52 protein-coding genes (1 of these 52 running past the window's edge) are annotated in these 57,671 nt (G+C 55.9%); 23 read left to right on the forward strand and 29 right to left on the reverse strand.

Features of this window, described 5'->3' with window-relative positions:
* The 4 genes from C0U40_RS12485 to C0U40_RS12500 all read right to left on the reverse strand — a co-directional run.
* Positions 1–1,314, reverse strand: a 1,314-nt coding sequence (locus C0U40_RS12485; protein ID WP_219619791.1) for an Ig-like domain-containing protein, incomplete at its 3' end; no start/stop codon positions are given.
* 290 nt (positions 1,315–1,604) lie between these two features.
* The gene (locus tag C0U40_RS12490) at positions 1,605–3,398 is read right to left on the reverse strand and encodes a sensor histidine kinase (protein WP_101656140.1); all 1,794 of its coding nucleotides are present in this window, start codon (positions 3,396–3,398) and stop codon (positions 1,605–1,607) included.
* Positions 3,395–4,057, reverse strand: coding sequence for a response regulator (locus C0U40_RS12495; RefSeq protein WP_101656141.1), 663 nt, complete (start codon positions 4,055–4,057; stop codon positions 3,395–3,397). Before C0U40_RS12495 ends, C0U40_RS12490 begins: the two co-directional genes overlap by 4 nt.
* Positions 4,058–4,183: 126 nt before the next feature.
* Positions 4,184–4,894 carry an IS6 family transposase gene (locus tag C0U40_RS12500; protein ID WP_101656403.1) on the reverse strand — a complete coding sequence of 237 codons (711 nt, stop codon included), beginning with the start codon at positions 4,892–4,894 and terminating at the stop codon, positions 4,184–4,186.
* A gap of 234 nt (positions 4,895–5,128) precedes the next feature.
* On the opposite strand from C0U40_RS12500, the gene C0U40_RS12505 reads away from it, so the two are divergent.
* The 7 genes from C0U40_RS12505 to C0U40_RS12535 all read left to right on the forward strand — a co-directional run bounded on the left by C0U40_RS12505 (position 5,129) and on the right by C0U40_RS12535 (position 11,785).
* Complete coding sequence (locus C0U40_RS12505; RefSeq protein ID WP_101656142.1) at positions 5,129–6,073, forward strand: helix-turn-helix transcriptional regulator; 945 nt, start codon at positions 5,129–5,131, stop codon at positions 6,071–6,073.
* A 95-nt stretch (positions 6,074–6,168) separates the two neighbouring features.
* On the forward strand, positions 6,169–7,455 hold the full coding sequence (locus tag C0U40_RS12510) for an ABC transporter substrate-binding protein (protein ID WP_286134956.1): 1,287 nt from the start codon (positions 6,169–6,171) through the stop codon (positions 7,453–7,455).
* A gap of 3 nt (positions 7,456–7,458) precedes the next feature.
* Positions 7,459–8,181 (forward strand): ABC transporter ATP-binding protein, encoded by a 723-nt coding sequence (locus C0U40_RS12515; RefSeq protein ID WP_180957689.1) that lies wholly within the window; start codon positions 7,459–7,461, stop codon positions 8,179–8,181.
* Entirely contained in the window at positions 8,174–8,875 is a 702-nt protein-coding gene (locus C0U40_RS12520; RefSeq protein ID WP_219619792.1) for an ABC transporter ATP-binding protein, read from the forward strand. The genes C0U40_RS12515 and C0U40_RS12520 overlap by 8 nt, the downstream gene beginning before the upstream one ends.
* Complete coding sequence (locus C0U40_RS12525; RefSeq protein ID WP_101656145.1) at positions 8,872–9,738, forward strand: branched-chain amino acid ABC transporter permease; 867 nt, start codon at positions 8,872–8,874, stop codon at positions 9,736–9,738. Before C0U40_RS12520 ends, C0U40_RS12525 begins: the two co-directional genes overlap by 4 nt.
* Positions 9,735–10,670 carry a branched-chain amino acid ABC transporter permease gene (locus tag C0U40_RS12530; protein ID WP_101656146.1) on the forward strand — a complete coding sequence of 312 codons (936 nt, stop codon included), beginning with the start codon at positions 9,735–9,737 and terminating at the stop codon, positions 10,668–10,670. The genes C0U40_RS12525 and C0U40_RS12530 overlap by 4 nt, the downstream gene beginning before the upstream one ends.
* Positions 10,667–11,785, forward strand: coding sequence for a class II histone deacetylase (locus C0U40_RS12535; RefSeq protein ID WP_101656147.1), 1,119 nt, complete (start codon positions 10,667–10,669; stop codon positions 11,783–11,785). The genes C0U40_RS12530 and C0U40_RS12535 overlap by 4 nt, the downstream gene beginning before the upstream one ends.
* A gap of 670 nt (positions 11,786–12,455) precedes the next feature.
* Here the strand turns inward: C0U40_RS12535 and C0U40_RS12540 are convergent.
* The 8 genes from C0U40_RS12540 to C0U40_RS12575 all read right to left on the reverse strand — a co-directional run bounded on the left by C0U40_RS12540 (position 12,456) and on the right by C0U40_RS12575 (position 22,161).
* A complete protein-coding gene (locus tag C0U40_RS12540; protein ID WP_101656148.1) occupies positions 12,456–13,811 on the reverse strand; it encodes a calcium-binding protein in 1,356 nt (451 codons plus the stop codon).
* A 213-nt stretch (positions 13,812–14,024) separates the two neighbouring features.
* Positions 14,025–14,912: a sugar kinase gene (locus C0U40_RS12545; RefSeq protein WP_286134957.1), complete on the reverse strand. Its 888-nt coding sequence runs from the start codon at positions 14,910–14,912 to the stop codon at positions 14,025–14,027.
* A 55-nt stretch (positions 14,913–14,967) separates the two neighbouring features.
* Positions 14,968–15,975: a Gfo/Idh/MocA family protein gene (locus C0U40_RS12550; protein ID WP_101656149.1), complete on the reverse strand. Its 1,008-nt coding sequence runs from the start codon at positions 15,973–15,975 to the stop codon at positions 14,968–14,970.
* Positions 15,975–17,012, reverse strand: a complete 1,038-nt coding sequence (locus tag C0U40_RS12555; RefSeq protein WP_101656150.1) for a Gfo/Idh/MocA family protein — start codon at positions 17,010–17,012, stop codon at positions 15,975–15,977. The genes C0U40_RS12550 and C0U40_RS12555 overlap by 1 nt, the downstream gene beginning before the upstream one ends.
* Positions 17,013–17,022: 10 nt before the next feature.
* Positions 17,023–18,864: a TRAP transporter large permease gene (locus C0U40_RS12560; protein WP_286134989.1), complete on the reverse strand. Its 1,842-nt coding sequence runs from the start codon at positions 18,862–18,864 to the stop codon at positions 17,023–17,025.
* A 69-nt stretch (positions 18,865–18,933) separates the two neighbouring features.
* Entirely contained in the window at positions 18,934–19,959 is a 1,026-nt protein-coding gene (locus tag C0U40_RS12565) for a TRAP transporter substrate-binding protein (protein WP_219619794.1), read from the reverse strand.
* A gap of 88 nt (positions 19,960–20,047) precedes the next feature.
* Entirely contained in the window at positions 20,048–21,448 is a 1,401-nt protein-coding gene (uxaC, locus tag C0U40_RS12570) for a glucuronate isomerase (protein WP_219619795.1), read from the reverse strand.
* Entirely contained in the window at positions 21,448–22,161 is a 714-nt protein-coding gene (locus C0U40_RS12575; protein ID WP_101656152.1) for a GntR family transcriptional regulator, read from the reverse strand. Before C0U40_RS12575 ends, uxaC begins: the two co-directional genes overlap by 1 nt.
* Positions 22,162–22,276: 115 nt before the next feature.
* Between C0U40_RS12575 and uxuA the strand changes: the two genes are divergently transcribed.
* Positions 22,277–23,494, forward strand: a complete 1,218-nt coding sequence (gene uxuA, locus C0U40_RS12580) for a mannonate dehydratase (RefSeq protein WP_101656153.1) — start codon at positions 22,277–22,279, stop codon at positions 23,492–23,494.
* The gene (locus C0U40_RS12585; RefSeq protein ID WP_101656154.1) at positions 23,491–24,960 is read left to right on the forward strand and encodes a mannitol dehydrogenase family protein; all 1,470 of its coding nucleotides are present in this window, start codon (positions 23,491–23,493) and stop codon (positions 24,958–24,960) included. The genes uxuA and C0U40_RS12585 overlap by 4 nt, the downstream gene beginning before the upstream one ends.
* 103 nt (positions 24,961–25,063) lie before the next feature.
* Here the strand turns inward: C0U40_RS12585 and C0U40_RS12590 are convergent, their stop codons facing one another.
* Positions 25,064–26,086 carry a Gfo/Idh/MocA family protein gene (locus C0U40_RS12590; protein ID WP_101656155.1) on the reverse strand — a complete coding sequence of 341 codons (1,023 nt, stop codon included), beginning with the start codon at positions 26,084–26,086 and terminating at the stop codon, positions 25,064–25,066.
* A gap of 137 nt (positions 26,087–26,223) precedes the next feature.
* Between C0U40_RS12590 and C0U40_RS12595 the strand changes: the two genes are divergently transcribed.
* The 5 genes from C0U40_RS12595 to C0U40_RS12615 all read left to right on the forward strand — a co-directional run bounded on the left by C0U40_RS12595 (position 26,224) and on the right by C0U40_RS12615 (position 31,186).
* The gene (locus C0U40_RS12595; RefSeq protein WP_219619796.1) at positions 26,224–27,228 is read left to right on the forward strand and encodes a TRAP transporter substrate-binding protein; all 1,005 of its coding nucleotides are present in this window, start codon (positions 26,224–26,226) and stop codon (positions 27,226–27,228) included.
* A gap of 80 nt (positions 27,229–27,308) precedes the next feature.
* Positions 27,309–27,836 (forward strand): TRAP transporter small permease, encoded by a 528-nt coding sequence (locus tag C0U40_RS12600; RefSeq protein WP_101656157.1) that lies wholly within the window; start codon positions 27,309–27,311, stop codon positions 27,834–27,836.
* Positions 27,833–29,119, forward strand: a complete 1,287-nt coding sequence (locus C0U40_RS12605; protein ID WP_101656158.1) for a TRAP transporter large permease — start codon at positions 27,833–27,835, stop codon at positions 29,117–29,119. The genes C0U40_RS12600 and C0U40_RS12605 overlap by 4 nt, the downstream gene beginning before the upstream one ends.
* 90 nt (positions 29,120–29,209) lie before the next feature.
* On the forward strand, positions 29,210–30,007 hold the full coding sequence (locus tag C0U40_RS12610; protein WP_101656159.1) for an N-acyl homoserine lactonase family protein: 798 nt from the start codon (positions 29,210–29,212) through the stop codon (positions 30,005–30,007).
* 60 nt (positions 30,008–30,067) lie between these two features.
* Positions 30,068–31,186, forward strand: a complete 1,119-nt coding sequence (locus C0U40_RS12615) for an isocitrate/isopropylmalate dehydrogenase family protein (protein WP_101656160.1) — start codon at positions 30,068–30,070, stop codon at positions 31,184–31,186.
* Positions 31,187–31,384: 198 nt separating this feature from the next.
* On the opposite strand, the gene C0U40_RS20465 is transcribed toward C0U40_RS12615, so the two are convergent.
* The gene (locus tag C0U40_RS20465; protein ID WP_435673796.1) at positions 31,385–31,774 is read right to left on the reverse strand and encodes a hypothetical protein; all 390 of its coding nucleotides are present in this window, start codon (positions 31,772–31,774) and stop codon (positions 31,385–31,387) included.
* Positions 31,775–31,831: 57 nt separating this feature from the next.
* Between C0U40_RS20465 and C0U40_RS12625 the strand changes: the two genes are divergently transcribed.
* From C0U40_RS12625 to C0U40_RS12650, 6 genes are all read left to right on the forward strand, one after another.
* A complete protein-coding gene (locus C0U40_RS12625) occupies positions 31,832–32,503 on the forward strand; it encodes a GntR family transcriptional regulator (RefSeq protein WP_101656162.1) in 672 nt (223 codons plus the stop codon).
* Between the two features lie 624 nt (positions 32,504–33,127).
* Positions 33,128–33,982, forward strand: coding sequence for a GlxA family transcriptional regulator (locus C0U40_RS12630; protein ID WP_286134959.1), 855 nt, complete (start codon positions 33,128–33,130; stop codon positions 33,980–33,982).
* A gap of 98 nt (positions 33,983–34,080) precedes the next feature.
* Complete coding sequence (locus tag C0U40_RS12635) at positions 34,081–35,220, forward strand: aromatic ring-hydroxylating oxygenase subunit alpha (protein WP_101656408.1); 1,140 nt, start codon at positions 34,081–34,083, stop codon at positions 35,218–35,220.
* An 83-nt stretch (positions 35,221–35,303) separates the two neighbouring features.
* Complete coding sequence (locus tag C0U40_RS12640) at positions 35,304–36,098, forward strand: SDR family NAD(P)-dependent oxidoreductase (RefSeq protein WP_101656164.1); 795 nt, start codon at positions 35,304–35,306, stop codon at positions 36,096–36,098.
* Between the two features lie 85 nt (positions 36,099–36,183).
* Complete coding sequence (locus C0U40_RS12645) at positions 36,184–36,918, forward strand: SDR family NAD(P)-dependent oxidoreductase (protein ID WP_101656165.1); 735 nt, start codon at positions 36,184–36,186, stop codon at positions 36,916–36,918.
* 166 nt (positions 36,919–37,084) lie between these two features.
* Positions 37,085–37,414 (forward strand): arsenate reductase family protein, encoded by a 330-nt coding sequence (locus tag C0U40_RS12650; protein ID WP_101656166.1) that lies wholly within the window; start codon positions 37,085–37,087, stop codon positions 37,412–37,414.
* A 117-nt stretch (positions 37,415–37,531) separates the two neighbouring features.
* Here the strand turns inward: C0U40_RS12650 and C0U40_RS20105 are convergent, their stop codons facing one another.
* The 6 genes from C0U40_RS20105 to C0U40_RS12675 are packed head-to-tail and all read right to left on the reverse strand — an operon-like array spanning position 37,532 to position 42,428.
* Complete coding sequence (locus C0U40_RS20105; protein WP_145991933.1) at positions 37,532–37,669, reverse strand: SulP family inorganic anion transporter; 138 nt, start codon at positions 37,667–37,669, stop codon at positions 37,532–37,534.
* Between the two features lie 38 nt (positions 37,670–37,707).
* A complete protein-coding gene (locus tag C0U40_RS12655; protein ID WP_101656167.1) occupies positions 37,708–39,069 on the reverse strand; it encodes an aminotransferase family protein in 1,362 nt (453 codons plus the stop codon).
* Positions 39,070–39,086: 17 nt separating this feature from the next.
* Positions 39,087–39,455, reverse strand: coding sequence for a nuclear transport factor 2 family protein (locus tag C0U40_RS12660; RefSeq protein ID WP_101656168.1), 369 nt, complete (start codon positions 39,453–39,455; stop codon positions 39,087–39,089).
* On the reverse strand, positions 39,442–40,944 hold the full coding sequence (locus C0U40_RS12665) for a tripartite tricarboxylate transporter permease (protein WP_286134961.1): 1,503 nt from the start codon (positions 40,942–40,944) through the stop codon (positions 39,442–39,444). The genes C0U40_RS12660 and C0U40_RS12665 overlap by 14 nt, the downstream gene beginning before the upstream one ends.
* Positions 40,945–41,490, reverse strand: a complete 546-nt coding sequence (locus C0U40_RS12670) for a tripartite tricarboxylate transporter TctB family protein (protein WP_101656169.1) — start codon at positions 41,488–41,490, stop codon at positions 40,945–40,947.
* Between the two features lie 5 nt (positions 41,491–41,495).
* Positions 41,496–42,428: a tripartite tricarboxylate transporter substrate binding protein gene (locus C0U40_RS12675; RefSeq protein ID WP_101656170.1), complete on the reverse strand. Its 933-nt coding sequence runs from the start codon at positions 42,426–42,428 to the stop codon at positions 41,496–41,498.
* 71 nt (positions 42,429–42,499) lie between these two features.
* Here C0U40_RS12675 and C0U40_RS20305 point away from each other — a divergent pair, with 71 nt between their 5' ends.
* From C0U40_RS20305 to C0U40_RS12685, 3 genes are all read left to right on the forward strand, one after another.
* Entirely contained in the window at positions 42,500–42,628 is a 129-nt protein-coding gene (locus C0U40_RS20305) for a hypothetical protein (RefSeq protein WP_286134962.1), read from the forward strand.
* A 417-nt stretch (positions 42,629–43,045) separates the two neighbouring features.
* Positions 43,046–44,563 (forward strand): aldehyde dehydrogenase family protein, encoded by a 1,518-nt coding sequence (locus C0U40_RS12680; protein WP_286134963.1) that lies wholly within the window; start codon positions 43,046–43,048, stop codon positions 44,561–44,563.
* Positions 44,564–44,789: 226 nt separating this feature from the next.
* Complete coding sequence (locus tag C0U40_RS12685) at positions 44,790–45,071, forward strand: hypothetical protein (protein WP_145991934.1); 282 nt, start codon at positions 44,790–44,792, stop codon at positions 45,069–45,071.
* Between the two features lie 44 nt (positions 45,072–45,115).
* Here C0U40_RS12685 and C0U40_RS12690 read toward each other — a convergent pair whose 3' ends face one another.
* From C0U40_RS12690 to C0U40_RS12730, 9 genes are all read right to left on the reverse strand, one after another.
* Positions 45,116–45,892, reverse strand: coding sequence for an IclR family transcriptional regulator (locus C0U40_RS12690; protein WP_101656172.1), 777 nt, complete (start codon positions 45,890–45,892; stop codon positions 45,116–45,118).
* Positions 45,893–46,593: 701 nt separating this feature from the next.
* Positions 46,594–47,982: a siroheme synthase CysG gene (gene cysG, locus C0U40_RS12695; protein WP_180957690.1), complete on the reverse strand. Its 1,389-nt coding sequence runs from the start codon at positions 47,980–47,982 to the stop codon at positions 46,594–46,596.
* A gap of 13 nt (positions 47,983–47,995) precedes the next feature.
* Positions 47,996–48,943, reverse strand: a complete 948-nt coding sequence (locus C0U40_RS12700; RefSeq protein ID WP_101656173.1) for a glycosyl transferase family protein — start codon at positions 48,941–48,943, stop codon at positions 47,996–47,998.
* Positions 48,940–51,570 (reverse strand): nitrate reductase, encoded by a 2,631-nt coding sequence (locus C0U40_RS12705; RefSeq protein WP_101656174.1) that lies wholly within the window; start codon positions 51,568–51,570, stop codon positions 48,940–48,942. The genes C0U40_RS12700 and C0U40_RS12705 overlap by 4 nt, the downstream gene beginning before the upstream one ends.
* Positions 51,570–51,899 carry a nitrite reductase small subunit NirD gene (nirD, locus tag C0U40_RS12710; RefSeq protein ID WP_101656175.1) on the reverse strand — a complete coding sequence of 110 codons (330 nt, stop codon included), beginning with the start codon at positions 51,897–51,899 and terminating at the stop codon, positions 51,570–51,572. The genes C0U40_RS12705 and nirD overlap by 1 nt, the downstream gene beginning before the upstream one ends.
* Complete coding sequence (gene nirB, locus C0U40_RS12715; RefSeq protein ID WP_101656176.1) at positions 51,896–54,334, reverse strand: nitrite reductase large subunit NirB; 2,439 nt, start codon at positions 54,332–54,334, stop codon at positions 51,896–51,898. Before nirB ends, nirD begins: the two co-directional genes overlap by 4 nt.
* 4 nt (positions 54,335–54,338) lie before the next feature.
* Complete coding sequence (locus C0U40_RS12720; RefSeq protein ID WP_180957691.1) at positions 54,339–56,018, reverse strand: ABC transporter ATP-binding protein; 1,680 nt, start codon at positions 56,016–56,018, stop codon at positions 54,339–54,341.
* A 5-nt stretch (positions 56,019–56,023) separates the two neighbouring features.
* On the reverse strand, positions 56,024–57,100 hold the full coding sequence (locus C0U40_RS12725) for an ABC transporter permease (RefSeq protein ID WP_101656178.1): 1,077 nt from the start codon (positions 57,098–57,100) through the stop codon (positions 56,024–56,026).
* Positions 57,101–57,162: 62 nt separating this feature from the next.
* Positions 57,163–57,671, reverse strand: the 3' portion of a protein-coding gene (locus C0U40_RS12730; protein WP_101656179.1) for a CmpA/NrtA family ABC transporter substrate-binding protein. 859 nt of this gene lie beyond the right edge of the window; the window shows 509 of its 1,368 coding nt (coding positions 860–1,368); its start codon lies off the right edge, out of view; the stop codon is at positions 57,163–57,165.

The following is a 57,671-nucleotide window of genomic DNA, read 5'->3' on the forward strand; positions in this document are numbered from 1 at the left end:
CACATCATCACTGTCGGATGCACCAGTGTCAGACGCCGCAGCCAGATCCAGCGTCGGCGCTGCCGGCGCGGTGGTGTCGATTGTGACGTCGAGCGGGGAGGAGAGAATGCTTTTGTTACCAGCCAAATCTTCGGCTTCGGCTCTGAGAGTGTGGACCCCGTCTGACAGTGATGATGTTGTAATTGCCCAATTGCCGGTGCTTGTGGTTTGATCGATTCCAACCAGGACCGCACCATCGTAAATGCGTACGACAGTGTTGGCTTCGGTGGTTCCGGACACTCTGACTGTGTCATCTTGTGTCACGCGGTCGGATGAAGAAATCCCGGTATCATGGGATATTGTTGTACTGATCGCAGGCGCGGCGGGATCTGTTGTGTCGATTGTAAAACCAGCGCCTGAAAGCTGAGTTACATTGCCTGCCTTATCCACTGAGCGCAGTGTTAAAGGGTATGACCCGTCGCTAAGAGCCGATAAGGTTGTGGACCACGTGCCGCCGCTGCCAACAACGGCAGTTGCGACTGTCGGGGATAATCCGTCACCCAGTTTGATTTCGATTGTTGCGCCAACCTCGCCCGTACCGGAAAGCGTCGGTGTCGTGTCGCTGGTGATATGGTCGGTTTGGGAGGATCCGGTGTCACTGGACGCGTCAATATTACCGTTAGGGCTTATGGTTTCGCGGTCGTAGGTGAAGGTCAGGCTTTCAACAGTGCTGGTTCCATCTTTTGTGGAGCGCACCAAGATGGTTTTCTCTTCGGTAATACCACCGGGATAGGCATTGGGGTTTGTGAAAGTCTGTGACCCACCCGTTCCTGTGCCGACGGACTGATAGCCAAGACCGTCCCCCCAGTCGATTTCCAGCGCATCACCGTTGCCAGCGGTGAATTCGATCGCGGGCGTGGAATCAGCGGTGTAATTGTCGGTGTTTGACGACCCTGTATCGGACGCGGATGTCAGGTCTATTCCACTTAACTCTGGGCCATCAACAGTAATGTCGAGAGCGGAGCTCAGAGACGAGGCGTCTGCTCCAATGCGTGAACCTGCTCGGAAAGAATAGGACCCGTTTTGCAGTTCCCCGTCTGATCCAACGGGATAACTGCCACCGTCGCCCACCGTGACCGTCCAGTTCCCGCTTGCAGGGATTGCGCTTAGAAATGCGACAGTTCCAGTATAAGCGCCGAACGCAACAATCTCTAGCGATGCCCCGGGAGTTCCCGTTCCGGTAAATGTAATCGAACGGTCGGAGGTAATATTATCTCCGACCGTTCCTGTGTCTGTAGAATAGCCGGTGATTACGGGTGTGGAAGGGGTTGGCATGATGAAAAATCCTGTATTCAAAGGCAGCCATTGAGGAAAATAACGGAAAGACCCAAGGCCTGCGGTCTACCCGCATTGGTTTAGTGCTTTAATAAAGAATTGTTGCGTACAGGCACATCTATGGATTCATACATATGGGCCATTTTTTGTGCAGTTTCCGGGCGTAAATTTTCAATTCATTGAAATTAAATGTAAAAATATTCGGGTGTTTTGACCCTTCGCGTGGCCGCCGAAGGCGGTCCTTGGGGGAGGTGAGCAAAGCTGGAATACGCGCAACCCGCGCCTTTTTACTAACCCCAGTTCAGGGTTACGGATGTGCCCTTGGGTCCACTGGTAATGTATAATTCAGCCCCCAATTCATCAGCACGTTTTCGCATGCTTAGAATTCCGATTCCGCTACGCCCCGCTGTCAGGGCCACATCAAAGCCTGTTCCATCGTCGGAAATGATGACTTTATCCTGCGTGGTGGTTACTTTGACTGTGGTTGCATTGGCATGTCTGACGGCGTTTGTGATCGCTTCTTGCACCAGTCGCAGCAGGGTCAGGTTTTTCATCATGCCGGGGGTCGGCAGTTGTGGTTCCTCGCCGATTTCCCAGTCAAATTTCATGCCCGCTGTTTCAAGCATCGGCTCGATCCGCCTGCGCAGGGCCCCCAACAGTTGCACCACACTGCCGGTCATCTGAAGACTGTCAACCATAAGCCCCAGATCCCGCAACGCCCCTGCAAGCGCGTCTTGCAGCACAGGATCCTGCTGCGGGTGACCGTTTACATAGGCCAGTGTGTTTACCAACTGCCCACCCACACCGTCATGCAAATCCATCATAATGCGCTGCCGCTCGTGCGAGACCGCTTCTTGCTCTACAACCAGTGACAGCTTCTCATGGGTCTCTTTCAGCTCGCGCATGCGGGCCTTGATACGACCCCGCAAATCCCGAATCAGACGGCGGTTTGCAGCTTGGGCGGACAACAGATGGTGGATCATCATCACAAGGTACAACAAAAAGATCGGCGCGGTGGCAAGGTGATACACCTCGCGGTCATAAGGGACCAACCAACCGATCTGGCGCAAGGCTTCGGCAATCACACCTGCTGCACTGATGGACATAAGCCCGAACAAGGCAATACGCAGATGCACAAGACGTCGCGATGGCAAAAGCCAGAAGGACAGCGTGTGAATATACAGGATCAGCGAGCAGACAGCCATGATGCCGATCAGCCACGGTTCCCAGTTGGGGTTATGACACCATATAAGAAAGATACACAGGGCCTGAACCGACAACACCAGATAGCCGAGTTTACGTGTTTTAAGGTTCAGGTATCCCGATACAAAGCGGTACATGGCAAAAACGTGGATATGCAGGGCAGATACCCAGATCAAAAGCCATGACTGTGTGTCAATGGGATCGAACCGCATCATGATGTGCCAGAGAAACACCAGCTGTGCCAGATTCGCGACCAATAGCCAGCGATAAAACCGTTCCCGTCGCTGAAGCAATGCCATGACGGCAAACACAAATATTGCAATTACCGTAAGCCCGAATGCGATCCGCGCCAATCCGACCCGATAGATTGCCACGGCCTGATAGTGAAACTCTAGGGATGCAACACTGCCCACCAAAATCGGGCTAAGACTGATGCGGCTGCCCCGTCCGGCCATTAGGGTGATTTCCAAGTCGCGGCGGGGGCCATCCAGCAGTACATTGGGAAAGGTCAGGAAAAAGGGTGCATTCCAGCGGCGTGCGTCAGGGGTCGGAACAGGACTGATGGCAATGCCGGCAACCCGGACTTGGGCCAGATCGGACAGCCGCGGAAGGAGGACACCCGTTACCTCTCCCGATACGTCCGGAATTTCAAAACGATAAGTCTCGGCAATGATACTATCGCTGAAATTCCGCGCGCCGACACCTGGCAGGGTGGAGCGTTCACAGATCCCTTCAACGCAATGCTCGGCCGTGGTCAGGCGCAGGACATCGTCAATATCCCAGCCGAACTTTGGCAAGGCGAAGGCAAAGACCAGAACCAGCAGGGTGACGCTGATGATGCTTGTTCCGATGGCGAAGGCTCTGGAAAATGGCAGGGTCACAATATACCGGACTTCCCTGCGATAAACACCGCTTCCGTATTCGAAGAGGCGTTCAGCTTTCGGTAGATGTTGTGGATGTGGTTTCCCACCGTCCCCACAGTAATTGCCATCTGACTGGCAATTTCACCCCGTTTATAGCCTTTTGCGATCAGTCCCAGAACCTCGCGCTCCCGTTCTGTCAACAGGTCCTTGCCTTCTTGGGTCGCTGTATCGCCCCTGACGATTGTCAGCAGATAATGGGCAATCTGCGGGCTGATCGGCGCGCCGCCTTCAAGCACAATTTCAATTTCTTTCACAATGTCCTTGGCGTGGCTGGTCTTTAGAATATAACCCTTCGCCCCTGCACGAATGGCAGAGAGAACGTTTCTTTCATCCCCGAAAACCGTGAATACCATGCTTTCACAGGGCCAGTCCGCCGCAGCTGCCGCCCGGATTACTTCTATCCCTGAACCGTCGGGCAACCCTATATCCGTTAGGACAAAATCAGGCCTGTAATTGGCCAGCATAGACAGAGCCTGAGACATTGTCTGGCAATTACCAATCACCTTTAACGAGCGGGCGCTGTCGATAGCTTCTCTAAGGCGATCAGATGTATGCTTCTGGTCCTCAACGATAAGAACCGTACGGACTTGGTTGTTTTTCTGGTATTCGTTATTCATTCTTTAGGTACTAACTACATATTTTGTGCTGTCGCAAGAAATCTGAAATGGATTGCTGACTTTGGAAAACTTGGGTTCTGTTGCGTTATTCGATTTGCCAAACTGGACTCTGCTTCTGGCTTCCGATTAGGCTGCGGATTTGAAAAGCGTTTCGATAAACTCGATCTCGCCGCTGACGCCCTCACTCTTGTCGTAAACATGTCTGCGTTTTTTTGTCCTGATGGTCTCCATGCCGCTGAGAGTTGCCTTTGCTGATCGTAAAGATCGAAAGCTCTTGCGATATCCTAACAGCCTCTTCAAAGCAGCGTGATCGCTTGCAATGCGGTTGTTGCGCCATTTCCGGTCAATGTGTTTGATACTATCAAAATGGGGATCGTTCCGGTGGTCGAGCTCGCAAATGACGCTCCGATTGGCATGCGCCTTGTCCGTGCAAATGGACACCGGTCGGTGCAGGCGAACCTTCTCGATTGCCTTTCGCAGAAACGCGCGTGCTGCTTTTGCGTCGCGCCGCGCGGTCAGCCGGAAGTCTACCATTTGCCCGTCAGCATCAATGGCGCGCCAGAGGTAGCGCCACCGGCCTCCGACGCGGATGTAGGTCTCGTCGACGTGCCATTTGAGGCTTGCTCGCCGAAGGTATCTTTCGGTTCGTTTGGTCAGTTCCGGAGCAAACTTTTGAACCCATCGGTAGACGGTCGACCGATCCACCGCGACGCCACGTTCTTCGAGAAGATCGACGACATCCTGGTAGGACAAAGGATATCGGAGATACCAGCGCACGGCACACAGGATGACTTCACGGGGAAAACGGTGGCGCTTGAACGGTGAACTACGCGGCATATCTCGCTCCAAAATCCCGAAACTGGCGAAATGGAACAATTAATGCATCAGTCGCTCCCCTGTGGGGTGATGCCAGAATACCGGCGTTCATTCCTGACCTGTTTTATGTTACAAACTTGACTGTCTGCAGCGCATAGGCCGATTCCTGAGGTCTTGAAGTACATTGTTTACCGACAGGGCTCGCAGGTAAACGGGATGTGCTGCACGTAAACCAATCTGGGGCTAACACCACGCATGGATACCCATTCATTCAGCCAGCTTGTGTTCCAACTTACCAATTCAGCAATTGAGTTGCCGCCCGACGCACACCAGAAGGCCCAGATCAATATCCTGCGCAACGCCATCCCTTTTGATGCCGCTTGGTGGGGCTGGTCTAATTTTGGCAACGGGCGCAACAAACTGGTCAATACAGGTCTGTTCGGATTGCCACGCAGCTTTGAAAGTGCAGTAAGGGCGGTCTTGCACCTTGACCCATTTGTGCAGACAGGCCGCAATCTGGCTGTTTTCGGCAAGTCTCTGGAGGTGCAATCTGCGCCGTTGCCAGATGAGTTTCGCAAATGTCTCGAAGCCTTCCAGATTACCTCGGTTCTGAACGGGCATTGCCGTTTGCAGGGGAACACCGAATTCAATTTCTTCCTGTCCCTTTACAAACGTGACAGCAACGAGCGCTTTTCAACGGCGGAAACCGCAGACTACCGGTTTATCCTGCGCCACATAGAGCAATGCCTCTCGCTGGCGCTGCGGGCGGAGTTACGCAGCCTCGCGCCCGAAGGCGGGGAGACTGCATTGATCAGTGCGGGCGGCGCCATTGTACGTGCCACAAGCCGCTTTCAGGATCGCTTGGCACAAGAGGTTTCGGGCACGGCCGAGCGGCAGGCGATCTTGTCCGATTTATCCTTCGGACGCGCCAAGTGGACAGGTGCGCAACTGGTTCTGACTGGCGCGCCTTACAAGCAGGGACTCGTCCTTGTCCGACTAGCGGCGACCGATGTTCTTGCCTGCCTGTCTATTGAGGAACGGCGGGTTGCCGATTACCTGACCCAAGGGCTAACCATGCGCGAAATTGCGGCAACGCGCGGCGTTGCGCATAATACCGTGCGCAACCAAGTTGCTACAATATATAGGAAAATCGGTGTCAAAAACCGAGCGACCTTTATGACGCGATCCGGTGCGGGCTAATTTTCAAAGCATAGTGCATTTGCACTATTACCAACGCGGTACGTCTTCGGCCAAGCTTGATGCATTGGAACTGCACTCAGCTGGGAGAACTGCCCGTGACCTTCAAAACCAAACTCAACCGCCGCGCCCTTCTGGCCGGTACAGGTACAACATTCGGGCTGCTGGCCGCACCGGGAATCCTACGGGCACAGGCGCGGGATATTCGCATCGGTTACATCACTGCCCTGACGGGTTCACGGGCCGAATTTGGCGAAAGTGACCCTTGGATGCTGGAGCAGGTGAAGAAAATCACCGACGAAGGCCTGACCATCGACGGTAACACCTATTCAGTGGAATTCATCGTCAAGGACAACCAGTCCAACCCCAACCGCTCTGCTGCTGTCGGGAACGAGTTGATCCAGCGGGAGGGGGTCGATCTGCTGCTGGTACAGGACCTCGATGCGTCAGTCGCGGTGGGTGAAATGTCCGATATCGCCGGAGTTCCGTCAATCTCGACGATGGGACCGTGGCAGGCCTGGATGTTCGGGCGCGGGTCAAATCCCGAACAGGGCTTCCCCTATTCCTTCACCTTCTTCTGGGGTGTTGAAATGGCGATGCAAACCTTTGTCAGGCTCTGGGAGCAGATCGACACGAACAAGGTTGTCGGGGACTTCTACTTTGACAATCCTGCCGGCCAAGCCTTCGCGCACCCCGAACTCGGCCTTCCGGCGGTGATGGGAAATGCGGGATATTCGCGGGTGGACGGCGGTATGTTCCAGTTCGACACGCAGGATTTTTCAGGGCAACTGTCCAAATTCAAGGCCGCCAATGCGCAGATTGTAACCGGCTTCGGATTCCCACCGAACTGGGCCACATTCTGGGCGCAGGCGGGGCAACAGGGCTTTACCCCCGAAGCAGCCTCCTTCGCCGCATCCTTCCTGTTTCCCTCTGCCATCGAAAGCCTCGGGGCGCGGGGCAACGGCATGTCCACCGAGGTTTGGTGGACGCCGAACATGCCTTGGTCATCATCCCTAACCGGCCAGACCGCATCGCAAATGGCCGCCGCATGGGAGGCACATTCGGGCAAGCAGTGGGTGCAAACTCTGGGCTATTCCCATGCCTTGTTTGAAACAGGGATTGCAGCACTCAAAAATTCCGGCGATCCCAAAAATCCCGATGCCGTGCGCGATGCCATTGCCTCTATGAACATGAACACGATGGTCGGTCCGGTGAACTGGGCGGGCTCCCCGATCAAAAACGTCGCTGTGACAGAGGTGGCCGGCGGTCAGTGGCGCAAGACGAACGGCGGCAATCACGCCTATGATCTGGTGATCAATGACAATAGCTTTGCGCCTTCGGTCGATGTGCAAGACCGGCTGATCCCGCTGTCGCAGCTTGGGTAAGGCATGATGCTAGAGGTTCGCGGGCTGGCAAAAGCGTTTGGCGCACTGACGGTGATCGACGATGTGTCGGTCACTGTCAGTGGTGGGCAGGCGCTCGGGGTTATGGGGCCGAACGGGGCGGGGAAAAGCACGTTCTTTGATCTGCTGACCGGCATCACGCCGGCGGATGCCGGTCAGGTCTGCCTGAACGGGACAGACCTTAGCCGTCTGTCCACCGAGGCGCGGGTGCGCCACGGATTGGTGCGCGCATTCCAGATTCCCAAACCCTTTGCCACGCTGACAGTGCGCGAGCATCTGATACTTGCCGCGACTGCGGGGGCGGGGCTTGACCGGAAAGCGGCGCTGAGAGAGGCAGATAATGTGCTTGAGAGAACCGGCCTGACAGGGCTTGCCGCGCAAACAGGGGGCAGTTTGCGCCTATTGGATCGCAAGCGGCTTGAACTGGCCAAGACACTGGCCACCCGCCCCCGTGTGATCCTGCTGGATGAGATCTCGGGCGGGCTTACAGAAGGTGAAGTGCATGCGCTTGTGGATTTGATCCACTCTCTCAAATCGCCAGATCTGGTGATCCTTTGGATCGAACACATCGCCCACGCCCTGAGCGCGACCTGTGACCGGATTATGATGCTGCATTTAGGGCGCAAAGTTATCGAAGATACACCGGACAAGGTTACTTCGGATGCGCGGGTTCGGGAATTGTATCTCGGGGCGGTGCCCCATGCTTGAGATTACCGGACTGAACGCCTTTTACGGAGATTTTCAGGCGCTGTTTGATATCGACATATCTCTTGGCGCAGGCGAAACCTTGGCGCTGATCGGGGCGAACGGGGCGGGGAAGACCTCTTTGCTGCAAGCGGTCTGCGGGTTGAACCACGCCACGGGTGGCATCGTTTTAAATGGTGCTTCCCTGACCGGACTTGCCCCGCAACTGCGGGCCGCCGCCGGTGTCGGCCTGTCACCGGAGGGGCGTCGGATGTTTGCCTCGTTAAGCGTGCGGGAAAATCTGGAGATTGGGGCGAACACGGGTCGCAAGGGGCCGTGGTCTCTGGCGCGGGTGACCAGCCTGTTCCCGATCCTGGGCGAGTTCGCAGACCGCCCCTCGCGTCTGCTGTCTGGCGGCCAGCAGCAGATGGTCGCGATCGGGCGCGCCCTGATGTCCAATCCAGCGCTGCTGCTGCTTGACGAGGTGTCCTTGGGCCTTGCGCCGGTGGTTGCGGATGAGGTGATGGGCGCCCTGTCGTCCATCCGCGGCGAGAGCGAGATGATGACCATTCTTGTCGAGCAGGATGTGGCCCGTGCAATCAAAGCCTCCAACAGATTTGCCTGCCTTTTGGAAGGCCGCAACGTGTTGAACGGCACAAGCAAAGGCGCGGATCTGGACGCGATCAGTCGGGCCTATTTCGGAGAGGATACGGCATGATTGCCATCGACATTCTTATCAACGGGCTTCTGCTGGGCGGGCTTTACGCGCTGTTCGGACTGGGACTGTCACTGATCTTTGGCGTGATGAAGATCACAAATATCGCCCACGGGGAATTTGCAATCGGCGGCGCCTATCTTGTGGTTACAGCAGTTCTGTTTTTGGGTGTTCCATTGTGGGTGGCTGTACCTGTGGCGTTGCTCGTGGCTTTCGGGATCGGCTTTGCCTTGCAACTGGTGCTGATCAATCGGGTGCTCGGGGATGATCCGATGCCCGCTCTTTTGACGACTTTCGGCCTGTCAATTGTCATCCAGAACCTGCTGGTTGAGGTCTTCGGCGCTGACAACCGTGCGCTGGATATCGGACTACTGGCTACCAGTGGAATATCCGTTGGCGGTTTCTCCATAGGCGTGTTTCCGGTCATTATGTTCACTATCGCAATTGGCCTGTTTGCCTGTCTACATTGGATGCTGAACCGTAGCAAAACAGGGCGTAATGTCCGGGCGACATCGGATGATCCCGAAATCGTCGTAATGATGGGCGTGGATCGTGCACGGGTTTTTGCGATGATTATGGGGTTGTCAGCGGCCCTTGCAGCCCTTGCCGGAATCCTGCTGGCCATGCGCGGCTCTATCACCCCGTTTTCCGGAGCAGAGCGCCTGTTGATCGCCTTTGAAGTCATTGTCATCGGAGGGCTCGGGTCGATCTGGGGCAGTCTGGCAGGCGGGCTGGTTCTGGGGCTGGTGCATGTGATCGCGCTACGGCTTGATCCGTCCTCCGGCCCGCTTTACGGCCATCTGTTGCTGCTGTTGATCCTGCTGGCCCGCCCCGAAGGTCTCGCCGGAAAGGTACACAGTCGATGACACGTATTTTACTGCTTTTAACCTGCGTGGTGCTGACCGTTCTGCCCTTTTTTGCCGGTCGCAGTACGCTGTTTCTGGGGATGGAGATCCTCGTGATTGTGGCCTTGTCGCAGGCTTGGAACCTTGCAGCGGGATATGGCGGATTGCTGTCCTTGGGGCATCACGCCTTTGTCGGGATCGGGGGCTATGCGCTTTATGCGTTATCCCGTGATTTGGGGATACACGTCCTGTTTGCGGTGCCGCTGGCTGGCGTTGTCACCGGACTGTTCGCCCTTGCTGTTACGCCGATCCTGTTCCGGCTGCGGGCTGTGTATTTTGCTGTTGGCATGTGGGTTGCCGCCGAGATTGTCCGTATTCTTGTAATGCGGGCGGACTGGCTGGGCGGTGCATCAGGCCTGCCGCTTGCGGGGGCCCGCGACCTGCCCCGCGCGTGGATGAGTCCGGCTGCCTACTGGATGGCGCTGGCGGTTGCCCTTGGCACGACCTGTCTGGTGTGGTGGTTGATGCGCTCTGAATTTGGTCTGCGGGTGCGTGCCTTGCGCGATGACGAGGTTGCAGCGCGTTCTATTGGGGTGAAACCCCATCGCGTGCGCCTGACCGTTTTTGTGTTGTCTGCCACTGCGACCGGCATGGCCGCGGCGGTCTCCTTCTTTTCGACCCTCTTTATCACACCGCTAGGCGCATTTGATATGGGCTGGGTCATTACCATCGTTTTTGTCACCGTTATCGGCGGCATGGGGCGTCTAAGCGGGCCGGTTCTGGGTGCGGCCCTGTACTTCATCCTGCGCGAGAGCCTCGCTGATTTTGGCAACTGGTATCTTATCGCGCTTGGTGTTGCCGCCATCCTGACCATGCTGGTGCTGCCGGGCGGTCTGGCGAGCCTGATGGATCCATTTTTCAACCGTTCCAAAACTGTAAAGGAGCAGCCATGACAACCGGTTTCTATTTTGACGAGCATTGCCTCTGGCATACAACGGGTGAACACGCGCTGATCATGCCCGTTGGCGGTTATGTCCAGCCTCCTTCGGCGGGCGGACATGCAGAAAGCCCCGAAAGCAAGCGGCGGTTCAAGAACCTGCTGGATGTGTCCGGTCTGACGGCGCGACTGAAGGTTCAGTCAGCAGAACCGGCAACACGGGCGGATCTGGAGCGGGTTCACACAACCCAGTATCTCGACACGTTTAAAGCCACCTCTGACGCCGGTGGTGGCAATGCCGGAATCTATTCCCCCTTTGGTGTGGGAAGTTACGAAATCGCAGCTTTGTCTGCGGGTCTGGCCAAAGCAGCGGTCGCGGATGTGTTCACCGGCAAGATTCAAAACGCATATGCTCTGTCACGCCCGCCCGGGCATCACTGTTTGCCGGAACAGAGTATGGGGTTCTGCCTGCTGTCCAACATTCCTGTCGCAATTGAGTCGGCGCGGGCCAGTCACGGGCTTGGTCGTGTGGTTGTTCTGGACTGGGACGTGCACCACGGCAACGGGACACAGGCGGTTTATTATGGCCGCGATGACACGCTGACCATTTCGATCCATCAGGAAAGTTGCTTTCCTCCGGGGCAGGGGGCGACGGGGGAAACGGGCGAAGGCCGGGGTCAGGGCGCGAACCTGAACATCCCGCTGTTGCCCGGTGTGGGCCATGACTCCTACCTTGATGCGATGTCCCTGCTGGTGTTGCCGTCAATTAAGGCCTTTGCGCCGGATATGATCGTTGTGGCATCCGGCCTTGATGCCAACGCGTTCGACCCTTTGGCACGAATGCAGGCCAGTTCTGAGACCTTCCGCGAGATGATGCGGCAGGTTATGGCCCTTGCGGAAGAAATCTGTGGAGGGAGGGTCGCAGTGGTTCACGAAGGCGGTTATGCCGAAGTGGTCGTCCCGTTTTGCGGACTCGCCATTGTAGAAGAACTGTCCGGCCACCGCACTGATGTGATTGATCCCTTTGCCGAGTTGGTTTCAAGCCAGCAACCTGCCGAGGATATGATTGCCTTTCAGAAAGAACGGCTCTTACGGCAAAGGGCGGATATGAAGCTGGCCGGACCCGACTAAGAGGGTGTGTGCGCAAAAGTTGGTGGTTATGCGAAGCAAAGGGACAAAGGAGCAAATACGGAATGCGGAATGGACCGATACAAAACATTGTAGGCTCTCAAGTGACTGATAGGGGACTGATGCGTTAATTGACTTATGTCGGTGGGGAGGTTTGTGGGCACGGTGGATCAAGCAGTTGCGAAGAGTTGTTTGACAGACTGGATCTCGCCAGGAACACTTTGTTGTTTTGGGTGGATGTGGCCGTGCTTGATGGTTCGGATTGTTTCGATCCCGCGAATGTCGCGCCGATCGCTTTGAGCCGTTGGGCTTGTCCTGCGTTTTTTTAGGGACAGCAACCCGCAGCTTGTTACAGTAGCCATCAAGTTGGATGTCCCCCTTCCAGACAGGATTCCTGACATGATTTACCTTCTGTAAGACGCAGGCATAATACGGTCTGTCCAACCCCGTCAGATCGGTTCTTTTGTGCAATCTGTGGTTCAAAGCTAATCTGCGCCAAATCTAGTGAGCGCAACAGAACCCAGAATATGATGCCGCAGATGGCACGTCAGACGGCCACATCGCGGCTTCATTTCTGGGGCTGGACCCGTTTAACCTGTATCCTGCGTAAGGCGCGGAGCAGGCAGCTGGAAAGGCGCGGGCCATCAATCGGCCCGCGCGATGTTTTACTGCATTAGAAGATAAAATCGTTTGCCGACAGATCTAAAATCGAGATGTCTTCCAATGTAATGGTATTGTCATCCTTGTCCGTGACGACTGCATCACCGTCACTGTTTTCGGAAAGGTGATTGTTCTTCAGGTCGCGGAAGTTCTTGATTTCACTGATTGATGACAGGTCTATTTTTTCCTGCTTTCCGGCAGTCATGAAATCGGTGATCGTATCGTCGCCGAAATTACCCTTAAAGACGAAGAGGTCGGCACCGCCACCCCCATTCAGGACATCATCGCCGTTTCCGCCGTCCAACCGGTCACGGCCCAGACCGCCAAAAAGGTCATCCTTGCCGTTTTGGCCCAGCAGAACATCATTTCCGCCTTCGCCTTCCAGTTCGTTGCCACCACCGTTACCAGTTATCTTGTCAGCGGATTCAGACCCGCGCACGTCTTCGAAATTTTTCAGCTTGTCACGGTCGCCAAAGCCGTCAATTGCGAAACCCTTGGCCAAATTGACCGTAACGCCATCTGTCCCGCCGTAGCGGTCGTCACGATCATACCGGACCTCGTCCCGTCCGCCTGCGCCGTTCAGCGTGTCGTTGCCCTCCAAACCCCGCATAATGTTGCGACCACCGTTGCCGGTGAAAGTATCGTCATATGCCGATCCACGCAGCATTTCGATGCTTTTCAGGGTGTCGGTGTTGCCCCAACCATCAACCGCCTTGCCTGACTTGAGGTTGGCAGTTGCCCCGCCGGGGTCTTGGTTGAATGTGACCTGATCAACCCCCTTACCCCCATTATAGACGTCTTTGCCGTCAGAGCTGATGAAGTAATCATCGCCTTTCCCACCGTTGAAGAGGTCACGACCGGGCGTGCCGACAAACTCGTCTTCTTCGCTTGTTGTTGTGCCATCTATGGACAAAAAGGAAATGGTGCTTCCTTCCCCAAAGGCACCTGTGGGATCGCCAATGCCGGTAATCGTTTTATCAAACGCTTTCCATTGCGCCGGTGTTGTCACATCTGGCAGGGCAGGGCCGTCCAGAACGAAGTAATATTCTGTGTCGGTTTCACTGCCGGTTTCAAAGCTGGCAATCAAAACAACGCTTGTTCCAGCGGACCATGTTACGTTGGCGATAAGCGTTTCAGAGGACTGCACCGAGGGTTCGTTTTCCAGATCACGACCGTCAAACAACACCTGCGAAATTTTATCGGTCAGGTCGATAATGGCGATGCCGTCGTCAGTGCGACCGGTAATCGTGTAGGTAAAGTTTGCAGCCGATACGTTGGGAACAATAATCGAACCCGCACCGGACATTACGGCCGAAGGTTCGCCATCTGAAAAATCTACTCGGGTTCCCGAAATCGTTAAGGTTGTCATGTGTGCCTCTTGGTAAAACTAAATTTGAACCCGCCCGAAACGATTGCAGGAGCTTATACCTACACTCTACGAATTCATTTGAGTTCTGCAAGTTTAAGGCAGGCCAATCACCTTAGGCGCAATAACTTTTATACAAATAGATAGTATGAGACATATTAGGCGGGGCATCTGGCAGGAAGCGGCGTCGCGGTTCAATAATCGCGCACAAAAAGATTAGGTGCGTTTTGTTATTGCGCCTCTTGTTCCAATGACCTCCAGCGCGCAGAGGTGGCCTGTTTCAAGCGCTGTTGCTATGTCGCCGTTTTGAAGAAACGCCCCGAGAAACGCGCCGTTAAAACTGTCTCCGGCCGCTGTGGTATCCACCACAACTGCGGCCTTCTGATAAGGTCCGCAGATCCCAAGCCCCGTGTCCAAAGGCAAAGGTCCCAGCGGGCCCCGTTTCAATGCACCGCAAGTGACTCCCCAGCTATTCAAGCGGTCCAGAACCTGTTGTTCTGTGCTGTCCGCAAAAAGCAGCATTTCGTCATCCACAGAAGGAAGCCCTATGTCCGTGATCTGCCACGCGGTTTTGATCGCGGATTGTGCTGTTGCCACATCGGGCCAAAGTTTCGGGCGATAATTTGAATCAAAAACTACCGTTTTTCCGGAACCGTCCAGCCAGTCCAGAAATGCAGCCCTGACGTTTGCAGGTAAAATCGCCAGTGTGATTGCCGAAAAGTAGATCACGTCAAAAGGCAAAAGGCTTTCAAAACCATCGGAGAACAAGGACCGCGCCGCGGAATTTTCACGCCAGTACAGAAACGAGCGTTCGCCGTCAGGGGCGGTGTCGATTGCATAGAGTCCCGGAAGCAAACTGGGATGCCGACTGATAGCCCCAACCCCGACCCCTTCGTCGGCGATGAATGCCATCAAACGGTCTGAAAAACTGTCTACGCCCAGTGTGGTGACATAAGAAACCGAGTGTTCCGCGCCAAGATTGCGACGCAGGTAAATGGCTGTGTTGAGCGTGTCCCCGGCGAAGTTGACACAAGGGGTGGCCCCGTCGAAGGACAGCTCGATCATGGCCTCGCCGATGCAGGAAATTTTCAATGGGTCAGGCAAAGCGGGGTTCCGTATTGTGTTGGTTGTAGGTGATGTAACAGGGCCGCTGCAGGCATCAGGTTCGTGTGGCCAGCGCCTGCGCCTGAATTGCCAGTTCACACACCCTGAAGGTGCGCGATTGCGGGCAGGCTGTTTCAGATCGGTCGCGCATATCTACCAGTAGTTCGCTAAAATACGGTAGCTCCGCATCGGCGCAATCTATATATTCGCAGCGATCTTTATTCACTAGAAACAGATGGTTGTCGCCTGAACGCCCGTCCACATCGACATATTTGCGCAGCTCGATTGTGCCTTGGGTTCCGGTAATGAACAAACGTCCATCGCCCCAGTTCGGCAAGGCATCTGCCGTATACCAATCAACCCGAATGAACCCTTGAGCCGTACCCGAGCGCAATGCAAGCGTGCCGAAATCCTCGAATTCGGGGTGGTCGGGGTTGGCGAAATTACCGACTGTGGACAGGGTGATCTCGGCGTCCTCATTGCCAGTCAGATGCAGGAACTGCTCGATCTGATGTGATGCGATATCGGTTAGAATGCCGCCGTAAGTGGCCGCGTTAAAAAACCAGTCAGGGCGGGAAGGCGCATTCAGGCGGTGCGGGCCAAGGCCTGTGGTGTGGATGACTGTGCCGATCGCGCCTTCGGCCACAAGTTTGGCGGCAACGGTGACGGCGGGAACCTCGAAGCGTTCCGAAAAGTTGACCGACCAGATCCGGCCCGTTTCACGCACGGCCTCGCGCAGACGCGCAACCTCGTCCAGAGTGATACAGCCGGGTTTATCAACCATCACGTCTTTGCCGGCACGCATGGCCTTGATGGCCAAATCCGCGCGTTTGTCCGGCCGGCAGGCGATCAGGACCAGAGCAATACTCGGGTCGTTAAGGATCGCATCCAGATCCTGTATACGCGGCGCATCGGGAAAGCGTTTGACAAAACCCTTTACGGGTTGGGGTTCGCCTTCGGTCCACCATCCGGCCAGTTCTGCCCCTGCGTCTATCATACCCTGGGACATGCCATAGATGTGGCGGTGATCCAGCCCTAAGGCGGCAAAACGTGGATTATTCATCAGACGACCCCTACTTCAGCCATTGATCCAGTCGCACCCGAGCGGATCAGCGCATCTATCAACGCGTGCACCCGCAAGGCTTCGCGCCCTGAAATACGCGGAGCGCCTGCGTCGCGAATGGCAATGGCAAAATCCTCGATCAGATCGCGGTGCCAGTCGCAGGGAAAGGCCATCGGGTCCGCCCCGCCCCCTGTGCCGGAAACATCCCCGACGGTTTCTGTACGCCCATCGCGCCAAGTCACCGTCAGATGCCCGCCTTTTAGAACCGCAGTGCCAAGAGTACCGTCCAGAACCAGACGTTCTTCCTCGCCGGGGTAGGTTGCGGTGGTTGCAACAGCAGACCCGACTGCACCGCTGGCAAACTGAATGCCGCCCACAGCGAAATCTTCGGTTTCCATTTGGTGCATTCGGGTGGTTGCTGTGAAGGCCTGCACCGATTTTGCAGGTCCGGTCAGGCTTAGCATCAGGTCAAGTACGTGAATCGCCTGAGAAATCAGAACGCCGCCCCCATCCCGCGCAAGCGTCCCACGCCCCGGAACATCATAGTAATCCTGATCCCGCCACCACGGGATTTCCGCCCGCACCAGCGCCAGTTCCCCGAGTGCACCCTGGTCGATCAACTCACGCAACCGCAGCGCTGCCTTGCGAAATCTGTGTTGAAAGACGATGCCAAGCAGAACGCCCTGTGCTTCGCATTCCGCAACGATATCCTGTGCCGCCTTTAATGTGCGTTCAATCGGCTTTTCCATCAGAACATGTTTGCCCGCAGCAGCCATTTTGCTGACGATCTCGGCCCGCTGGTTTGGCGGGGTTGCGATGATCACACCTTCGGTATTCGGGTCCGCTGCGATGGCTTCAAGGCTGTCAAAGACCGGAAATCCGAACGCCTGTTCCACCGCTTCTGCTTTTGCGCGCGTGCGGTTGTAGACGCCCGAAACGGTAACGCGGCCTTTCAGTTCGGCTAAAGCTTCCAAATGGGGTTTTGTCGCCATGCCAAGGCCGATCACGGCAAGGCGGGCAATTGGTTTATCTGTCATATCGCGTTCCTTAAGGACCGAACCACTGGATCGGCAGCAGAGTAATTTGCGGGATCATCGTCACCAAAATCAACACGATCAGTTGTGCGCCGATAAAGGGAAGGATCGCCCGAAAGACCGAGGTTGAAGGTGCCCCGCCCACACGGGCTGTGGTAAAGACAAGAACCCCCAAAGGCGGTGTCAGGGCGCCGATGACAAGGTTCATCACCATGATAATCCCGAATTGCAGCGGATCGACACCAGCGGCAATAACGACGGGTACAAGAATGGGCACTAGGATCACCATGGCGGCAATCATTTCAATGAACAGGCCCACAAAGATCAGGAACAGATTGATCAGCAACAGCAGGAAGAACTTGCTACCTGTCAGCGCCGCCAGCCATTCAGCAATCTTTTGCGGTGTTTGTTCGAACGTCAAAATCCATGCAAAGGGCGAGGCTGCGGCGATGATGACCGCAACAGCGACCGTGTCTTCGACCGCTTCGCGAAACGCTTCTGACAGGTTCGCAGCGGTCAGGCCCCGATAGATGACCGCACCGCAGAACAGGGCGAAGACAAAGGCCATTGCGCCTGCTTCGGTGGCTGTGAAAATACCAAAGCGCACACCGCCAACGATCATGACAGGCAGGCACAATGCAGGGGTTGCCAGCCAGAAAGACCGCCAGCGCGTTGATCTGTTCGACCGCTCTTTGGTGCCGCCAAACCCTTTGCGCACGGAAAGAATCCAGGCTACAAAAGACAGGGCAAGCGCAACCATCAGGCCGGGTAAAATAGTGCCGACAAACAAGGCGCCTACAGATACAGACGCAAGGGCCGCATAGATGATCAACCCAAGACCGGGCGGGATCATATTCGCCAAAGTAGAAGACGCCGCCGTCAAGGCGCAACTGAATGACCGGCTATAGCCGTGCTTTTCCATTTCGGGCACCAGCAGTTTTGCCGTGGCCGAAGCATCTGCCGTTGACGACCCAGACACCCCTGCCAGCATAACGTTCGTCACGATATTGGCCTGCGCCAGACCGCCGCGGAAATGACCGACAAGGTGATAGGCCAGATCCACAATCCGCACCGTAATCCCGCCCACATTCATCACCGCAGCAGCCAGAATAAAGAAAGGGATCGCCAGCAGCGTAAAGGAATTCAACGCACCGGACATGTTCTGGGTGATCGTTACCAGCATCAAGGGCGGCAACGGAGTCAGGCCTGCGAATGATCCTATGACAAGTGCGTAAACAATCGGAACCTCGATGAAAATCAGGAACATGGTGACAATCATCAGGATCGCCGTGCTGCTGGCCTCACCAAACAAGGCACCGCCTGCTTCGCGCAGGGCGTAATATCCGCCAAGCCCGGCGATCAAGGTCGCCAGGCCGCTCCACCACGGAAAGCCGCGCAGCGGGGCGCTTAGGAACACCAAAGCAACGAGCCCGCCCGCAGGCACAGCCATAAACAGATAGCGCAGTGGCACACGTAATGCGGGCATGACCTGCATGGTGCGGTTCATAAAATCAATGCCGTGAACCACCAGTATGATACAGGCAATCACGGTCATAACCTTCAGAAAAACCCCGTGGATGGCTTGTGTCTTTAGGGACAGCTTTGGCACAAACAGGGAAATTGCAATGTGTCGATCCCGAAAGCTGAGCACTGCCATGCCAAGGAAAACCGCCCACACAAAACAGAATTGCGCGGCCTCTTCCGGCCAGGGCAGGGACGCGTTCAAAACATAGCGGCAGAACACCTGCAAAACGACCACACAGGTTGCGCAAAGCATCAGTACAACAGCGATGGTTTCCAGCGTGCGATCAAGCATGCGATACAGGCGCGCTGGCGCGCTTCCTGTCGGGGTCACGTGGTCCAAAACTCTCTCCTCTTTGTTTTCTGCCCCGCAGATTGCGCTGCGGGGCAGAAACAAAACCAATTAACCAAGCGCGCGGATCTTTGCGATCATTGCGGCAGTTTCAGGGCTGGTCGCGCCGAATTCTTCAAAAAGACCGGCGGATTTTTCTTCCCATTTGGCTTTTTCAGCAGCGGGGAACGGGTTCACGATACAGCCTGCGGATTTCAGGTCCTCAAGCGCCTGATCCGCTCCTGCCCGATTGATGCTGCGTTGTTCTGCAAAGGCTTCTTTGGCAGACGTCCGGCACAACTCTTGCAGATCGGCAGGCAGGCTATCCAGCCATGCAGCATTCATCCGGATCGCTTTGGGCAGGAACCAGTGATAGGTCGGCAGAACGTATTTTGCCTGTTCGTGCCATTTGAACCCGAGAATAGAGAAGTAATCCGAATCCAGACCGTCGATAACGCCGGTAGACAGGGCGGAATACTGTTCGGAATAGGGCAGCGGTGTCGGGTTTGCGCCAAGGGCTTTCCAGAAATCCACCCAGATGCGCACTTCGGGCACCCGTAGCTTGACCCCTTGCAAGCTGGCCAGATCGGTCACCGGAACTTTGGTCAGCAGATGGCGGAAGCCGACTTCGCCGTAAGCGATGAATTCGACGCCGGTTTTTTCCCGTGCGATCTGGCTGATTTCCTGCCCGATGTCGCCTTGCAGAACCGCGTCAACGTGAGCTTCGTTTTTGTAGATAAAGCCGGGTGCGCCTGCGGTCGCGGCGATTTCAGGTGCGATGGCTTCTTCACTGTCGGGGCCTGCGGCGGTGACCTGAATTGTCCCGATGCGGCTCATTTCAAGAAGCTGTGCAAGGCCACCCAACTGACTGGCCGGGAAATGCTGCGCGTCAATGCGCCCTTCGCTGCGTTCGTTCAGCATGGTGGTCCATTTGTCGAACGCATTGGTAAACGGTGACCCGATGGCTTCGGAGTGGGCAATTTTACAGACGAATTTATCCTGTGCCCAAGCTGTGCGCATCAAAGCTGGCGTCGCGAGTGCTGCGGCCCCAAGCTGGAGCACGCTGCGGCGTGCGAAAGTGGTTCTCTTGGTTGTCATGTCTCTCTCCCTTGGTTTTCTGCAAACCGGCATAAATTCCGGATCAGCAAGTGTTTGATCGTGCCAAAGCGCGACCACGATTAATCTTTCAAAGCTGGTAAGCCTGTTTCGCCAGCCCGTGGGCCAGCAATTCGGCAATCTCGAACGCCTCGGATTCCTCAAGCCGATGGGTTACGATCATTTCGGCAAGCCAGCCGCTATCCACACGCCGTGCCACGTCATGACGGGCCGGAATTGAACACAATGCGCGGGTGTCGTCGTTGAAGCCGACCGTGTTATAGATCCCCGCCGTTTCCATCGCCATTTCGCGAAAACGGCGCATGCCTTCATAGCTGTCGTGAAACCACCACGGCGGGCCAAGCCGCAAGCAGGGCCAGACCCCTGCCAAGGGGGCCAGTTCGCGGGAATACGTGGTCTCGTCCAGCGTGAACAGGATCAGGGTCAAACGCGGGTCCAGTCCCACAGCATTGAGCAAGGGGCGCAGGGCCTCAGGGAAGCTGACAGGCACGGGAATATCAAACCCGCGATCCGGCCCATAATCCCGACGCACCGCGCTGGAATGGCCCCGCAAAGACCCTGAATGAAGCTGCATCACAAGCCCGTCTTCAACCGACATCCGCGCCATTTCGGTCAGCATCTGCGCGCGGAACAATTCACTGTCCCCTTGTACCGCTTTGCCTGAACGCACCCGTTCATAAAGCGCGCGCGCTTCCGTCAGCGGCAAATCTGCCGTGCGGGGGGTCGGGTGGCCGTGATCGGTGGCCGTTGCCCCAAGTGCGCGAAACGCCGCGCGACGGGACCGGTGGGCGTCCAAATAGCCCTCCCATGTGCGGGTATCACAACCTGAAACTTCGGCCAGACGTTCCAGATTGGCGCTGAAATCAGGGGTATCCGGATCAATCACTGCATCAGGGCGATAGGTCGGAACAACGCGCCCCTGCCAGCCACTTTCGCGCGCCATGTGGTGGTAAGCCAGATCGTCCAAAGCACTGTCGGTGGTCGCAATGGCTTCAATGCCAAAACGGTCATAAAGCGCGCGCGGGCGTGTATCGGGCTCGGGCAAACGTTCGGCAATGGCATCGTAAATGTCATTGGCGGTTTTCGGGCCCAGACGGCGGGTAACGCCAAACAGACGGGAGAGCGCATCATCCACCCACATCCGCGACGGTGTTCCTGCAAAAAGATAGTAATGATCCGCAAAAGTTTGCCAGATTTTGCGGGGATCTTTTTCGCAATTCGCACCGATGCCAAGCGCTTCGAAGGGGATGCCCTGACTGGTCAACATCCGCGTAACATAATGGTCCGGCGTCACAAATAGGGCTGCGGGATCGGAAAACGCAGGGTTTTCACCCCACCAGCAGGGATCAGTGTGGCCATGGGGGGAAATAATCGCCAGCCCCTCAACCGCCGTATACAGATCGCGCGCCAGTTTGCGGGTTGCCGGATCGGCGGGCAACAAACGATCGGGATGCAACATGGGGCTGGCCATCAGGAAGGCTCCGCAATGAAAAACGCAGGTTTGGCCGCAGCGACAACAGGAACATCATCCAGAATGCGACGCAGGTGCAGGCGCATTTTTTCTTCGGCGTCGCCGGGGTTTCCGGCTTTGATTGCATCGACGATCTGTGTGTGCTGTTCTACGAGAATACTTCGGGGGAACTGGCTGGCGCTAAGGTGGCGCACACGGTCCATCTGGCTTTTCAGCGGCTGAAGAAAATCCCAACCTGCTCCTTGCCCTGCAATATCTGCAAGTTTGCGATGAAAGGCTTCGTCCAGATCAATAAACGGTTGGGGATTGTCGGTTTCAGCGGCATCCCTTTGCAACGAGAGGATTTCATCCAGCTCTGCCAGCATCTGCGCATCCGCACGGGTGGCCACAGCGCGTACAATGTCTGCCTCGACCGCTTCACGAATGAATTGCGCCGCCAGAACCGACGCCATGTCGATGCGGCTGACAAAACTGCCTCTTTGGGGGCGGATGTCGATCAATCCGGCCTCGGAAAGCTTGATAAATGCCTCGCGGACGGGCTGGCGGCTGGTGTCGTAATAGGACGCCACATCAACCTCGGATAAACGCGTTCCGGGCTCCAACTCCCCTTGGATGATGCGCAACCGCAAACGGGAATAAAGCTGCGCCCCCACGGGTCCGCTAGCTTCAAGCTGGGCCTTTGCTTTGGAATTGACGTTAGAAGTCTCAGTCATTTTTTCTCCTCGTCCCGACCTTGCAGGACAACTACCATACTAGTCAACACAAAATAATTGTGCTATTCATTGGCTAAGCTTTGAATGGCACCCGCTGCAATCGGAAGGAATGCATATGAAACAGACTTGGCGTTGGTTTGGGCCGGAAGACCGGGTTTCGGTCGACACTATGTTGCAGGCGGGCGTTGAAGGAGTCGTCTCGGCCTTGCACCACATCCCCACTGGCGCTGTCTGGACAGCCGAAGAAATTGCCAAACGCCAAAAGGAAATTGCAACCAGACCGGCGGGCGGTCCTTCGGGTTTGAAATGGGATGTAGTCGAAAGCCTGCCTGTGTCCGAAGACATCAAGCGGCAAACCGGTGACTGGCGTAACCATCTGGACGCATGGAAAAAATCACTCCACAATCTGCACGCTGCGGAGCTTAGGGTGATCTGTTACAATTTCATGCCTGTGCTGGACTGGACCCGCACCGACCTTGCGTTTGAACTGCCCAATGGGGCCACCTGTATGCGGTTTGAACTTCCGGTCTTTGCGGCTTTTGACATTCATATTCTGAAACGAAAAGGGGCCGTCGAAAGCTATCCCGACCATATCGCAACTGCGGCCGATCAGGTTTTTGCAACCTTGCAGCCAGAGGACATCCAAAGCCTTGTGCGCAATGTTGTGTTCGGTTTGCCTGGGGCTGCCGAGAACTTTTCGCTCGAAGATCTGCGCTATCACCTGTCCGCCTATGCTGGTCTGGGCGCAGAAGGGCTGCGCGCAAATCTGATTGATTTTCTGACCGAGGTTGCGCCCGTGGCACAAGAACTGGGGATGCGCTTGTGTTGTCATCCCGACGATCCGCCAACCCCTTTGTTGGGCCTGCCGCGAATTATGTCCACGGAAGCGGATTACAGGCAGGTTCTGGATGCGGTTGATCTGATGGCCAACGGCGTAACCCTGTGTTCAGGCTCTCTGGGTGCGCGACCGGATAACGACCTGCCTGGCATGATGGAACGTTTGGGGGATCGGGTGCATTTTCTGCATCTTCGCAATGTTAAGCGGGAAACCTCTGAAATCTGCGGCAGCTTCCACGAAGCGGCCCATCTTGAAGGTGACACTGATATGGTAGCGCTGATTGCAGCGGTTCTGAAACAGGAAGAACGCCGTCGGGCATCCGGCAGGGACGATGCGTCAATCCCGTTCCGACCCGATCACGGGCAGGATATTCTGGACGATCTGGGGCGGAATGCGCAACCGGGGTATCCCTCGATCGGGCGGTTGAAAGGTCTGGCAGAACTGCGCGGCATCGTCACTGCGCTGTCCCACTCTGGGGTTCGGGACAGGATATGACTGTGAAGCGACTTTCCCGCATTGCGGATATTTCCGGCGCAGCCGTGCCGCCCCGCTATGACCCTGATGCCCATGGTGCTGGCATTGTACATCTTGGACTTGGGGCATTTCACAGGGCACATCAGGCCGCCATGACCGATGCAGCACTGGCCGAGTCCGGCGGCGACTGGCGCATTGTCGGTGTCAGCCTGCGCAATCGCGATGTTGTCGACGCGCTGGAACCGCAAAACGGCCTGTATACCTTGATCGAACGGGGTGAAACAGGTGTGTCGGGCCGTGTGATCGGCGCAATTTCACAGGTTATCGCCGCTGATCCGGCGGCAACCCTGAAAGCATTGTGTAATCCTGCGATCCGTATTGTAACGCTGACGGTCACGGAAAAAGGGTACGGAATTGACCGCACCACGGGCCTTCCTGATCCACAAAACCCTGTTATTGCGGCGGATCTGGCCACGCCCGATACGCCCAGATCTGTGCTTGGTTTATTACATGCGGCGCTGTCTTACAGAAAATCCAACGGGGTGGCGCCGTTTACTGTTTTGTGTTGCGACAACCTGCCAAACAACGGGCAGTTTCTACAAAAAGGTCTTATCGGCTTTGCCCGCCTGCTGGAGTCCGGTCTGGCCGATTGGATCAGCAGGAACGTGGCTTTCCCTTCTTGTATGGTGGACCGTATCACCCCCGCCGCAGGGGCTGAAACCCGAAACGAGGCGCAACGCCTGACCGGATGTATCGACCTTGGTGCCATTGAAACCGAAACATTCACCCAATGGGTCATAGAAGACCATTTCCCCGAAGGCCGCCCGGCGTGGGAACACGGCGGGGCGCTTTTTGTGCAGGATGTTGACAGCTATGAGCGGATGAAACTGCGCATGTTGAACGGGGCCCATTCCATGCTGGCCTATTCCGGTTTTCTGGCCGGGCACCGTTACGTGCGCGATGTCATGTCTGATCCCGACCTTGCGCAATTGGTGCGTCGTCATCTAACGGCGGCTGCCCGAACGCTGGACCCACTGCCAGCGCTGAGTTTTGAAACCTATGCCAATGATCTGGTGGCGCGGTTCAACAACCCGTCCATTGCACATGAGACCTATCAGATCGCGATGGATGGCACGGAAAAACTGCCACAACGCATCTTTGCCCCCGCGCTTGATGCCATTGAAAACGGGTTTGATTTACGCCCGTTCGCTTTCGCAACAGCGGTTTGGATGCGCTATTGCCTTGGGGTGACAGATGCAGGGGATTCCTATGCCCTGCGCGACCCGCGTGAAGCGGAAATTGCCCGCGCCCTAAAAGACATCCCTCGTGACGCAGGGCGGATTTCAACAGCCCTGCATGACGAATTTGCGTTTATTCCAAAGGCGCTTGTCGAAAATTCTGCATGGCGCGACTGTGTTGCAGACATCTTGAACACGGTTCTGGAACAAGGCGTTGCAAAGGCGATAGAACTGGAAGCCCTGCGCTAATCCAAATTGATTTTAGTGGGGTTCAATACACCTGCCCGAACGAAGGGTTCTGTTGCGTTATCTAGATTTGGTGCAGATTAGCCTTAAATCACAGATCACGCACCTAAAGCGCTCGTTTCTGCCCCGTTTCCGCCGACAGGTAAATTGCATCGCGGGCGCGTATCACGGTCAGGTAATCCTGTGCAGTATTCACGAGTGTACCGCGCCCGGAAAGGCCTTCGATAACATGCTTCTGAAATGCAAAAACACAGTCGCCCCCGAAATTTTTATGCGTATTGGCTGGTCCGACACAGACGGCCGATTGGGCACCGAACGGGCGTTGCCAGACACTGCCGTCACCATAAAGCGATAGCGATGCTTTGGTGCCTTCGATCAAGGCCTCGCCCATCGTGCGCCGATGATTGTCGGCGGCGTGATCCAGGAGCCGGTTGCCATCCAGTAAAACGCGGACGTCGTCGGGATGATCAAGCAGCACAAATCCCGCGTCTTCGCCTGCAATCGCCGGATTGACCCTGCGCAAATCCGCATAAACATGGGTGGGATCCCCAAACAAAAAGCGGAACACATCAACCCAGTGAATCCCTGTTTCATGGATAAGCAGTTGCGGCATTGTCTGGAAGTAGGGTTGTCTGTCCATATAGGCGTCCGGTCCCTGACCATCGCCCGGTCTTAACCGGAACGTGGCCTGTAACACAGTGCCAAGCCCGCCATCGTCCAGAATGTTTCGCATCGTGCGATACCATGGCATGAAGCGAAAGTTTTCGTGTATGATCAATGTAACGTCTGCCGCATTGGCGGCCCGAGTAAGTGCCGTCGCTTCGGCTAGATCACGGCAAAACGGTTTTTGACAGATGATCGTTTTAACGCCGGCCCGCATGGCAGTGCGAATAGTTTCGGCGTGCGCCTGCGGGGGCAGGATGACGTCCAAAACATCGGGCGTTTCGGTTTCGATCATTGTGACAAGGTCATTGTAAGCATTGATTCCCGTCGACTGCGCGGCGGCAAAGTTGTGATCGCACACACCGACAACGTCAGCCCCGTCAAGCCGCGCCCAACCATCCCGATGAAACTGGCTGAAATACCCCGCACCGACGCAAGCAATGCGTAATGATTTGCCGATATCCATCTTATCCCCCTCTTTTTTGCCCTGTTCAGCTGACGTTCTTACAGCACCCATCAGGTTGAAAAATAGTGCTGTTGACAAGAATACATTAATGTATACGTTAAAAAACGCAATAATGATCGCGTATCAGGGAGGATATGATGAATTTCACGTTTTTGAAGGTCGCTGCTGCGGCAGGTTTAATGGCAGTCTTAGGCACAAGCGCCGCTGCACAACAGGTTCTGCGGTTCAGCCACACGGACAATCCGGGGGGATCACGTCAGGCCGCTGCTGAAGTCTTCGCCGAAAAAGTCGGCGAGTATACCGAGGGCCGCTACGAAGTGCGCATTTTTCCGGCAGGGCAGCTTGCCAACGATCCGAAAGCGATCGAACAATTGATCCTTGGCGGCGTCGATTTCACCGTTTCCGCAACCGGTTCTTACGCCACTCACCTTGCTTCGCTGAACCTGACCGCCATGCCATTCTTGGTCGACAGCTACGAACAGGGGTGGGAATTGTACGACAATTCCGACTGGTTGCAGGGTGAATTTGACAAACTCCCGGAAGTCGGGTTTCGGGTTCTTGCCACATGGGAAGCTGGCTTCAGATCTTTCACAACGAACAAACCGTTGAATTCCCCTGCCGATGCGCAAAGCATGAAAATGCGCGTCTATCCCAACGACATGATCCGCTGGAGCATGGAGGCCATCGGTTTCCAGACCGTCGTTATGCCGATAACAGATGTCTATCTTGCAATCCAGCAAGGCACCGTCAACGGTCAGGAAAACCCGATCGACACAATCAAATCCCTGCGGTTTTATGAAGTCGCGCCCAACATTACACTGACCCGCCACGTTTATAGCCCGTTGCCGTTAACCGTGTCCGAGGCAACGTGGAAGAAGTTCTCACCCGAAGATCAGGCGGCTGTAACACGCGCCGCGACAGAAGCCGCTGCTTTCAGCCGTGATCTGGTGAAAAACTCGGTGGATTCACAGATCAGTGAAATGAAAGCAGCAGGCGCAACGGTCACTGTTCCCGAAATCGGTCCTTTCCGCGAAGCAGTTGCTTCTGTCTATGATGAAGCCCGCGCGGTTTACGGTGCAGAAGCCGTCGATGGTTTGCTGGCTGATGCTGATGCAATCCGCAAGGCGATGCCAAGCAACTGATCACCAAAATGGGGTAACCCACACGTCGGAGCCCCAAGAACAGGGGCTTCCGACACACTTTGACTTTCGGAACTTGTCGCATGGATTACAGACCACTTTACCCAAGACCTTTGAAATTGCTAAGCGCGGCCATTGACGTGTGCCTGGTGTGTGGCGGGCTCTTCATCGTTGGATTGGTTTTTACCAACGCATTCTTACGTGGCGCCGTAGGGTTTGATCTTGCCTGGTCGCTTGAAGTGACCGCATTCTTGCTGTTGTGGAGCACGTTTTTAGGGGCAGCCGCCGCAATGGCACGCGGGGCCCATATGCGCGTCACTGAAATTTCGGCCTATCTGGTTCCCCAAGCCGGGCAGCGCATATTGGCTCTTGTCATTGATTTGATTGTTTTGCTCATTCTGGCATCTCTGATCTGGTACGGCACATCAATTGCCAACCACAGTTGGGCGCAACAAACCACTGTCTTGTATTGGCCTGTCGGGCTGCTTTACGCGTCTATGCCGGTCGGCATGATCTGCGCGCTCATTTTTCATCTTTTCAACATGATCCACGACTGGACCCATCCGGGTGACATGCTCAAGGATGACCCCGAAGCAGGCGCAATCCTATGATTTTGATTTTTATCGTTGCGGTATTTCTCATTACGATCTTCATGGGTATCCCGCTTGTCTGGGCCATTCTGGTCACAGCTATTCTGCCAATCTTTGTGTTTGATTTGTCCGGATATCCGCTTCAGGCGGTCTATCTGAACTTCATCGGCGGGGTCGAACCCAACCACTTTCTTGCGATCCCGTTATTCATCGTCGCGGGTGAGCTTATGTCGCGGGGCGGTGTCGGCTTGCGCATCATCGGTTTTGCGCGCGCAGCCTTTGGGTTCATGCCTGGCGGTCTTGGTATGGTTGTTGTCGGTGCATCAATGATCTTTGGTGGTATTTCTGGATCTGCAATTGCTGATTCCGCAGCTATCGGGTCTGTCATGATCAAAAACATGGCGAAAGAGGGCTATCATCGTCCCTTTGCTGCGGGCCTTGTTGCCGCAGCAGGCACGATCGGCATCATCATTCCGCCTTCAATCCCGATGCTGATCTATGGCTTTGTTGGCAATGTGTCTGTCGCGGATTTGTTCCTGGCAGGTATGGTGCCGGGGCTGATCTTTGGATTGTTCTTCATGGTCGTTTGCTACCGCGTTGGTAAATCCACCGGCTGCGATCCGGGGGGACGTACCACCAGCAAAGGTGAACTTTGGCGATCATTTCTTGGCACATTCCCTGCGCTGATGATGCCTGTGCTGATCCTTGGCGGAATCTTTACAGGCTGGGTTACCCCAACCGAAGCCGCTGCCCTTGCTGTCGTTTACGGGCTGGTTGTCACCATATTTGTCTATCGTGATTTCAAGATCCGCGAATTGCCTTCATTGATGATCGACGCCTTCGTCACCTCTGCGGTGGTGATGGTCGTGATCGGCGCAACCAGCGTTTTGGGTTGGATGATTACGCTTGAACAACTTCCACAGCTTTTGGTGGCCTTCGTTCAAGACCTATCAGGCAGCCCATGGGTGTTCTTGTTGCTAGTCAACATCGTCATGCTGATACTTGGCCTTGTGCTAGACCCCGTGCCGGCGATTTTGCTGACGGCACCGTTGTTCCTGCCGATGGCGCAATCCTTTGGCGTTGATCCGGTGCATCTGGGTGTCATTATGACCTGTAATGTCGCGGTGGGCCTGTTTACGCCCCCGGTTGGTGCCACGCTATATGTTGCCGCGCGCATATCTGGTGACGGCGTTCTGTCTATCGCGCGGGCGATGGCACCCCTTTATATTGCAGCAATCACGGCCCTAATGCTGGTGACCTACATCCCTGCAATTTCGATGACGATGGTTCTCCTGTTTCGATAAGATCCACAACAGCGCCAACGCATTGTTCTTCGGAACGGGTTGGCGCAAAATCCAATCTGCGTAACGCAACTGATCTGGAAAGACGCAACAATGACCGACTGGGAAGTACACGCCGTCAAATACGCCGACCGGAATACGCGCACACGGCGCGACAGTTTTATCTTTGACGACGCCCATGACACACCTCATCCGATGGATTATTTCATGTGGGTGCTGCGGCGCGGTTCCGAAACGATCCTTGTGGACACCGGCTACGACAGCGCAGAAGCAGCCATACGCGCGCGCCCCATTCGCCAGGACCCGGCTGTCTCGCTCAGGCCTTTGGGTTTGCGACCCGAAGACATCACCACCGTAATTGTGACCCATCTTCACTATGATCACGCAGGCGGGCTTCATCTGTTCCCAAACGCAAAATTGCATATGCAGGCCGCGGAAATGGCCTTTGCGACCGGCCCTTGCATGTGCCACGACACACTGCGCATGCCATTTTCGGCAAGCCACATTTGCGAAGCCGTCAAACGGCTTTATTCGGGACAAGTCATATTTCATGACGGTGAAGGCGAAATTGCGGATGGTGTGACAGTGCATTGCGTCGGCGGGCACAGTCGCGGCTTACAGGTCGTGCGGGTGCGCACTGCGCAGGGCTGGATGGTTCTGGCCTCTGATGCAGCGCATTATTACGAAAACATGTTGGCGCGCAAACCGTTCCCCATCGTCGTGGATCTGCCTGAAATGCTGGCGGGTTACGACACGCTTTTGCGTCTTGCATCGCGTCAGGAGCTGATCATTCCGGGGCACGATCCTCATGTGACCCGCATCTTTCCCCAAGGCGTCGCAGATCACATTTGGCGGCTTGATCCTGGTCCGGCTGGACCGATCAAACAGTAAGTTCGACGCAAGGTATCACGGCCCCGCCACAAGGTGCTGGGCCATAAAATGGAGCAGAATATGGAAAATCGACAAACAGTTGCATTGATCAAAGGTGACGGCATTGGCGTTGATGTGTCCAATGCAACCGTCAGGATTGTGAATGCTGCATTGGAAAAAGCAAGCGCGCCGCAATTGACGTTCGAAGAAATCAAAGCGGGCGCCACCTGTTTTGCTGAAACCGGCCGTGACATTGCCCCCGATGGCGAAGAGCGTGCGGGCGCGGCAGACGCGATATTCCTTGGCGCCATCGGCCTGCCGTCGATCCGCCATGAAGACGGCACTGAAATCAGCCCTCACTTACGGCTGCGCGACCGGTTCGGGTTGTATGCGGGGGTTCGCCCGGTAAAAGCCTATCCAAATGCACCCCAGCGCCTTGCCGATCCACGGGCCGCCAACATCGACATGGTTATTCTGCGTGAATCCACCGAAGGCCTGTTCTACTCTGCTGCGGCCCACGGGCGTAGCCAAATCATCGGTGACAGTGAAGTGCGCGATACCCTGCGGATCACGCGGACGACCACGGAAAAGCTGCACCGTTTTGCATTCCGGCTGGCGCAAAAACGCAAAGCCAAGGGCGCGCCCGGTTGTGTCACTTGCGTGGATAAGGCCAATGTCTTCGCCTCTATGGCGTTCTTTCGAAAAATTTTCGATGAAATCGCGCCCGAATTTCCGGATATCGACCGTGCTTATGCCTATGTCGATGCGCAGGCTTTGAACCTGATCCGTGCCCCGTGGGAAGCCGATGTTTTGGTTATGGAAAATATGTTTGGCGATATTCTGTCGGATCTGGCAGGTGGTCTGGTCGGCGGTATGGGCATGGCAGCTTGTGCGGAAATCGGCGACAACCATGGCCTGTTTCAACCTGCCCACGGTTCCGCCCCTGATATTATGGGCCAGGATAAAGCGAACCCGCTTGCCGCGATCTTGTCGGGGGCGTTGATGCTCGATTACCTGGCGGAAAAATCGAATGTTGAAAGCTTTGCCAAGGCGGGACAATGGATAGAACATGCGGTTGATGCAGGCTTCGAAGCCAATTCACTGCGTCCGATGGAATTTGGCGGAGACATGGGAACCGATGCTGTAACAGCCCAAATTCTGTCTCTTATTGCGGCAGATGCTGCGCCAAAATCTGCCTGATTTGAAAGAAAATCACCACACACCTATTATTGCGGGTGCCATCGCAGATGATTTCACCGGAGCTAGCGTTCTTCCAATACGTGGGTCAAACGGCATCATGCCGGTACACCGCGATGACGCAATGGTAACGACACGTACAGGTAGGCACAGGAGCAATCCAGACCCTGCCAAAGCTTCAAAACTTGAACTGGACCCCAGTCACCGAAACAAGCGGGCGAAATCCACCACCGTTGTCCATCCGAAACATAAAGGATCTAACCCATGATCGCCGTGTGCGTCACATTCACTATCGCTGCCGATAAAATGGCTGACTTCATACCCCTGATGCACCGCCAAGCTGCCCAGTCGCTGGCCAAAGAAGACGGCTGCAAACAGTTTGACGTCTGCGTACAGGGCGAGCCTTCGAACACCGTCTTTTTGTACGAGCTTTATACAAGCCGCGCGGCCTTTGATCAGCACCTCCAAAGTGATCATTTCAAGGCGTTCGATGTGGAGGCAGCCCCCCTTGTTACAGCCAAGAAAGTAGACATTTTCGGGCAGGTCTTTACGGATGGCCAAGCAGGTAAATGACCTGTCAGGCGTCATCACATTTGACCTCCTCCCAGCACCATCTTTATAGTCCAGATCAAATTAAGGAGTGTCACCATGCCTCGAACCGACAAATCATCGCGGGTCAGTGACGCTTATATGCGTTTGAAAGATGAAATCAGGACAAACCGGATGCCACCGGGGTTTCAGGCGCCGGAACCCGAAATCGCCCTGCGTTTGGGAATGAGCAGAACACCCGTCCGCGAAGCACTGATCCGCCTGGAAGCCGAAGGGCTGGTCGAACTCATCCCACGACGCGGCGCACGGGTTAAACCGATCAATGCAGATGACATGCGTGAAATTTATGAAATTCTGACATCTTTAGAACCAGATGCTGCGGCAGCAATGGCGCTGCGCAATCCAAGCGCTGCCGAGCTCGCCCCACTGGAACAGGCAACTACAGATATGGAAATGGCGCTGGTTGAAAAGAACCTTGATGCTTGGGCCGAAGCTGATGACCGCTTTCATCTGACCTTGCTGGAAATGCAGGGTAACCGTCGGCTAAAGGGATTTGTTGAATCGCTTTACGATCAGGTGCATCGCGCCCGTGTCGTGACCTTGCGGATGCGCAACCTTCCGACGAAATCCACCGCAGAACATCGCGATATCCTAGAACATCTGCGTCGCGGTGACGCCGTCGCCACGCGCGAAGCATTTCGCCACCACCGTCAGCGCGCCGCGAAAGAGCTTTTGGACATTCTCGAAAAATACAAACTGGGGCAACTGTAAGGGACGGTTTGATTAACTTATACCTACTGATGAAGTCTGTATCCGGATGACCACTGCGGGAAACCGATGACGTTTGAATGTCTGTCTTATGCCGGTTAATGCAAAAGTTCCCTATTGAGCATCCCCACCAGCATTACCCGTTCTAAATCACCGGCTCGCCGTGGACTTGCGCAATCGGGTATTGCGCAAGTCTTGCACGGGGAGCGTAGTTCTCAGAAGAACTGACGCTATAACCGCCCCCCCCCGACTGCATCTTTTGCCAAGGCGGGGTTGGGATTGGACACGGCCTTTCCACTCGCTTCGGCCTACTGGCACCGCGCGGAGTGACGGGATGCTGATTGTGGGTGGGTGTTAGGCGGAACTGGACCCAAACGAATTCTTGCAGGTTACAGGGAGGTGATTTAACTCTAATGGCCATTCATGAAAGGTTTTTCGCCAATGCCGCTAGGTCGCTCCGATCTTATAGAGTTGGCCGTTATCGTAACTCCCAGCTTTAACGCTTTCGCTACCTTGGGATTCATCGACCCTTTCCGCGCGGCAAACTACCTTGAGGGACGGCAGTTGTTCCGGTGGCGGTTCTATTCGCAATCAGGTGGGATATGTGTGCCAAGCAACGGAATTGGCATGGACTGTGAACCCCTGCCGGCAAGTGCTGGCCAAACGCCGGACATTGCGTTGATTTCGTCAAGCTGGACCCCTGAACGCCATGGCAGCAAAAAGCTTCAGTTTGCATTGCAAAACTGGGCGCGAGCGGGTGCGACAATTGCCGGATTAGACACGGGCGCATTTATCATGGCGCAATCGGGATTGCTGAAAAACCGGCGGGCGACCGTACATTACGAGCATATCGACGCTTTCAAGGAGAGCTATCCGGACACAGAGGTTGTTGAGGATCTGTTCGCTTTTGACGGGCGGTTTGCATCCTGCTGTGGTGGTACGGCGTCTGTCGATTTTGCATTGCACATCCTGCAGGGTATCTGCGGTCCCGCGCTGGCGAACGCTGCATCACGGTATATCTTCCACCCTGAATTGCGAGAACATGGCACATGGCAGCAGCCTGCCGGGGCTGAACCGCTGGGGGCGACGGTTCCGTCTGTCGTCAAGCAGGTCATACGGATCATGGAAGAAAACCTTGAAGATCCGGTTAAAATTCCGGAAATCTGCAGCCGGCTTGGCTGTTCGCACAGGCATGTGGACCGGTTGTTTGCGCAGTATATAAAGAAATCACCGTCGCTTTATTATCGGGACATCCGGTTGGATCGCGCACGCGGGCTTGTCACCCAAACCGAACTGTCCATGTCCGAAATCTCGGTCGCATCCGGATTTTCCAGTCAGGTGCACTTCAGCCGTTCCTATAAAGACCGCTTCGGATTGCCACCGGCAAAAGATCGCGTGGAAGGACGTGTTCCCTTCGAATTCCGCGCCTGGCCCATGTACGGCGAGACAAGTAGAAACAGGAATGATGGCCAAAAAAGTTAATTCGCTGGCGATCTGTGGCCATTCAGGTTCAAAACTTCGTGCAATATAATTTTGTTCCATCGTTAGCGATCGAAACGCATCCAGCCGAGGGTAAACACATGAGCGGATTTCCGTCGAAAGAACAGTTTAGGGCGATCCATCAGGGCTATGATGTGTCCCCGTCACGTTCGCTGTCTTTACATGCCGACGCCTACACCGAAGAACATTGGTACAATGTCGATCTGAAGGCCGTTATTTCAAAGACGTGGCAATGGGTCTGCCATGTTGAAAAACTGCGGGGCGAAGGGGCCTATACTACTGTTGAAATTGCAGGACATCCTGTTGCAGTGGTGCGTGGAAAAGATGGCAAGCTGCGGGCGTTTTATAACGTTTGCAAACATCGCGCGCATATTCTTCTATCCGGCGCGGGGACAACAACCCGCATCATGTGTCCCTATCATGCTTGGGTATACCGGCTGAGCGGCGAACTGGTGCGGGCGCCAGAAACAGAGAATCTGGAAAATTTCGAACCGGAAGAAATTTGCCTCGATCAGGTCCAAGTCGAAGAGTTCTGCGGTTTTGTTTATGTAAACCTTGATCCGCAAGCAGAGCCCTTGTCCAGCCTGACAGGTGATCTAAAAACCGAAATCTGCCATTGGGCACCGGATATAGAAGACCTGACCTTCGCCAAGCGTCTGACCTATGATATCAAGTCCAACTGGAAGAATGTCGTCGATAACTTTCTGGAATGCTACCATTGCCCGACCGCACACAAAGACTTTTGTGATCTGGTGGATATGGACACTTATAAAGTCACCACGCATGGCATCTATTCCAGCCATATGGCGGATGCGGGGCTTTCTGAAAACAGCGCTTATGATGTGTCGAACGCCACCGTACGCACCCATGCGGTTTGGTGGTTATGGCCCAATACCTGCCTGATGCGCTATCCGGGACGCTCTTCCATGATTGTGATGAACATCATCCCCGCCGGACCGAACCGGACCTTTGAAACCTATGACTTTTATCTGGAATCCCCGGAACCGAACGAAGCCGAACTGGACACGGTTCGCTATATTGATGAGGTGTTGCAGGTCGAGGACATCGCCTTGGTTGAAAGTGTTCAGCGGGGCATGGAGACACCTGCGTTTGTGCAAGGCCGGATCGTGAATGATCCCGAAGGCTCCGGCAAATCGGAACACGCGGTTCATCACTTTCACGGGTTGATACTGGACGCATATAGCAAGGCAGCCTTGTGACGGACGATTGTCCTTTACGGGTGGCAGTATGTACGAACATGTAATCTCGGCCACAGCCCCGCAAGGCGAACAGGGAGACAGCGATGACACTTGAAGGAAAGACAGCATTTGTCACGGGTGGACGGGGTGGTATCGGCCGCGCGATTGTTGCACGGTTCCTGCGCGAAGGGGCCACCGTCTATGCTGGCGATCTGACCGAGCAGGGGTCACTGGCAGCGCATGATGCAGATGGCAGCAACTTTGTTAAACTGGATGTGACGTCGGAAACCGACGTGATGGCCGCGATGGAACGGGTGACCGGCGAGCAGGGCAAACTTGATATTCTGGTGAATGCGGCCGGAATAGAAATTGAAAAAACGATCGAAGACACCACGCTGGACGAGTGGAACAAAAGCTTTGCGGTGAATTGCACGGGGACATTTCTGACATCGAAATACGCTTTGCCCTTGCTGCGGGTTGCAGCGAAATCGGGTAGGACGGCCAGCGTTATCAACTTTGGTTCATATGACGGATTTATCGCCGATCCGGGCCTTGCTGCTTATTGCGCTACCAAAGGCGCGGTGCATGCGCTGACCCGTGCGATGGCGTGTGATCATGGCCCCGAAGGAATCCGAGTAAATGCTGTTTGTCCGGGCTATGTCGATACCCCGATGCTGCAAAGTTTCTTCAAAGGGGAAGGGTCCGGCGGCAACGGGGGCGATATCGAGACACTGCAAAAAGCAGTACGCGATGTGCATCCGATGCGCAGCTATGGTTCGCCAGATGACATTGCCAATCTGGTGAACTGGCTGGCCGGAGACGAGGCGCGCTATGCCTCCGGACAGCTTTGGGTTCTGGATGGCGGCCTGTCTGCCCAAGTCCAGCAAATGAAACTCTGAAGAAGGAACAGACCGTTGACACAGCCCGTCGTCATTACCTGTATGCCCAAGAAAGAAGTCCTTACCATAGCCGGGATATACGCGCATGGATAAAACAGCCATTGTTACCGGAGGTGGACGCGGGATCGGTCGGGCCATTGTTGTACGATTGCTGCGCGATGGTTGGCGCGTCGTGACCTGTGGACGGGGCGCCGAACCGGAAGATCTGCCCGCAGGCGCGATCTGGGTGCAGGGCGATGTCGCCACCAGCGAGGGATGGGCGGCGTTGTTGTCGGCTGCCGGACCGGTACAGGCATTGGTGAACAACGCAGGCGTTCAGGTTGAAAAAACCGTCATCGACAGTACTGATGCGGATTACGATCAGGTGATGGACGTAAACTGTCGCGGCACATTTAATATGTGTCGCGCGGTGCTGCCCCGAATGACGGATCAGGGCGGTGCAATTGTGAATATCGGCTCTGTTTCCGGCGTGGTGTCAGACCCGACCATGGCGCTTTACAATGCCTCCAAAGCTTTCGTCCACGCATTGACCCGTTCCATCGCCGTAGATCACGGCCCGAATGTCCGATGCAATGCGATCCGTCCCGGCTGGATTATGACAGCCATGGCAGAAGACGCTTTTGCCCTCGCCCGCGATCCGGATGCCGCAAGGTCCGATGCGCTTGCCCGTCATCCGGTCGGGCGCTTTGGCAAGCCTGAAGACATTGCAAATATGGTCGCGTGGCTGCTTACGGACGAGGCTTCTTATATCTCCGGCGAATGTTTCACGATCGATGGCGGTATGACGGCAGCTTCCCCGCTAAATCCGGGGTTATTCTGACGGCTGAATTTTCGCCTTTCCCTTGCCTGCGCCGCGCAGGATTTCTGGCAAGGTGCTGCACAGGCGGAACCGAACCTGCGTGACCCCTTCAAGGGCGCAATGAAAAGGCTTGCATCAACAGGGCCGCGCGTGGGATTGCCGTTGAATCAGCCAAGGAGAACGCCCCATGATGATATATGGTCTGGAAACCTGCCCCGAATGCCAGAAAGCCCGCAAGGCGCTGGAGGCTGCGGGGCACGATATCGCGTTTCGCGATGTGCGTGCGGAGCCGTTAAGCGAGGCGGAACTGGAAGAGTTGATTGTCGAGTTTGGCGACAATCTGGTAGACCGCAACACCAATGACTACCGCGCGCTCAGCGACTGGTTGAAAAACTCCGAAGCAGAGGCACAGATTACCGCGAAGCCCAAAGTGATGGCACGTCCGGTGATCCGCAACGGCGATGCGCTGTATCTGGGCTGGGGTGCGGAGGTGCAGAACGCCTTGCTGGCCGGCTGAAGCCGGCGTTGAAGGCGGAACTGTTCTCCGGTTATTCATTTGGGATCTGGGGCCACTGCCTTAGACTACAATCGCAACCGGGGTCAGGTTGGAATTTTCAAGAATTTCAACCACCCTCTATACCGCAAGGACCATCGCGGTATAGAGCCCGTACTCTACGGGGAGCCCAGCGTTAGTGGCCAACGCGCCACCCCGAGGCAAAACAATTGCCGTATTGGGCACGCCAGCAATCAGGTCCTGCTTGCCGCACACCATTTAATCTGGGCCCTATGCGATCCAAGACGCTGGTTAGATTATGCGGCAGGCGGATCAGGCAGGCGAAGCGTTTTCAGGTCTATCTTGTTAATCGTCTCGATCAGCGCCTGGCTAATCTGGGAAACCTCTTCACTGTCAATCACGAGAGGCGGCGTCAGCGTGATGACATTCGCACGCAACCCCAACAGAATTCCATATTCGTGACGCACGTAGCGCGGCAAGTCTTTGAAAAGCCAAGGCGCATCTTGCGTAAGTGGTGCACGGCTGTCCTTATCCTTCACCAGCTCGATCCCCAGCATCAGCCCGCGTCCACGGATGTTGCCAACGAGTGGATGATCCTGAAGTGGTGAAAGCTCGACTAGGAATTGCGCGCCGCGGGCTTTACTGTTCTCCAGCAGGTTCTCACGCTCGATGATGTCGATATGGGCCGATGCAACCGCTGCCCCGACCGGATGTCCTGCATAGGAATTTCCTGGACCAAAACCGTTGACGGTCTCGGCCACATCCTCACTCATCATAACGGCGGCCATGGGTACGTAACCGCTGCATATTCCCTTTGCGAGAACGATCATGTCCGGTGCGATACCATAGGCTGCGGACATGAACCATTCGCCGGCGCGCCCAAACCCGGTCACGACTTCATCTGCGACGAACAAAATGCCGTGCTCTTTCAACACTGCTGTCATGGCGGGCCAATAGTCGTCCGGCAACGGGATCATTCCTCCTGGTCCGATCATCAATTCGCCGAACATGGCAGCGATGGAGTCCGCCCCGTGCTTTGTAATTACGTTGCGCAATTCATCCACACAGAATGCTGTCATGTCGCGATTGCCATAAAGCTCGGTATGATAAGGTCTTGGCGGGGTGAGTAATATGACATCATCTGAAGGTGGTGCGATGCCGGGACGACCGCCGGTTAATTCCACACCTCCCATTGTTCCCCCATGATAAGCCTCGCGGTGCACCAATATCTTGCGGCGCCCGGAATGGCCTTTTTGCGCCTGATAAATCCGCGCGAGTTGCAACGCATGGTCGTCCGCTTCACCGCCGCCAGTCTCGTACCGCACTTTGGTAATGTTATCCGGAGCACGTGCCACAAGCTTTTCGGCAAACTCGATCGACGGCTGGTTCGCGTAGTCAAAACCGATTGAAAAACATGCGAGATCCTGCATCTGCCGCGCGGCGATATCTGCAAGTTCCTTACGGCCGTATCCGACCTTGTTAAGCCATGCTCCACCTTGTGCGTCAAGATACTTGCGCCCGTCTACATCCCAAACACATGCGCCTTTGCCATACGACAGGACGACCGTGTGCTCGCCGCCGCCACCACCCGGGTGTTGCACCACCACTTCGTCGCGGGCAATCCAAGCCTTAGAGTTGTTTTGCGTTGTGCTTTTCATTGCACGTTCCCTCTCTGTTAAAACGTCGAAAACGTCTTGCTGATAATTTTCCAAGAACCGTCCCGTTTAAGCAGATGCATGTAGTCGGTAAAATTTCGGCCTCCGAATCCGTATTCCTGAATAGTGACCGCAGCAGCTTTGCCCCTGATCTCTACTTCGCCGACTTCGTAGCGCGGCGAAATTCCTTTCGACGCAAGTGATGGAGCTGTCCCGACATTCCGGATAAAGACTTCCGGCGTGCCTTCGATCAAGCGATCTTCCAGATAGCCGTTCATCACCGCATCGCTGGCGAAAGCACCTTTCAGTGCTTCCGCATCGGCGTGAATGTAACCTTCCACATATTGGGTGATCACTCGCTGGACCTCGGCAATGTCATCCACTGACATCGGCGCTCCCCTTTTTGCTGCCCTTGAAGGCGTTCCGAATTGCTGTAACGATCAGAACGACGATCAAGATAACGAATACGAGACTTGTTGGCCGGCTTACGAAAACAGTAAGATCCCCTCCCGCCGCACCGATGCCTTGCCGAAAATATCTCTCCATGATCGGGCCGAGAACGAGGCCAAGAATAATCGGAACCATCGGAATTTTGGCGCGGCGTAATGCGAATCCCAGTACACCAAATCCAATCGCGATCAGCGTGTCCGTTAGCCGGTAGTTTGTTGAATAGGACCCGATGAGCGCCAAACACAGGATGATGACACCCAATAACCGATCTGGGATCGACGAGAGTTTAGCAATCCAACGTGTTCCGGCGAGCAGAAGCGCTACGATGACTACGTTCATCACCAGAAGTGTCATGTAGAGGCCAGCCACAAACTCCTTGTTTTCCTGAAACAACGTGGGTCCCGGGTCGACACCGTGAATGATAAAGACAGTTAACATCATTGCGGTGAAAGACTCTCCCGGGATCCCAAGCGCCAATAGGGGCACAAGAGCAGCAGGAGGCACGGCGTTGTTAGCCGTTTCCGAGGCAATGATACCTTCCGGTGCGCCTTTTCCAAATAGCTCCGGCGTTTTGGAAGATGCTCTCGCTGTCGTGTAGGCAAAGAACTGGGCGAGGAATTCACCGACGCCCGGCAGAACGCCCATTCCAACACCAAAGCCCGCAGAGCGGAACAAAGTTTTCGGGTATCTGAAAACCTCGGTGAACCCGCCCAATAAACCGCGGTTCATTTCCGGTTCGTTCCCGTCTATTTGCCGATCCGAAAAAATCAGTGTGAACGCCTGCCCGAGTGCGAACAGACCAAGGATCACCGAAATTAGAGGCACACCCGCAAGCATCCAAGTCGTGCCAAAAGTATACCGGGCGGAGCCATAAGCCGTCTCCAGTCCAATCGTGGAGATAAAGAGACCGGCACCGAGCAAAGCAAATGACGCGAGCTCACTGCCGCGGTGGGCCACAACAACAAGAACCATGGCCAGAAGTGCTGCCATTCCGAGATCTATCGAAGTCAGATGTCTGGAGAGCGAGGCGATTGGCCAAGCTGCGACCATCAGCACGAAGACAGCAAAGACGCCACCTACGAAACTTGATGCATATGCGAGTGAAAGCGCTCGCTGCGGCTCGCCCTTACTGGCCATTGGATAGCCGTCATAGGTTGTCAGCACGTTGACACCTGTGCCAGGCGTGTTGATTGTAATGGCCGGGATTGCGCCACCGTACCAGCCCGCCGCATACAATCCCATTAACAATGTGATGCCGGCGAGCGGATCCATTGTATAGGTCACCGGTAAAAGTAGTGCGATGCCAACCCCGGGGCCAATGCCTGGGATAGCTCCGAGAATAATACCAAGAATGCTTCCGCCGACCAATGCGACCCAAACCATCGGGTCACCTAGTTGCTGAAGTCCGAGAAAAACAGATTCAATCACTTAAAGCACTCCCTGTAGCCAGAACGGCAGGTCGATCAGCTTGAATAGCGCTGGTCGTGGAAACCAGACAGAAAAGCCGACGCGAAAGACCAGCACCATTGCGATTGAACTTAGCAACGCGATGACAACAAGACGTCCACCGCGATATCCAGCGATAAAGCCAACGCCGCCTGCAAAGACAAAGATGGACAGCGCAAAGCCCAATATTCCGATCAGGAAGACCGTAATAACCATGCAACCTGACAAGATCGCAACGCGCCCATAATCTTTGGCGACTTGCGTCCAATCAATCACTTCTCGCTTGGCAACAAAGTACGCAGCGACGCTGGTGATGACGGTGATTACAAGAAATACAGCCGGGCTCAGCCCGGGTTCGGCCCACCATCCGACTTCAAGGCGCCCGCTTACTTCGCTGCCACGGACAGTTTGGCTGCCAACCAAGGAAAGCAGGATGATGGCAGTGCACACCATCCCGCCGAGAAGATGCCGACCACCGTGGCGCTCTTCCTTGAACGGAGACTTTTCCTGATTTGCGTCACCGGACATTGCCTTCAGTTCCCAAGTAGATTGACGACGCGGTCATAATAGGCATCTGCATAGGCAGCGGCCTCGTTTGCAGGAACCCACTGCACAACGGCGCCGATTCTAGAGGCCAGTTCCTGGGCTTCATCGCTTTCAACAACTTCCCGGGCAATCCGCGAGATCACGTCACGTGCCTCTTGGGGCGTATCTTTGCGAACAAATATTCCGGCCCATCCAGGCGTTGCGATTCCCGGCACCTGTTCTTCCAGCGTAGCGACATCCTCATAGATCGGGATGCGCGTGGTCGCCAAAGAGGCAAGCCCCTTCGCTTCCCCGCTGACCAAGCAGGGTCGCATTGTGGTGCCGCCGAGCAAGACATCGACTTCCTTGTTAAAGAGCAGGAGGCATGATGCTTCATCATAGCCCGAAACTGAAGTGAATTCGAAACCGAGGGTTTCCGCCATTTTCAGCGTCTGCAAGGCGGGCGGAGCGTTCAGACCGACAACGCCCAGTGTTACATCATTTGACTGCGCGTACTCTGCCAACTCTGCGAGGTTGTTGAAAGGCGCGTCCGCACTTGCAGCCAACACCTGGCCATAGCCGATGATACCGGCGAGCGGCTCGAAGGCTTCACGATCATAACTCGCGTTACCACGAATGATGTGTGTCGAGATGATATTCGCGGTAAATACACCAACGGTGTATCCATCAGGGTTCTGGCTGAACACATGCGTCGCGCCCACAAGGCCACCGCCACCCGCGATGTTAACTGTACTGGTGGGAACGCCGGTTTCATTACGCACGGCAGTCGCAATCATGCGAGTCAGAGTGTCTTCGATATCACCTGGAGGCCATGGAACAACGAATTCGACAGGCCGTTCGGGGTATTCGGCTAATACAGGCGAAGCGAGTGTGGATAGCGAAACCGCCAAAGTGCAGCCGATTTTCTTAAGGTTCTTCATGATACTTCCTATTCCCTGTTGTGGTTACATTTTTTGCGCGGCGTTTCGGTTAAACAATAAGGTGCTGCCGCATGGACCTTTCCGATTACGATTTCTTTAAATATTCAACTGGCCGCTTCCTCACGTGTAGCGACAAGCTGCCAATCAGCGTCCTGTATGCCCCGGAGGCGCAGCGAATGTTTGCGATCAATGAAGAATAGGCGAGTGGTCGGGGTCATGTGGTACCCGCCAATCCGCCAAAGGTATCGTCTGTTACAGCAAGAGAAGTGGGTGTCTGACCACCTTCGGTCCGCCCCTTCGAATCGTCAGCGGGCATAAATCTAGGGTGTTTAGTTCTATTTCCCTCAGCAACTTTCGCAAAACCGCCCAAACGAATGACAGGACGACGGATGCTTAAGAAGCGCAACGTTGCCAGTACCTTGTGATCTGCGATGGCTTCTCTGAACACGTTTCTTTCTCTCATGATCTGCAAAGATTTCGATGATCGTCTTGCGCGATGCTTGACGGTGCTTTATGTCGATCTACAGTATTTGAGCCGATGGATCAATAGTTGTTTCATGACTCAAAGATTGCCCGTGGCCGGGATCTTCCAATCCGGTCACACCGGACCACACAAAATGAAACGATTAGATTGGGGAATTCTGAATATGCTAGACCAAGCTCAAATCGATGCCCTGCGAGCAGAGATCATTCCGCCGCAAACCCAATTGATTGATGGCAAGAAGACGGCAGCTTCGAACGGCGGTGTGCGGGATGTGTTTAGCCCGATCGACGGGAGCATGCTCACGACGATTGCTGAAGGAACGTCAGCGGATGTGGACGCAGCTGTTGCCGCTGCGAAGAAGGCTTTCAATGATGGCCGCTGGTCGCGTATGGCACCGGCCAACCGTAAACAGATCCTTTATCGCTTTGCAGACCTCATTCAACAACATGCGCTCGAACTGGCAGTCCTCGGTGTCCGCGACAACGGCACTGAAATCAGTATGGCCATCAAGGCCGAACCGGGTCTTGCTGCGCAAAATATCCGATACTACGCAGAGGCCATCGACAAAGTGGCAGGCGAGATTGCGCCAACGCCAGAAGGAACTCTAGCCTTAGTCCACCGCGAACCTGTTGGTGTTGTTGGCGTGATTGTACCGTGGAATTTCCCCCTGATGATCGGGACGTGGAAAATTGCACCAGCCCTAGCTGCGGGAAATTCAATAGTCATGAAGCCAGCAGAGAGCGCGTCACTTTCACTATTGAAGCTAGCGGCACTTGCCCAAGAGGCTGGCTTGCCCGATGGAGTGTTGAATGTGGTCACGGGCGCGGGCGCTGTGGTTGGCGAAGCAATCGGGTTGCACATGGATGTCGATGTCCTTGCGTTTACTGGATCGGGTGCCACCGGCCGCAGGTTATTGCAATATTCGGCGGCTTCAAACATGAAGCGCTGTTACCTCGAGCTTGGTGGCAAATCTCCCAACGTCGTATTTTCCGACGCCCCCGATCTGGAAATGGCTGCGATCGCTGCGGCTAACGGAATCTTTCGCAACTCCGGTCAAGTCTGTATTGCAGGCTCACGCCTTCTTGTTGAGCGTTCGATCCACGCAGAGTTTACGAAGCGCGTTGTCGAGATCGCCGAAGCTCTGAAGATTGGCGATCCCTTAGATACAACCACTGAAATTGGTGCTGTCCACAGTGAAACACAGTTGGCACAGAACCTAGACTTCGTCCTTAAAGCCGAAGCCGAAGGCGCAAAGCGCCTTACTGGCGGCGAGCGGGTACTCCAAGGCACCGGCGGCACATACATGTCACCCACAGTTTTGGACAATGTGACCCCTGAGGCATCTGTCTTTCGCAACGAAGTGTTCGGACCGGTTCTTACGGTCAAGCCGTTTGATACGCCCGAAGAAGCGATCCACCTGGCGAATGCTACAGAGTTTGGCTTGTCGGGAGCGGTCTGGACCTCGGACCTTTCGACGGCACATCGGCTCACAATGGGGATCAAGTCGGGGATGTTGCACGTCAACACCTACGGCGGATCTGATATCACCATCCCGATGAGCGGCATGAAGCAGTCTGGTAACGGAGTGGATAAATCCCTCCATGCGCTGGACAAATATGTGGACCTCAAATCAGTGTGGATGAAAATCTGATGTCAAAAACCCAAGATCAAATTGTGCTCCTCGGCGTAAAAGGCGGCCCTGCCATTCGACAGGGCGGTGCGATGCCAACATCAACGCTATTGCAATTCGCAGGGCAGAACATCGTCCAGTAACAGATTGTTTTGCGCTACGCTTCGAAGCGTAGCGCAAAAGTGTCGTCTTCTCTGCCGACACCTGCTATTTCCCGCCTTTGGCTGATTTCGCGAAAGGCGCGACTGTGATGGTGCATGAAGCCATGCTGATCGCCGGCATCGACAAACTGGTCGCCCGAACACCGGGTGCTAACAGATTACGCGAACACCTGATTGCATCTCATACCCCGGCTGAAGACGCCGGCCGCATCGCGTCATCCGCTAAGGTGGGAACTTTGGTTCTTAATCACCTCGTACCAGCAGACGATCCCGAATTTGCGGAACGTGACTGGCTGCGCGAGGTTTCGCAAACGTGGAGTGGACCGATCACGATTGGGAGCGATGGATTAAGAATTCCGATTTGCTGATCCGAAGTTTAAAAGCCTCAACCCAAGGCCGAAGGAGGAAACCATCAAGATGGAAATTGGTCCGGAGAACTCCCACCCCTTAACGCAGTTAGTCGCTGCGCGGCCGCTTTTACTTGCTCTTCAATAAAGGCCTTTCGTTCAGTGGTCGCGCGACTTGTTGGAAGGGAAATTGCAACCGCACCACAGACCTTACCGTTGGGCCCGAAATAGGGAGCGGCAATACCTAGGACATCATCGCAGTAGGTCCCATCAGAATAGGCGGCGCCGGTTTTTCGGATCAGCTCGAGCATTTTAGAAATCTCATCAGGATTTATGATCGTTCCTTCTGTATGCATTTCAAGCTCTTGATCCAGTGCCTTTTTAACAGTGTCTGGTGAAGAAAAAGCGAGGTATGCGAGACCGGAGGCGGTAGCATGAAGCGGCAAGGATTCACCTGGTTCAATGATTATCCGATTAATCTGATTACTTTGAACTACTCCAATATTCGCTAGCAATTCACCTGCAATTAATGAAGCATGAGCAGTCTCTTCTGTCGCGTCTTTGAGATCTCTCAAAACGGTGTTCACAGCCTCTGTTAGCGGAAAACTCGCTTCACGAAGATGCGAGAACCGGAGAAATGCTGGTCCCAGAAGGTACTCTCGTGACACCTGATCTTGCTCAACGAAACCTTTTACCTCAAGGGCTGACAGAAATCTCTGGGTTGTAGCTTTGTGATAGCCGGAAAGTTTGGAAAACTCGCTCAGGCCGATGGTCGGACGTCGTTCATTGAAGAAATCAATCAGTGACAGGGCCTTGAGGACAGTAGAAGGGCCGGCGTTCATGAATCATCACTCCTAATTCTCCGGTGGCTAACCAATGAGATCGTTTGCACTTTGAAGGATATAAACGTCTTTCGCAAGATATGAACCAGTATCTCAATATGTGTGAAGATAAGAGATAGCCGTCGAAAGCCAAGAAAATTACCTTACCAAGTCCCTTTAGTCTGTCCTACCTGTAAACCGAGTTGAATTGACCTTTGGTTTCAGCGAAGACTCTTGCTCTTCTGCCCATTTACTACGCCACCAGAGATAACGCTACCCGCCACCGATTGGGACATCGGCTTCAACGAAGCGCCAGTTTACACTTGCCCTGCGGAGGAGCTTTTCGCTTCGCTTTGTTAGGCCAAACGAGCCCTGCTGTATCCAGCGACAAGACAGTCGACCGGGCAACCCTGTTCCGCGCTTGTCCAAAAGATCTGGAACAGCGGATAGTGCAGATACCATTGTACGGCACAAAGAATGATTTCACGCGGAAATTGATGATACTTGAACAGAGAGTCACGCGGCAGGGCGAATTTCGAATGCGCCAAAACCCGACAAAGGGCTCAGATATAGCGAAAATCCCGTCTATGTTCTGTTCATTAAGAAAATTCGCAATTCGTGCCGAACAAACGGAGCTCCAGCACTCTCGGTTTCGGACAATGGACCCTTATAATAACAGAACCTCAGATGTTCGCAGGGCCGACCGAACCGCTTACGCTCTTTTATTCGGCGGCGTGTAATGTGGCTGTTTGCGCCGCTGCGTGTTTTGGCCATGTGACAAGAACGATAGCGCATCCGGTTATACCATTCTCGGTAATGCTGTGTGCCAGCGACGACACTGTTGCACGCACATGCCGCTCGTTCTTTTTGGAAACGTCAGCGCAAATATCGACCCTGCTTTCAGCGGGAATCCCCTGACGGATCCAGTGCTCGGCAAGACGGGCGGCCTGTCGCACGGACATATAAAGCGCTGTCACCGTGCCTGGCCCTGACAGGCGTGTTCCGTTTGGCACCGGATCATCGGCACAACCTGTGCCTGTGGCCAGAACCAGCGTGTCGGCAATTCCGCGTTGTGTCAGGCTTCGGGTCAGGCTGGCGCCTGCGGCGCAGGCCGCGGTGACGCCGGGCACGATCTCGACCGGAATATTTGCAGCGTCAGCGGCGGCGATTTCTTCGCCCGCACGGCCGAAAACGCCGGGATCACCGGATTTCAATCGTACCACGCGGCGGCCCTTGCGCGCCTCGGCAACGATCACGCTGTTAATGCGGTCTTGGGGCCATTGATGGGCACCAACGTGTTTGCCGACAAAAACCCGTTCCGCATCACGGCGGGCAAGCTCCAGCACCTCTGTATCAACAAGTCTGTCGTAGAAGATCACATCCGCTTCCTGCAACCGCTGCACGGCCCGCAGGGTCAGAAGATCCCGTGCTCCCGGTCCTGCTCCGACCAATGCGATATGGCCGGTATCTGTGGATTCCGGTGCTCCCCCGCTCCGGATGGCAGATTTGATGTCACGGGTGGCCTGACGTTCAGCACCCCGCACCCAGTTGTCTCTTGGTCCGCCTTTGAAAACCCATGCCCAGAACGCACGGCGCCCTGTCTCGGGAATATTGCGGCTGACACTGGGCCGCAGCCGTCCTGCCAGTGCGGCAAGCCCGCCAAGGGTTTGGGGCAGGATGTGTTCCAGTCGGGTCTTGATTTCGCGGGTCAGGACAGGAGCGGTACCTTCGCTGCCGATGGCGACGATGATCGGGTCGCGATCCACGATGGCAGGAGTCGTCATGTCACAGAGTTCGGGTTGGTCCACCACATTCACAATGCAACCTGCGGCTTTGGCGAGCGTATGGGCGGCCCGGTCCAGAGCAGGGCAACCTGTGGCGACAAAAACCATCGCTGCCCCGTCGAGAACACCGGCGGACAGTTCGGGTTCATGCTGTGCCCGTCCATGCCGGACCAGATCGGACAGTTCGTCCTCCAGCCGCAATGCGACGATTACAAGCGTCGCATCCGTTTTCAGCAAAAGCCGGACCTTTTGCGCCGCTGTTTCGCCGCCACCGATAATGACAACCCGTCGCCCCGAAGTGCGGATAAACATGGGAAAGGCTTTCATGGAATGTCTCCTTTTATGCTGCTTTGCCAAAGGGGCGCGTGTCCCAAAGGGATCGGGCGAATTCTGCGCTGTTCTTCACCCCGAGACTGTCGAGCGCGGCTGCCGCAGTGCCGGTGATGACATCGGCTTCAAAATCTGTCGGGGCGGTCGGGTCCCACGGCTTTGTCGCTGTATCCTGTGTTTCGTTAAGGCGGCGTGTTTCAGGGCGGATCGCCGGATAGATGCCGTCCCACGGGACACCAGCGCGAAGGCCGAAACCTGCTATATCTTTTGCGGGATGGCGTTCGAATTCCCCGCCACCGCCTTTGATTACGGTCAGGTTTTCCCAGCCCAGAAGTGCGGCGGCATCTGCTTGCAACAGCCGGTATGACGGGTGAAATACACCCTGAACACTGGCAGGTGCCGCGCCGGGGTTGAGCATGCGACAGACAGTGTTAATGCACGACCGCAATCCGAGCACCGACCGCAGGTTTAACAAATGGAACAGGGCAGGATGTGCGACTTCCAAGGGCAGATAGGCGATGCCGTCCCGTTCCAACATCTGCGCTGCGGCGTCCAGCGTGTCGGCCGTCCCGATGCCAGCGTCCTGCAACCCTTTGCGGATTTTCACGTCCTGACCGTTCCAGCCGTGGAGCAGGACTTTATGGCCCGCCTGCGCCACCAGTTTTGCAGAGAGCAGAAACCACGGCGCGCCACGGGTCCGTCCGGCAGCATAGCTTGGCCAGTCCAGATCAACCTGTGGCAGGGCGGGCAGGTTGCCTTGCGCGGCAGAGACCAGTCCTGCGATTTCCTGCGCGGTTTCGCCTTTCATACGTAACAACATCAACAGCGCCCCTATGGCTTCGGGTGCGGTGTCAGGGTCCAGCATGTCGCACATTGCGTCGCGGGCTTCATCCTGTGTCAGGGAACGGGATCGTCCCGGACCGCGCCCGAGGGTGCGCACATGTTCGGCAAGGCTCATTGGGCGGCTTCCTTCTGGTTAAGGCCCTGTAACAAGGTGGCGATTTCCGGCCTGCAAGACCCGCAATTTGTGCCTGCGCCAAGGGCCTCGCCTACGTGATCCACACTCAGTAATCCTTGCAGCTCGATGGCGTTAACAATGGTGTTCACACCGATGCCAAAACAGGAGCAAAGGATCGGACCGGGGTTTGGCGCATCGCTTCTGTTGCGGCCCGACAGGGCATCCGGTGCAGGTGTGCCGGGCAGGGCGGTCAGATAATCGCGCATCACGGCCACCGGAGTTGTCGATACAAACAACGCGCCGCTTAACACTCCGTCCTTGCTCAGAACGATGCGGGCAGTGCCCCGTTTGGCGTCTATTATGGAAGACACTTCGCATCTGGTGGTGCCAAACAGGCGTTGTGCTTCGCTCACCCAGTCCTCAACAGTGTCTGCACCGGCCAGCTCTGCGCGATAGCCTTGTGTTGTGCGTGCCAGTGCCCAATAGTCGCTGTTCAATGCCATCGGCCCGCTTGAGACAGCAAAACCGTACCAGCGTGCGCGGTAGGGTTTTACATCCACCACGCTCGCCTTGCTTTCTGGTTGGCCTGACACCGGATCACAAGCCGCCGCAACCAACGCATCCACCCGCGCAGAGGGTGCGGTCTCGCCGGTCCAGTGAATGGGCGCAAAAACCTGCCCCCGCTGTACCCCGTCGGTGACAAGGGCGCGCAATATGGCGGTGCCTGTGGGGCCGGTCAGGCGTAACAGATCCGCCGGACCGATCCCCAGATCGCGGGCGTCATCGGGGTGGATTTCAACAAAAGGCTCCGCGAGATGGGCCGACAGCCGCGGGCTTAGTCCGGAGCGCGTCATCGTATGCCACTGGTCCCGCGTACGTCCGGTGTTCAGGCGGTAGGGAAACCGTCGGGTCGTTCGCGCGGCAGGGGGTTTCCAAGTGACCGGCAGCAGGCGGGCCTTGCCATCAGCGTGATAAAAGCCCCCGTCAGCAAAAAAACGTCCGCCACGGCGGGACTTGGACACCGGCCAGGATTGCGGTTCAAGATCCGCATAACCGGAGTCCGAAATCGCCGCCAGTCCGGAGATGTCGAAATCCCGTCCGAACTGCCCTGCGATGCCTGACAATGCCGCGTGTTCGCGGAAAATCTCAGCCTCGTTGGCATAATCAAAGGCCTTAACAAAGCCCATACGCCTGCCAACTTCGGCAAGGATATCCCAGTCGGGGCGTGCTGTTCCGGGGGCGGGCAGGGCGCGTCTCTGGCGGCTGATGGTGCGATCGGAGTTGGTGACGGTGCCATCCTTTTCCGCCCAGGCGGTGGCAGGCAGCAGGACATCCGCCAGCCGCGCCGTGTCTGTCTGGCCGGTGATGTCGTTGACGACCGTGAAGGGGCAGTTTGCGATGGCATCGCGTACGCTGTCGGCCTCGGGCATGGTGACGGCGGGATTGGTGTGAATGATCCAAAGGGCCTTGATCTCTCCGCTGGCCACAGCCCGAAACATATCAACAGCTTTCAGCCCCGCCCTGTCCGGTATTGCCGGCGCCTCCCAGAACTGCCGCACGGCAGAGCGATGATCGGCGTTTTCCAGATCAAGATGGCAGGCCAGCATATTGGCAAGGCCACCGACCTCGCGTCCTCCCATAGCGTTGGGCTGGCCGGTCACTGAAAACGGGCCCATCCCAGGCTTGCCGATACGCCCCGTGGCCAGATGACAGTTCAGGATGGCATTGACCTTGTCCGCCCCCGAAGTGGACTGGTTCACGCCTTGGGAATAGACTGTCACAACCTTTCGGGTGCGCGCCCAAAGATCGCAGAACGCTTCAATTTCGGCTTCGGACAATCCGGTTTGTGATGGGGTGTCCTGACGGGCAGCTTCAAGGGCGGTGTCAAACCCTGTGGTACGGGTCAGATAGTCCTGATCCACCGCGCCCTTTTCGTGTAGCGCGACCAGCAGTCGGTTGAACAGGGCCACATCCGAACCGGGCTGCAAGGCAAGATGCATGTCTGCTTCGTGGCAACTGGCGGTCCGGCGCGGATCTATCACAACGATCTTTGTGCCGCGCATCTTGCGGGCGGCCAGCAGGCGCTGGTGCAGGACCGGATGGCACCATGCAAGGTTGGAACCGACCAGCACCACCAGATCGGCTTCGTCAATATCTTCATAGGTTCCCGGAACGGTGTCGCTACCAAAGGCGCGTTTGTGTCCCGCGACGGATGACGCCATGCAAAGCCGTGAATTTGTGTCGATATTCGCCGACCCGATGAACCCCTTCATCAGTTTGTTGGCGACATAGTAATCTTCTGTCAGCATCTGGCCGGACACATAGAAGGCAACACTGTCGGGGCCGTGTTCTGCGATTGACTGTGAAAACCTGTCAGCCACATGTTGCAGGGCTGTGTCCCAATCCGAAACCTTCCCGTTCATAAGGGGTGCCCGCAGGCGGCCCTGTAGTCCGACGGTTTCGCCAAGGGCGGATCCTTTGGAACACAAACGCCCGAAGTTTGCGGGGTGATCCGGATCGCCCTGCACGTCAAGGCCACCCAGACCGTCAGGCCGCAACAACACACCGCAGCCAACCCCGCAGTACGGACAGGTCGAGCGGACCGCAGGCGCCTTTGTCCCGTCCATCAAGCCGCGCTCCGCTTGGCCAGTTCGGTGCCGTCGAGCAAAATGCGGCCGTCTCGTACTTCAACGGGGAATGTGGGAATTGAAGCGTCTTCGCCCTGTGCCTGCCCGCTGTTCAGGTCGAACACCCAGTTGTGCAAGGGACAGGTCACGGACTGACCGTGGATGATCCCTTCCGATAAGGGCCCGCCCTTATGTGGACACAGGTTAGAGGCTGCAAATACTTCCTGCAGGCCGGTCCGGAAGATCGCAACACAGCCAAGGGCTGTCTTGATCTTGCGGGCCCCGCGCAGGGGGATGTCCTCTATGGCGCCTACGTCGATCCAGTTCATTCTGCCGCCTCCAGTGTCAGATCTGCCAGCGGCTGGAAGGACGTCGCGACTTTTGCCCCTTCGGCCCAAGGATCGCGACGGTAAACCGACTGGCTGAGTTCAAAAGCTTCGATCAAGCGCGCACGCTCGTTCAGGTCGTCAACAACTTGGGATTTGACCCAATCAAGCCCCACTTTGGCGACCCATTTGTAGGCGCGATCAAGGTATTTTGCGTTTTCGCGGTAGAGCTGGACAAAGGCGATAGTCAGGTCGATGGCTTCCTGTTCGCTGGCCGCATCGCCAAGGGGTTCGGTTTCCTTCAGGTCCATGCCGGCGGCACCGGCGACGCTGACCTGATACCCGCTGTCAACGCAGATGATGCCGATATCCTTGCAAGTGGCTTCGGCACAATTGCGCGGGCAGCCCGAGACCCCCAGCTTTACCTTATGGGGTGTCCATGATCCCCAGAGGATCTGTTCCAGTTTGATCCCGAGTCCGGTGCTGTCCTGCGTCCCGAAGCGGCAGTGGTCGGACCCGACACAGGTTTTGACCGTGCGCAGACCCTTGGAATAGGCATGGCCCGAGACCAAGCCCGCCCTGTTCAGATCGGCCCAGATAAAGGGAAGGTCTTCGCCTTTGACACCCAGCAGATCGATCCGCTGACCGCCTGTCACCTTGACGGTTGGTACGTTATATTTGTCGGCAGCATCCGCGATGGCGCGCAATTCTGCCGGATTGGTGATCCCGCCCCACATGCGCGGAACAACGGAAAAGGTACCGTCTTTCTGGATGTTTGCGTGTTTGCGTTCGTTGACGAAACGGCTTTGCGGGTCGTCGCGGTATTCCAGCGGCCAGTCCGCCAGAAGGTAGTAGTTTACCGCCGGACGGCAGACATGGCAGCCGTTGCGGGTTTTCCACCCCAGTTCCTGCCAGACCGCTTCCTGACTTTTCAGTTCCTGACTTTTGATCAGGCGGCGCAGGTCTTCGTGGGTCAACTCGCAGCACCCGCAGACCGGTTGCGCGGTCGGCATCTGGAAGTCATCCCCGAGCGTTACCTGCAAAAGCTGCTCGACAAGCCCTGTACAAGTCCCGCAAGACGCGCTGGCTTTGGTGGTGGCGCGCACAGTCCCAAGGTCGCCCGCACCCCCTTCGATTGCATCCACAATGGTGCCTTTGCAAATGCCGTTGCAGCCACAAATTTCCGCATCACGCGGCAATGCTGCAACGGCTGAGAGCGGGTCCACGGTGTCGCCCCCCTGTGCCGACGGCCCGAAAATCAGGGTTTCCCGCATGTCCTCAACATCGGTTGCGTCCTTGATCAGCTGGAAAAACCAGTTTCCGTCGGCCGTGTCGCCATACATAACGGCACCGATCAGACGGTCCTCTTCAATCACAAGGCGTTTGTAAACGCCGCGGGCGGGATCGCGCAGAACGATATCCTCGCGGCCTTCGCCATCGGCAAAATCACCGGCGCTAAACAGATCGCAGCCTGTCACCTTCAACTTGGTGGCTGTATCCTTGACCACAAAAGCGTCCGCTTGCCCCATAAGGGTTTGGGACAGCACCTTGGCCTGATCATAAAGGGGTGCGACCAGCCCGAAGAGATTGCCGTCGAACTCGACACATTCCCCGACAGCAAAGATGTCCGGATCCGAAGTTTGCATCTGTGCATCCACTTGAATGCCACGGGCAACTTCCAGCCCTGCATCGGTTGCAAGCCGTGTTTCTGGACGGATGCCTACGGCCATAACGACCAGATCAGCGGGCAGGGATTCATCCGTATCAAGCAGCACAGCTTCGGCGCGACCGTCTCCGATAATCGCCTTGGTAGAGGCTTGGGTGCGGATCGTAATGCCACGACGCTCCAGATCGCGGCGCAGCAAATATCCTGCGGCTTCGTCCAGTTGCCGCTCCATCAGGTGGCCCATCAGATGGACAACCGTTACAGACATGCCCCGTTCCGCCAGTCCCGCTGCGGCTTCTAGCCCCAGCAACCCGCCGCCAATGACAACCGCGCTGCCGCCTTTCTGTGATGCTTCTATCATCGCGTTGGTGTCATCCAGATCGCGGTAGGTGATCACTCCGGGCAGGTCCTTGCCGGGCACCGGAATGATAAAAGGCGCAGAGCCTGTGGCGATGATTAGTTTGTCATAAGACACGGTGCCGTTCTGCCCCGTCACCGTTTTTTGCGCCGCATCAATCCCGACAACATGTTCGCCAAAGCGGCAGGTCACGCCGTGGGCTGCATACCAGTCATCGTCATGGGTGACGATGTCTTCATAGGTTTTTTCGCCCGACAACACAGGGCTGAGCATGATGCGGTTGTAGTTGCCGCGCTGTTCGGCGTTGAACAGTGTGATGTCAAAGTCGTCTGGTGCGGTTTCAACCAGATTTTCAATCACGCGACCCGAAGCCATGCCAGCACCGATCACAACGATTTTCTGTTTCTGTTTCATGTTCTCATTCCGCCGCAATGGGTTTCGGGGTGGGCTTTTTTGGCTTTGCGCCATGCTCGTATTCCTCAAGGAAATCGAGCACCTCTTGCCGGTAGGCATAATAGTCGGGGTGTTGCAGCAGGGCCTTGCGGGTGCGCGGACGGGGCAGATCGACATTGGTGATTTTACCAATGGTTGCTTGCGGTCCGTTGGTCATCATCACCACGCGGTCGGCCAGCAGGATCGCTTCGTCCACATCATGGGTCACACAAATCGCGGTGACTTTGGTGCGCGACCAGACTTCCATCAGAACTTCCTGCAACTCCCAGCGCGTCAGGCTGTCCAGCATCCCGAAGGGTTCGTCCAGCAACAACAGTTTGGGGCTGAGCGCGAAGGCCCGCGCGATACCGACCCGTTGCTGCATTCCGTTGGACAGATCGCAGGCCGGCTTGTCCATTGCATCGCCCAGACCAACCCGTTCCAGATAATATTCGACAACGTCCTGCCGTTCTGCCTGACTGGCGCGGGGGTAGACCTTATCAACGCCGATTGCGACGTTCTCTTTTGCCGAAAGCCACGGGAAAAGGTTGGGCGACTGGAACACAACTGCGCGTTCCGGATCGGCCCCTTCGACGTGCATCCCGTCGAGCACAATGCCCCCTTGGGAAATCTCGTTCAGACCGGCGGCCATTGTCAGAACGGTTGATTTTCCGCAGCCGGAATGGCCGATCAGGGAAATGAATTCGCCCCGTTCGACCTTTAGATTGAAGTCCTCCACAACGGTCAGCGGGCCTTTGGGGGTCGGATAGACTTTGTGCAGCTGGCTGAAATCCAGATAACGCTGCTGGATCGCGCTTTTTTGGGCTTTGGACACAGCGGCAGGCAGCCCGTGGATGGGCGTCACATCCGGTAACAGTCGGGTGCCTTCGACCTTGGCCTCGATCCCGACATCCATAAGGTATTTGGTGACATCCGCCCGAAGCCGCTTGAAGGTTTCGTTCGTGTTCATATCCATCCGGTCACGGGGGCGCGGGATGGTGACTTTGAATTCCTCTCCCAATGTCCCGTCCGGATTCAGCGCAATGATCCGGTCGGCCAGTATGATCGCCTCGTCCACATCGTTTGTAATCAGAACGCAGGTCTTTTTGTCGGCCTCCCAGATGTGCTCGATCTCATCCGCTAGATTGGCGCGGGTCAGGGCGTCCAGTGCGCTGAGCGGTTCATCCAGCAGCAGCACTTCGGGGTTCATTGCCAGTGCCCGCGCCACGTTCACGCGCTGCCGCATTCCGCCCGACAATTCGGCAGGGCGCCGGCTGGCGGCGTGGCTCAGCCCGACCATATTAACGAAATGTGCGGTTTTTTCCGCCTTTTCCGCCTTGCTCAGCCCGGGGAAGACAGTGTCCACCGCCAGCCCCACATTGCCGCTGACCGTCAGCCATGGCATCAAAGAGTAGCTTTGGAAGATCACACCGCGTTCCGGTCCGGGGCCGGTGACGGGCTTGCCGCGGAAGGTCACCTTGCCCTTGCTTGGCCGTTCCAGTCCCGCCATCAGGTTGATCAGCGTGGTTTTCCCCGTTCCAGAGAACCCCAGAAGGACCAGAAACTCGCCTTCCTGCACGTCCAGATTAATGTTTTTCAACACATGGGTGGCATGAGTGCCGCTGCCAAAACTTTGCGAAACACCTTCGAATTTCAGAATGCTCATGTCGCTCACCGGTTGTTCGTGAAGGTAAAGAGCGATTGCAGCGCGTACATCACACGGTCGAGCAGGAAGCCGATAATGCCGATGGTAAGAACCGCAACGATGATCTTGGCGAGCGAACTGGAAGATCCGTTCTGGAATTCATCCCAGACGAATTTGCCCAAACCGGGGTTTTGCGCCAGCATTTCCGCAGCAATCAGTACCATCCAGCCGACACCGAGGCTGAGCCTCAGGCCTGTGAATATAAGGGGCAGGGCAGACGGCAGGACCAGTTTGGTGATCTTGGTATAGGTGTTCATCTTGAGCACCTTGGAAACGTTGACCAGATCCTTGTCGATGCTTGATACACCCAAGGCTGTATTGATCAGCGTCGGCCAGAGCGAGCAGAGCGTCACCGTGATCGCGGAGGTCAGAAAACTTTTGGCAAACAGCCCGTCGGGGTTGGTGTAAACGGCCGACACTACCATGGTTACAATCGGCAGCCATGCCAGCGGTGAAACAGGTTTGAAAATTTGAATGACCGGATTTAGCGCGGCATTGGCAGTGGGGGAGAGACCCGCTGCAATACCCAGCGGGATCGCAACAGCGCTGGCGATCAGAAATCCGAAGAAGACTGTTTTGATCGAAGTCCAGATCTGGCTGTAATAACTCGGGGCGCCGGTGTAGGCCCGTTCGACCGGTTCCTTGCCCTGTTCGACGCGGCGTTCGTTCAGAGTTGCGACCTGCGTTTCGAATTTTGCCCGCGACTCTGCTTTGGCCTGCGCGTCCTTGTGCAGGTTTACAGCTTCGCTCCAGACTTGGGCAGGACCGGGGATCGCGCCGAGGGACGTCTGCACCGTGGGGGCCAGAGCCGCCCAGAGCATTAGAAACCCGACAATCGCCAGCAGCGGGACGCCCAAAAGACGCCAGATGTCACCGACCTGTGCCTTGGGATTGTCACCGGCAGCAGCTTTCAGGATCGGGGTCAGCCAGGACAGACCAATGACCTGAAACCATTTATCGGCGGTGTTAATTCGGGTGAATAGACGTTCGCGGCGGGCTTCCCGCGCGGCATCAATGTCAAAATCTGGATCGGCTGTGCTCATAGACCTGTCTCCTGCGAAATACTGGGGAAGGGGGCGAACTGCTTCGCCCCCGTGTGTGGCAGCTAGCCTTGAACCTGATCGCCAACGACGGTTTGCGTACCCTTCAAGCCGATTGGCAGGCTTTCCAGATAGGCGTTCGGTGTGCGGCCATCAAAAGGAATGCCATCGATGATATCCGCAGCGGGTGTCGGTGCCTTGAAGCCGTCGCTGTCAAAAGGAAAGTCGGCTTCATTCGCAAGGTCGTCCTCTACCAGAGAGCGTGCAGCCTCCAGGTAGATGTCAGGGCGATAGACGCTTGCTGCAACTTCCTTGAACCAGTCGTCAGACTTTGGCTCGGCAATCTGGCCCCAGCGGCGCATCTGCGTCAGGTACCAGATCGCGTCCGAGTAATAGGGGTAGGTGGCGTTGTGGCGGAAGAAGACGTTGAAATCGGGGATGTCGCGCTTGTCACCTTTTTCAAACTCGAAAAAGCCGGTCATGGAATTCGCGATCACATCCTGATCCGCACCAACATATTCCGGACGGCTCAGGATTTCTACAGCTGCAGGACGGTTGGCGTTGTCGTTTTCAT

It is taken from the genome of Neptunicoccus cionae (genome assembly GCF_002860325.1).
GTDB lineage: Bacteria > Pseudomonadota > Alphaproteobacteria > Rhodobacterales > Rhodobacteraceae > Amylibacter > Amylibacter lutimaris.

What these genes read in the sequence shown, in the direction of transcription:
- C0U40_RS12495 (WP_101656141.1), bottom strand. Translation starts at nt 4,057, where the DNA reads ATGAATAACGAATACCAGAAAAACAACCAAGTCCGTACGGTTCTTATC.
- C0U40_RS12500 (WP_101656403.1), bottom strand. Translation starts at nt 4,894, where the DNA reads ATGCCGCGTAGTTCACCGTTCAAGCGCCACCGTTTTCCCCGTGAAGTC.
- C0U40_RS12505 (WP_101656142.1), top strand. Translation starts at nt 5,129, where the DNA reads ATGGATACCCATTCATTCAGCCAGCTTGTGTTCCAACTTACCAATTCA.
- C0U40_RS12515 (WP_180957689.1), top strand. Translation starts at nt 7,459, where the DNA reads ATGATGCTAGAGGTTCGCGGGCTGGCAAAAGCGTTTGGCGCACTGACG.
- C0U40_RS12520 (WP_219619792.1), top strand. Translation starts at nt 8,174, where the DNA reads ATGCTTGAGATTACCGGACTGAACGCCTTTTACGGAGATTTTCAGGCG.
- C0U40_RS12525 (WP_101656145.1), top strand. Translation starts at nt 8,872, where the DNA reads ATGATTGCCATCGACATTCTTATCAACGGGCTTCTGCTGGGCGGGCTT.
- C0U40_RS12530 (WP_101656146.1), top strand. Translation starts at nt 9,735, where the DNA reads ATGACACGTATTTTACTGCTTTTAACCTGCGTGGTGCTGACCGTTCTG.
- C0U40_RS12535 (WP_101656147.1), top strand. Translation starts at nt 10,667, where the DNA reads ATGACAACCGGTTTCTATTTTGACGAGCATTGCCTCTGGCATACAACG.
- C0U40_RS12540 (WP_101656148.1), bottom strand. Translation starts at nt 13,811, where the DNA reads ATGACAACCTTAACGATTTCGGGAACCCGAGTAGATTTTTCAGATGGC.
- C0U40_RS12550 (WP_101656149.1), bottom strand. Translation starts at nt 15,975, where the DNA reads ATGAATAATCCACGTTTTGCCGCCTTAGGGCTGGATCACCGCCACATC.
- C0U40_RS12555 (WP_101656150.1), bottom strand. Translation starts at nt 17,012, where the DNA reads ATGACAGATAAACCAATTGCCCGCCTTGCCGTGATCGGCCTTGGCATG.
- C0U40_RS12565 (WP_219619794.1), bottom strand. Translation starts at nt 19,959, where the DNA reads ATGACAACCAAGAGAACCACTTTCGCACGCCGCAGCGTGCTCCAGCTT.
- uxaC (WP_219619795.1), bottom strand. Translation starts at nt 21,448, where the DNA reads ATGGCCAGCCCCATGTTGCATCCCGATCGTTTGTTGCCCGCCGATCCG.
- C0U40_RS12575 (WP_101656152.1), bottom strand. Translation starts at nt 22,161, where the DNA reads ATGACTGAGACTTCTAACGTCAATTCCAAAGCAAAGGCCCAGCTTGAA.
- uxuA (WP_101656153.1), top strand. Translation starts at nt 22,277, where the DNA reads ATGAAACAGACTTGGCGTTGGTTTGGGCCGGAAGACCGGGTTTCGGTC.
- C0U40_RS12585 (WP_101656154.1), top strand. Translation starts at nt 23,491, where the DNA reads ATGACTGTGAAGCGACTTTCCCGCATTGCGGATATTTCCGGCGCAGCC.
- C0U40_RS12590 (WP_101656155.1), bottom strand. Translation starts at nt 26,086, where the DNA reads ATGGATATCGGCAAATCATTACGCATTGCTTGCGTCGGTGCGGGGTAT.
- C0U40_RS12595 (WP_219619796.1), top strand. Translation starts at nt 26,224, where the DNA reads ATGAATTTCACGTTTTTGAAGGTCGCTGCTGCGGCAGGTTTAATGGCA.
- C0U40_RS12600 (WP_101656157.1), top strand. Translation starts at nt 27,309, where the DNA reads ATGGATTACAGACCACTTTACCCAAGACCTTTGAAATTGCTAAGCGCG.
- C0U40_RS12605 (WP_101656158.1), top strand. Translation starts at nt 27,833, where the DNA reads ATGATTTTGATTTTTATCGTTGCGGTATTTCTCATTACGATCTTCATG.
- C0U40_RS12610 (WP_101656159.1), top strand. Translation starts at nt 29,210, where the DNA reads ATGACCGACTGGGAAGTACACGCCGTCAAATACGCCGACCGGAATACG.
- C0U40_RS12615 (WP_101656160.1), top strand. Translation starts at nt 30,068, where the DNA reads ATGGAAAATCGACAAACAGTTGCATTGATCAAAGGTGACGGCATTGGC.
- C0U40_RS12625 (WP_101656162.1), top strand. Translation starts at nt 31,832, where the DNA reads ATGCCTCGAACCGACAAATCATCGCGGGTCAGTGACGCTTATATGCGT.
- C0U40_RS12630 (WP_286134959.1), top strand. Translation starts at nt 33,128, where the DNA reads ATGGACTGTGAACCCCTGCCGGCAAGTGCTGGCCAAACGCCGGACATT.
- C0U40_RS12635 (WP_101656408.1), top strand. Translation starts at nt 34,081, where the DNA reads ATGAGCGGATTTCCGTCGAAAGAACAGTTTAGGGCGATCCATCAGGGC.
- C0U40_RS12640 (WP_101656164.1), top strand. Translation starts at nt 35,304, where the DNA reads ATGACACTTGAAGGAAAGACAGCATTTGTCACGGGTGGACGGGGTGGT.
- C0U40_RS12645 (WP_101656165.1), top strand. Translation starts at nt 36,184, where the DNA reads ATGGATAAAACAGCCATTGTTACCGGAGGTGGACGCGGGATCGGTCGG.
- C0U40_RS12650 (WP_101656166.1), top strand. Translation starts at nt 37,085, where the DNA reads ATGATGATATATGGTCTGGAAACCTGCCCCGAATGCCAGAAAGCCCGC.
- C0U40_RS20105 (WP_145991933.1), bottom strand. Translation starts at nt 37,669, where the DNA reads ATGGTGTGCGGCAAGCAGGACCTGATTGCTGGCGTGCCCAATACGGCA.
- C0U40_RS12655 (WP_101656167.1), bottom strand. Translation starts at nt 39,069, where the DNA reads ATGAAAAGCACAACGCAAAACAACTCTAAGGCTTGGATTGCCCGCGAC.
- C0U40_RS12660 (WP_101656168.1), bottom strand. Translation starts at nt 39,455, where the DNA reads ATGTCAGTGGATGACATTGCCGAGGTCCAGCGAGTGATCACCCAATAT.
- C0U40_RS12670 (WP_101656169.1), bottom strand. Translation starts at nt 41,490, where the DNA reads ATGTCCGGTGACGCAAATCAGGAAAAGTCTCCGTTCAAGGAAGAGCGC.
- C0U40_RS12675 (WP_101656170.1), bottom strand. Translation starts at nt 42,428, where the DNA reads ATGAAGAACCTTAAGAAAATCGGCTGCACTTTGGCGGTTTCGCTATCC.
- C0U40_RS20305 (WP_286134962.1), top strand. Translation starts at nt 42,500, where the DNA reads ATGGACCTTTCCGATTACGATTTCTTTAAATATTCAACTGGCCGCTTC.
- C0U40_RS12680 (WP_286134963.1), top strand. Translation starts at nt 43,046, where the DNA reads ATGAAACGATTAGATTGGGGAATTCTGAATATGCTAGACCAAGCTCAA.
- C0U40_RS12690 (WP_101656172.1), bottom strand. Translation starts at nt 45,892, where the DNA reads ATGAACGCCGGCCCTTCTACTGTCCTCAAGGCCCTGTCACTGATTGAT.
- cysG (WP_180957690.1), bottom strand. Translation starts at nt 47,982, where the DNA reads ATGAAAGCCTTTCCCATGTTTATCCGCACTTCGGGGCGACGGGTTGTC.
- C0U40_RS12700 (WP_101656173.1), bottom strand. Translation starts at nt 48,943, where the DNA reads ATGAGCCTTGCCGAACATGTGCGCACCCTCGGGCGCGGTCCGGGACGA.
- C0U40_RS12705 (WP_101656174.1), bottom strand. Translation starts at nt 51,570, where the DNA reads ATGGACGGGACAAAGGCGCCTGCGGTCCGCTCGACCTGTCCGTACTGC.
- nirD (WP_101656175.1), bottom strand. Translation starts at nt 51,899, where the DNA reads ATGAACTGGATCGACGTAGGCGCCATAGAGGACATCCCCCTGCGCGGG.
- nirB (WP_101656176.1), bottom strand. Translation starts at nt 54,334, where the DNA reads ATGAAACAGAAACAGAAAATCGTTGTGATCGGTGCTGGCATGGCTTCG.
- C0U40_RS12720 (WP_180957691.1), bottom strand. Translation starts at nt 56,018, where the DNA reads ATGAGCATTCTGAAATTCGAAGGTGTTTCGCAAAGTTTTGGCAGCGGC.
- C0U40_RS12725 (WP_101656178.1), bottom strand. Translation starts at nt 57,100, where the DNA reads ATGAGCACAGCCGATCCAGATTTTGACATTGATGCCGCGCGGGAAGCC.